Genomic DNA, 56128 nt, shown 5'->3' on the forward strand with positions numbered 1-56128 from the left:
CATTAGCGGCAGAATATGCATTCATTTTATTTGATGTGAAAAATGCACAGAAAGTAAATAAAGGTGAATTACCAGCAGATCAATTGGGTGTTAAAGCGAAGGATGATAAAACGTTGGTAGTAGAATTAGAGCAACCAGCACCTTATTTTCTTGAGCTTACGTCGTTCCCTACATTTTTCCCATTAAATGAAAAATATGTGAAAGAGCAAGGAGATAAATACGGATTAGAAGCAGATAAATTATTATATAATGGACCATTTACAATGAGTCAATGGAAACATGAACAAAATTATCAGTTGAAGAAAAATCCTAATTATTGGGATAAAGATACTGTAAAATTAGACGAAATTAATGTAAGTATTGTGAAGGAAACAAGCACGGGAGTAAATTTATATGATAGTGATCAAGCAGATCGAGTTATTTTAACTTCTGAATTTGTTGATAAATATAAAAAGAATAAGCCAGATGAATTTAAAACGAAGTTAGATCCACGCATATATTTCTTGCGTTTTAACCAAAAAAATGCAACATTTAAAAACCAAAAAGTACGTGAAGCGATTGATTTAGCATACGATAAAAAAGGAATTGCTGATGTCATTTTAAATGACGGTTCATTGCCAGCATATTTCTTAGTACCTGAAAAATTCACGACAGGTCCGGATGGAAAAGATTTCCGCTCTGTAAATAAAAACTTCCGTGATAGTAAAGATAATGCAGAGAAAGCAAAAAAATTATGGGAAGAAGCGAAGAAAGAGCTTGGTCAAGATACAATTACAGTTGAATTACTAAACGATGATAACGGTAGCCGGAAAAAAGTGGGTGACTTTATTAAGGAAGAACTAGAGAAAAACTTGCCTGGTATTAAAGTGAATTTGAAACAGCAACCATACAAGCAAAAGCTAGATTTAGAAAAGAAATTCCAATATGAATTCTCATTATCTGCATGGAGCCCTGATTATCCGGATCCAATGACTTATATTGATATGTTTGTTACTGGAAGCTCATTTAATGAAATGGATTATTCTAATCCGAAGTATGATGATTTAGTAGCGAAATCAAAAGGAGAGCTATTAAAAGATGATAAAGCACGCTGGAATGCACTTGCGGAAGCTGAAAAAATCTTAATTGGTCAAGACGCAGCAATTTCTCCTACGTACCAACAAAGTACAGCTTATTTAGAGAAGCCATTTGTAAAAGGTATTGCTAATCATACGTTTGGCGGGGACTTCAGTTATAAATGGGCATATATTACAAAAAAATAGTATAATAAAAGATGAGTGAATTTTCGCTCATCTTTTATTTGTATAAGGAGGAATTATAGTTGTTAAGGGGAATCAATCATATTTGTTTTTCGGTATCTAATTTAGAAAACTCTATTATGTTTTATGAAAAAGTATTAGAAGGAGAATTATTAGTTAAAGGAAGAAAATTGGCTTATTTTAACATATGTGGAGTATGGATAGCGCTTAATGAAGAGACGCATATTCCGAGAAATGAGATTCATCAATCTTATACGCACATTGCATTTTCTGTTGAACGAGAAGACTTTGAATGTTTAATACAGCGATTAGAAGAAAATGATGTTCATATTTTACAAGGAAGAGAACGTGATATCAGAGATTGTGAATCTATATACTTTGTTGATCCTGACGGTCATAAATTTGAGTTTCACTCAGGGACACTGCAAGACCGTTTAAATTATTATAGGGATGAGAAACCTCATATGACATTTTATTAGGGAGGGATAGCATTTGCATGCACTTGTAATTGGTGGAACAGGAATGCTAAAGAAAGTTTCTATGTGGCTTTGTGAGAAAGGATTTTATGTTTCTATTATCGGGCGAGATGAAGTGAATTTAGAAAATGTTAAGCGAATGAGTTCTGCACCAGAAAATATTACATGCCTTTCGTTAGATTATCATAATGATGAAGATGTAAAGCTAGCTATTAAAAGTACAATTGAGAAAAATGGCCCGATCACATTAGTTGTTGCATGGGTACACACAAGTGCAAAGCATGCACTATCAAATATTTGTAAAGAACTAGATTTGTCGTCTAAAACATATAGTTTATTTCATATTTTAGGTAGTAAAGCATCACGTATGCCTGCACAAAAAATAGGAAGTACGCGATGTATTTATTATAGAATTATTTTAGGTTTTATTTTAGAAGATACATATGGAAGATGGCTTACGCATGAAGAGATAGCTGATGGAGTTATAAAAGGGATTGAAAGTAAACGAGCAGAGTGGATTGTAGGGAGAGTTGAACCGTGGGAATTACGACCAACATGGTGAGGGGGAGTAAGAAATGAAAACAACTATATATGTAACAAGGCATGGTGAAACAGAGTGGAATGTAGCGAAGCGAATGCAGGGACGAAAAAATTCTGCTTTAACTGAAAATGGTATAGTTCAGGCGAAACAATTAGGGAATCGAATGAAAGATTTACCAATCCATGCGATCTATAGTAGTCCGAGCGAAAGAACACTTCATACGGCAGAGTTAATAAAAGGGGAACGTGATATACCCATTATAGCGGATGAGCATTTCTATGAAATCAACATGGGTATATGGGAAGGACAAACAATCGCGGATATAGAAAAGCAATTTCCAGAAGAAGTACATCTATTTTGGAATGAGCCACATCTTTTTCAGTCAACATCAGGCGAAAATTTCGAGGCCGTTTATGAAAGAGTAATTGAAGGGATGCAGCTTCTTTTAGAGAGGCATAAAGGACAAAACATATTGATTGTTTCTCATGCGGCAGCAGCAAAATTACTTATAGGGCATTTCGCGGGAATGGAAATAGAAAATGTGTGGGATGATCCATTTATGCATAGTGCCAGTTTGAGCATAATAGAATTTGAAGAGGGTATTGGTAAAGTGAAACAATTTGCAGATATAAGTCACTTTCAATAAATGTAAAAAAGGCCGCAAAACGGCCTTTTTTGGGTGGTATAAAAACTAGCAGTTACGTTTTTTATACCAGAAGTGATCGAATTTCTTATTTTTGCAAGATGGGAATTTATGTCCGCCTTTGCAATCATTCCATTTGTGTCCGCTATCGTGACAGTCTTTACCATGATCACATGAATCATCGCAAGAGTGACCGTGTCTGTTAGGGAAGAATTCGCATTTTTTACAGAAACTTCGTTTTGTCCAGAAAAATTTCTTTTCAAAGCGTATGCATTTTGTAATGAATGTACAATGTTTTCTGCGAGTCCGTTTTGTAACTAAAACGCATTCTTTTCTACGCGTTACTTTCGTAACGAACGTCCATTTTTGAACACGTACACGAGTACATTTCGTAACAAATGTCCATTTTTTTACATGTGTACATTTTGTAACGAAAGTACAATGTTTCACGCGAGTACATCTTGTTCTTGGACATTTACCCCCAGTTGTACATTTACATCCAGTTGTACAATTATGATGAGTGAACTTATCATCATCGCATTCAAAAGTACTTGGATCTTGGTGTAAGAAATCCTCCATCCCAGCACTTTTGATTTCTTCGACAGCTTTTCTAATATCACGTTTCATAGAAATCCTCCTTATCATGTATTAAAGTGAAAAGGTATTCTTTTTCCTTAACATGATATGTATGTAGGCATCTTTCTGAACAGGACAAGAGTGTAATTTTATATAAATAGATGATTGCGGATGTATGGACAAGACAAGGCGCATACATTGAATGAAGAGAACTGAGAAGGGATGAGAAAACATGCTGCCTTCATATGATTTTTTTGTTCATCCAATGTACTTAGTGGAATTGAAAAAGGACATTTGGTCAGATAGTCCAGTGCCAGCAAAATTAACTTATGGAAAAAAGAAGTATGACATTGATATCGTATACCGTGGGGCTCATATTCGCGAATTTGAGAAAAAGTCTTATCATGTTATGTTTTATAAGCCTAAAAAATTTCAAGGTGCGAAAGAGTTTCATTTAAATTCGGAGTTTATGGATCCGTCTCTCATACGAAATAAATTATCTTTAGATTTTTTTCATGATATTGGTGTACTTTCGCCAAAATCACAACATGTATTTATAAAAATTAATGGTCAAATTCAAGGTGTGTATTTACAGTTAGAATCGGTTGATGAAAATTTTTTGAAAAATAGAGGATTACCGAGTGGTTCTATTTATTATGCGATAGATGATGATGCGAATTTTTCATTAATGAGTGAACGAGATAAAGATGTTAAGACAGAGCTCTTTGCGGGTTATGAATTTAAATATTCGAATAAAAATAGTGAAGAACAACTGAGTGAATTTGTATTTCAAGCGAATACTTTGACGAGGGAAGCCTATGAAAAAGAGATTGGGAAGTTTCTACATGTCGATAAATATTTAAGATGGTTAGCAGGAGTTATTTTTACACAAAACTTTGATGGTTTCGTTCATAACTACGCACTATATCATAACGATGAAACAAATTTATTTGAAGTTATACCGTGGGATTATGATGCGACTTGGGGGCGAGATGTACAAGGAAGACCACTCAATCATGAATATATTCGCATTCAAGGGTATAATACGTTAAGTGCAAGATTGCTAGACATACCTGTATTTAGAAAGCAGTATCGAAGTATTTTAGAAGAAATATTAGAAGATCAATTTACAGTTTCGTTTATGAGGCCGAAAGTAGAAGGGTTGTGTGAATTGATTCGTCCATATTTACTACAAGATCCATACATGAAAGAAAAATTAGAAACATTTGATCAAGAGGCTGATATGATTTATGAATATATAAATAAGAGAAGAAAGTATATACAAGACCACTTACATGAATTGGATTAATTTTGAAAGAGATTGAAACGTTATCAATCTCTTTTTTTTGTATAATAAAGATGTATCAATAAAAATGAAGTAATATATTTGATAGAGAATGGGGATGCGGATATATGACGATTAAATGGATTGATTGGGTAAAACAAATACAATCTATAGCTCAAGCGGGTTTAACGTATTCTAAGGATGTGTATGATATTGAGCGTTTCCAGCAATTACGAGATATTTCTATTTCAATGATGTCACATTACACGAAAACAGATTGGGAAGTCGTAGAGAAATTATTTGCAAGTGAGACAGGCTATCAAACACCTAAAGTTGATATAAGAGCGGTTGTTTTTCAAAATGAAAAGTTATTATTTGTGAAAGAAAAAAGCGATGGGAAATGGGCATTGCCAGGTGGATGGGCTGATGTCGGTTATACGCCAACCGAAGTTGCAGCAAAAGAAGTTTTCGAAGAGACTGGTTATGAGGTAGATCATTTTAAGTTACTAGCTATATTTGATAAAGAAAAACATCAACCATCTCCATCGGCGACGCATGTATATAAGATTTTCATTGGATGCGAGATTATTGGTGGAGAAAAGAAAACTAGTATTGAAACAGAAGAGGTGGAGTTTTTTGGTGAAAATGAATTGCCTAATTTATCAATTGCTAGAAATACAGAAGACCAAATTAAAGAAATGTTTGCCTACATGAAAGACCCGCAGAAAGAGAAATTAATAGATTAATCCTGCTTGAATTGTACATATTGTTAAAATGAAGATATTGGCAGATTGCAGCCTTTATGTAATAATGGGATGGTATGTGAAGAAAAAAGGAGATAAAAAAGAACATGTTAGCAAACATAATAGATCAGTTATTGCAATTTTTTGCAAGCTTAGGTTACTTTGGAGTAGCTCTTGCTTTAATGATTGAAGTAATCCCAAGTGAAATTGTACTTTCGTATGCTGGCTTTTTAGTAGCGAATGGTAAAATTAGTTTTGTTGGTGCAGTTATCGCCGGAACGATTGGTGGTACTTTAGCACAAATCTTTTTATACTGGCTTGGATACTACGGAGGGCGTCCGGTTGTAGAGAAATACGGGAAATATCTACTTATTAATAAACATCATTTAGACATAGCAGAAGGTTGGTTTAAACGTTATGGAGCAGGCGTAATATTTTCTGCGCGCTTTATACCAGTAGTACGTCATGCGATCTCTATTCCAGCAGGACTAGCTAAGATGCCATTAAAACTATTTACACTTTATACGGTTGTAGCGATCATTCCGTGGTCAATTCTATTTATATACTTAGGTGAAAAACTTGGTGGGAATTGGCGACAAATTAAAGAGTATGCATCTGATTACACACATTACATAATTATAGGAGCTGTTCTTTTTATTGCTCTATACTTTGGTTTAAAGTATTTCAAAAAGAAAAAAGCTGCGCGTTAAAGTCAATGATTTTTCATTGGCTTTTTTATTTGTTTCCGGTTCTAAAAAAAAGGAGTTGTCCATAATGTGTAATAATAAAGCGTAGCGGAGGAATGTGATGAAAGGGTCACCGTTTATACGTGGAACTATATTTTTAACGATGGCAACGATGATATCAAAAATGTTAGGATTTATATATGTTATACCATTTACAGCAATGGTCGGTACGAGTGGGTATGTTTTATACACGTATGCATATCGTCCCTATACCATTATGCTCAGCATTGCGACAATGGGATTACCACTTGCAGTTTCAAAAATGGTATCAAAATATGATCAACTGAATGATTATCATACGGTTAAGAGAGTGTTGAAAAGTGGAATCGTGTTTATGTTTATAATGGGAGTCATTTCGTGTTTTACGTTATATATGCTAGCTCCGCATTTAGCTAAGCTTGTCATCGATGGGAATGATCAAACGGGGAATAGTGTAGGAGCGGTTACTACTAATATTCGAATTGTAAGTTTTGCGTTAATACTTGTGCCAGTAATGAGTTTATTAAGGGGCTTCTTTCAAGGATTCCAATCGATGGGGCCTTCTGCATTAAGTGTCGTTGTAGAGCAATTTTTTCGGGTTTTAACCATTTTAATAGGAAGCTTTGTCGTTTTATATATTTTAAAAGCATCTGTCTCGCTAGCAGTTGGTATTTCAACATTTGGTGCCTTTATGGGAGCGGTAGGTGGATTAACTGTTTTAAGTGCGTATTATATGAGAAGGAGAAGGCACTTAAAGAAAAAAGAAATGGCAAGTATACCACAAACAACGAAATCTTTTTTCTCGCTTTATAAGGAGCTCTTTACATATTCTATTCCTTTTGTTGTGGTGGGCTTAGCAATTCCGTTGTATCAGACGATTGATACATTTACAATTAATAAACTACTTATACAAATAGGGTATATGCAAGGAGAAGCGGAAAAAATTAATGCGATAATTGGTCTTGTTCAAATGGTTGTGCTTATCCCGGTATCCGTTGCGACAGCTTTTAGTATGTCTCTCGTACCAGAGATGACGAAAGCTTACACAGCAGGAAATACGAAGCTATTGTACAAACATTTTACGAGAACAAATGTATTAGTAGTAGCGATTACGGTACCGGCGGCAATTGGAATGATGGTGTTAGCCAAGCCTGTATATACTCTTTTATTCGGTGCTGGAAATGATCCAGAGATGGGGAGAATCATTTTACAGTATTATGCTCCTGCTTGCATATTATTTTCTCTTTTTACAGTAACGGCTGCTATGCTACAAGGAATCAATCAACAGCAGAAGACGGTGCTAGGACTAGTGATTGGAATTATTGTGAAGATAGTTTTAAATATTGTATTGCTTCCGTATTTCGATTATGTAAGTTTTATCATTTCAACATACGCTGGCTATACGATTTCAGTCGGTTTTAACTTGTGGATGCTTTCTAAATATGTTATAAAGGCAACATAAGCTTTTAAGGCAGAGAGCACTCTGTCTTTTTCTATGTTTATCCCGCTTTAACGGGCAGTGAGACCCTCACCTCAAAATTCAGCGAAAGAAAAGAAGTTTGGTTGGGGGCGGGTAGCCTGTAAAAGCCCGATTTGTGAGGGCTAATAATCAGTGGGGGATGAAGCCACCCACTGATTAAAGTTCCACTTTATAATATTATTCCTATAAAAACGTTTTCAAAATAATTTTTCTATTGAAATTTAAACGTATGTTTCATATGCTGAGAATGGCGGTTTAAAAACTGTGATTTAAGAGAGGTAGATTCCTACATGTAAAAAGAATCGGGGTGATAGTATGTTAAATATATATTTAACAGACCGAAACGGAAAACTACAAGAGATTGAGGAAATGCAAAAGGGGTGCTGGATTAATGTACTTCATCCAACAGAAGAAGAAATTCAATATCTAGTACAAACTTTAAATGTAGACTTAGATTTCATTAAAGACCCTTTGGATGATGAAGAACGCTCTCGTATTGAAAAGGAAGACAATAATACTTTAATTATCGTGGATATTCCGACAGTTAGACATGACGAAGAAGGAAATTCGATTTATGACACGATTCCAATAGGTATGATTGTGATGCCGGATTGTTTTGTTACAATCTGCTTAGAAGAGAATCCAATTTTTGAACGTTTTATTAATCAACGTATTAAAGAATTTTATACGTTTAAAAAGACGCGCTTTGCACTTCAACTCTTATATACGATTTCTACTTATTATTTAAGATACTTAAAGCAAATAAATCGAAAAACAATTGATTTAGAGCATCAATTAAATCAGTCAATGAAAAATAAAGAGATTTTCACATTATTAGGCCTTGAGAAAAGTTTAGTATACTTTACAACGTCATTAAAGGCTAATAAAATTGTAATTCAAAAGTTAATGCGTAATAGTACATTTTTAAAAATGTATGAAGACGATCAAGATTTATTAGAAGATGTATTAATTGAAAATAAACAGGCTATTGAAATGGCGGAAATATATAGTCACATTTTAAGTGGAATGATGAATACTTTTAGCTCCGTTATATCAAATAATTTAAATAGTGTTATGAAACTGTTAACGTCAATTACGATCATTTTATCTTTACCGACGATGGTTTCTAGTTTCTTTGGAATGAACGTAAAGGTTCCGTTTGAAGGGGAAGCCCACGGTTTTGTAATTGTACTCATCATATGTGTAACACTATCTTTCACGTTAGCTTTTGTTTTTTGGAAGAAACGTTACTTTTAACGATAAGAAAGCTGCTCTAGCATAGTTATATAACTACGCTAGAGCAGCTTTTTTGCTATGAAATCTCAAATTTTGAATAGAATATAACTTGTACAATGTAATGTATATAAAGGGTATGTATGCCATATAAACCTTGTCCAATTAATGAAATGGGGTTAAAATTACATATTGTTAATGAAAAGTTGGAGGAAATACATCATGGAATTGTTTCAATTACCGAAAGCATTCCTGCAAATGAATACAATTTTTATCTCCATATTGATCGAAGCACTTCCGTTTGTGCTAATTGGTGTATTTATTTCAGGATTCATTCAAATGTTCGTGACAGAAGATATGGTGGCTAAATGGATGCCGAAGAACCGATTTCTGTCTGTTTTATTAGCTACTTTTTTAGGCATGTTGTTTCCAGGTTGTGAATGTGGAATTGTTCCGATTGTAAGACGATTAATCGGAAAAGGCGTTCCACCATATGCAGGGATTGCATTTATGTTAACTGGTCCAATTATTAATCCAGTTGTTTTATTTGCAACATACGTTGCCTTTGGGAGTAGTATGCACATGGTATGGTATCGTTCTATTGTAGCGATTATCGTAGCCATTATCGTTGGAATTATATTATCCTTTATGTTTAAAGAACATCAATTAAGAGATGATCACTTCCCAGAAGTGAATAATAAGCGTCCACTGCGTAAAAAAATGTGGGATGTATGTACACACGCTGTTGAGGAATTCTTCTCAATGGGAAAATATTTAGTACTAGGTGCGTTAATTGCAGCAGCGGTACAAACGTTTGTACAAACTTCAACACTTCTTGCTATTGGACAAGGTCCGTTTTCTTCATCAGCTGTTATGATGGGACTTGCTTATATATTATCACTTTGTTCAGAGGCAGATGCATTTATCGCTTCTTCGTTCCAAAGTACGTTTTCAACAGCTTCACTTGTCGCGTTCCTCGTTTACGGACCGATGGTGGATATTAAAAATATGTTTATGATGCTTGCGACATTTAAAACTAAATTTGTAATTGTTGTTATAGTTACAGTTACTCTTGTTGTTTATGCAAGCTCACTACTCATTTATGCGATGGGGTGGTAGGTTATGTTTCGAGCATATATATTATTAGGTTTTACAATATTAATTGCGCAGCTTCATATTTCCGGTAACATTACGAAGTATATCAATATGAAGTATGCCTATTTATCAACAACAGCAGCAATTATTTTAGGTTTCTTAACGATTGTACAAATTATCGTCGTTTTCCAAAAAGAGCACCAAAAGGAAAAAGAGAAAAATGATTGCAGTTGTGACCATAGCCATTGCGGACATGATCATTCAAAAGATGAGAATACATGGTGGAAAAAAGCATTTTCGTACTCCTTGTTTTGTTTTCCAATTATCTCAGGCTTATTTTTCCCGATTGCAACGTTAGATTCAGATATTGTTAAAGCGAAAGGATTTCATTTTCCTGTTGCACAAGCAGAAAGTAAGGATCCATTTATGACAAGACAATTTCTAAGACCTGATACGAGTATTTATTACGGGAAAGAAGGATACCGAGGTGTAATGGAAAAAGGGAAGAAAGAGTTTGTTACGAAAGACAATATTAATTTGAAAGATGAAGACTTCCTAAAGGGTATGGAAACAATTTATAATTATCCTGGCGAGTTTACTGGGAAAAAATTATCTTTTAAAGGGTTTGTTTTTAGAGATGATTCTTCTAAAAAAGAACAATATTTCTTATTCCGTTTCGGTATTATACACTGTGTAGCGGATTCTGGTGTATATGGTATGTTAGTGAAAAAACCAGAAGGCGTAGAGTGGAATAATGATGACTGGATTCAAGTAGAAGGAGAGATAACTACTGAGTTTTATCAGCCGTTTCATGCGAATATTCCTGTATTAGAAGTAACAAAATGGAATAAAGTTGAACAGCCGAAAGAACAATATGTATTTAGAGGAGCCGATTGATAAAATCGGTTCTTTTTTGTGGACTAAAGGTTCTGAATGTTGCTAATATTAAACGTGTAGTTCATTTAGTATAGGGATTATTGAAATATTAGGGATAGATCATTAAAGGGGTGATAACAATGACAGAAGTAAAGGGGAAAACAGCCAATGAGTCAAGGGTGTTCAAAACGAGCCGGGTATTCCCAACAGATTTAAATGATCATAACACGCTATTTGGTGGGAAGATATTAGCGGAGATGGATATGGTTGCTTCTATTTCAGCATCCAGACATTCGAGAAAGGAATGTGTCACAGCATCTATGGACTGGGTTGATTTCTTACATCCTGTTCGTTCTTCAGATTGTGTTAGTTATGAATCTTTCGTAATTTGGACGGGAAGAACTTCGATGGAAGTGTTTGTGAAGGTAGTGGCTGAAGATTTAATTTCAGGTGAGAAGCGTATAGCGGCAACGTCATTCGTTACTTTTGTTGCACTTAGTAAGGAAAATAATCCAGTTCCAGTACCGCGTGTTATCCCTGAAACAGAAGAAGAGAAAGAATTACATCGTATTGCAGTGTTACGTGCAGAGCAGCGTCATATACGTAAGGCAGAGAGTAAGAAAGTAGCCACATTGTTAACCTTTTGAGATAAATGTTTAGCCATTTAAGTTACAATAGCAGGCGGAAATGGTTTTAAAATGAAAAGCGGACACCTAAAAATAGGTGTCCGCTTTTATAGTTTTTTCATCCATATATCATATGACAGTAGCTACTTAGCAGAAGCAAGCAGCACCGACGATGATTAAGAGGATAAATAATACGACTAATAGCGCAAATCCATTACCATGTGCGAAGCCCATTGTTATTTCCTCCTTTTATTTTAAGATACAACATACAATATGCAAATGAGCTATTGTTTGATATGGACATATATCATGCAATGACATATTTTCTTGAATGATTATGTAATAAAAAAGGGAAGATATAGAAATAACAGTAAGTGGAGAAAGGAATTTATCCATGAAGCACTTTTTCGCTATAATCCTTTGTTTAATAGGTGTATTCATTTGGATGAACATCGATGTGGAAATGGGGAAGGAAATGGCTAGTGAATATGAATTAGGACAAGTTCGATTAGGTGAATTTCAACTATATACGAACGGTGAAGAGTTATATAGAAAATTATTTGAGGATATAAACGAAGCAGAAAAGTATATATATATCCATTTTTATATTGTAGGAAAAGATGAAATAAGCGAAGAGTTTTTACAGTTATTAGAGAAAAAAGCATCTAGTGGAGTAGAAGTGAAATTGTCAGTCGATCGAATAGGTGGATATAAGCTGAAGAAAAAGGTAATTAGCCGATTAAAGGAAAACGGTGTGAAGTTTACATTTAGTAAAAAACCGAAACTGAAAAATGTTTTCTATTCTTTGCATCAACGAAATCATAGACGTATTGTTACGATAGATGGAAAGGTATCATACGTCGGTGGTTTTAATATCGGAAAGGAGTACCTTGGACAAGATCCGAAGTTCGGGCCATGGCGTGATTATCACGTGCGCATCCATGGTGAGGGTGCAGCGGATATGGAAAGAAAGTTCGCCGAAGATTGGAAAGAAGATACAGGAGAAAAAATGCCTATACATGAAAGTATACCGACATTAGGGAATGTACAATATCAATATCTATTTTCAAATGGAAAAGGCTTATGGGAAAAGTATGGGGCACTTTTAAAAAAGGCTAAAAAGTCTTTAATTATCGCTACACCATATTTTGTACCAAGTAAAGAAATGGTGAAAGAGTTAAAAGCTGCATTAAATCGTGGTGTTAATGTGAAAATTCTCGTGCCATTTAAAAGTGATGCCATATTGTTAAAACAAGCTGCCTATCCATATTTGAAAGATATGTTACATGCTGGAGCGGAGATTTATCAATATCGAAATGGATTTTTTCATGGGAAAGTAACAATCATTGATGGAGAAATTGTTGATATTGGGACAGCGAATTTTGATAATAGAAGTTTTTATTTAAATTGTGAGTCTAACTGTATCATATATGATAAAACAGTTGTTGATGAAGTATGGAGTCGATTAAAGGTAGACTTTCATAAATCAAAACGATTTTCTGAAGAAGATTTTGAGAAAATTAGTAGATGGGATTGGTTTTTAGCAAGAATAGCAAATGTTTTAGCATCATATTTATAACATATAGACCCTAGAGAAGGGAGGCACTTTCATGGATTGTATGAAAGAGTTAATGAGATATAGTTATATGCTAATATACAAGGTTGGAGAGTATGCTGGAAAGGTCAGAGACGAAGAATTAAAAAATCTATTACAGCACCATTTACCATATATGTTACAAGCATATAATGAACAAGTAAATTTTCAAGAAGGAGAGAATGTGCAGCATATAACCTGTGAAACAACGGAGTTTGGTTTGCATGAAATGGAAAAGGAAACAGTTAGTAAATATACAGGGGATATTCATATTGCAACATGTTATATTGCGCACTTAAAACGATTAGCTCTAAAGTTTGCTCAAGTTGCAGTGGAAGTTGCTAATCCGGAGTTCCGCTCATTTTTGGAAAATTGTTTCCTGAAAATGAACCGTTACGCTTATAGTGTGTGGCAATATGTTATGAAGAAGGAATATAAGATTACACATCTATATGAAAATGAAAAGTTTGCATGAGAAACTAAGGCGGAATGGTATGCGCCTTAGTTTTTTTATGTCCATTTAGAGAAAAAAATTAGTTTTATTGTGTATCGATTGGAAATGAAATATGTAAATTTAAATTAGTTTTTGTTATCAGAAAATTTACAAAAATTTACCGTATATTTACTGTTTTTCAATCTCTCCTTTAAAAATAGAGAGTAATATGAGGTTGTACATATTCTATCACAGGGAGGAAACGCAAATGAACAAATGGGTTAAATCATTAACTGCTATGGCACTTGCAAGTTCTTTATTAATGGTAGGTTGTAGTAAAGGTGAGGACAAGAAGAAAGAAGACGACACAACAACACAACAAGAGGATAAAAAGGATAAAGAAACAAGCGGAACCGAGAAGTCTACTGATTCTAAAGAGAAGAAATAAAGTAATAATAAAGCTTCCTCTCATATATGAGGAAGCTTTTTTGTTGTAAATTGATTGATATTATTGAAAAATAGAAAGAGAATGAAAGAGGGGGAAAACAAATGAAAGTATGTATATTGGGAGCAACAGGACGAGTAGGTTCAAACATAATTAATTTAGCATTAAAGGATTCAGCTGAAGTGACTGCATTAGCGCGTGATTTAAATAGAATAGAAATACAACATGAAAGGTTACGAGTGATAGAAGGTAATGTATTGAACGAAAATGATATAAAAAAAGCGATAGAAGGAAGCGATATAGTAATTAGTGCACTTGGAACGGATCAAAATGGAACATTAGCGAAGAGTATGCCACAAATTATTAAGCAAATGGAAGAAGAAGGGGTTCATAAGATCATAACAATAGGAACGGCTGGTATTTTACAAGCAAGAACGGATCTAAATTTATATCGTTTTCAATCAACGGAATCAAAAAGGAAAACGACAACAGCAGCAGAAGATCATTTGGCTGCATATAAGGTACTAAGTAATAGTAATAATTTATGTTGGACAGTTGTTTGTCCGACACATTTAATAGACGGTGAGGCGACAGAGGTATATCGAACTGAAAAAGATATATTGCCAGAAGGTGGATCGAAAATTACAGTGGGTGATACAGCACACTTTGCATGGGATCTATGTAAGAAAAACATATATGAAAATAGTCGAGTAGGTATTGCATATTAAAAAACCATCCCGAAGTCGGGATGGTTAAAATATGATATAACACAAGAAGATGACAATCATAATGATTTGGAGAATTGCTTTCGCTACTGTACTGCTTAAAAAACCAACTACAGTAGCGACTCCAACTAGAAAGGCATCTTTTGGCGCTTTTTTATGCACTAGTTCTGTTATAAATACTGATAAAAACGGTATGATAATAAGTCCGAATGGTGGGAAGAAGAACGATCCGACAATGATAGAAATCATTCCGACACGTTCGCCCCATTTAGAACTACCGTATTTTTTTAAGAAATATCCATTTGCAATAAAATCAGCAACGAAAATGAAAAGAGTGAAAATGACTTGAATAATCCAAAAAGAAGTTGTTAATTCTCCTCCATTTATACCGAAATGGTAAATTAAATATCCAGCCCAGACAGCAAGTATGCCAGGGATAATGGGATAAATAAAGGCGAGAAATGAAACAAGGAAACAGGCAATGATACAAATTGTTAATAAAACAGTCACTTTATAGCTCCTTTTTAATATCTAGTTTATGTACAGCAACTTTTTTGACTTGATGTCCATCAAGTTCTAATACTTTAAATTGAAAACCAGCATATTCAATGGAATAACCAGCTTCAATATTTAAGTCAACTGCTTGAGAGAGAAGCCATCCTCCAATTGTATCTAAATCACTATCATCAATATGTAGGCCAAACATATCATTTACTTCAGAAATGAGCACCTTTCCATCTAAAACAGTAAGCTTAGGTGTACGCTTTTCAATCATAGGTGATTCATCCGCATCGAATTCATCTTGAATTTCTCCAATGATTTCTTCAAGAATATCTTCCATCGTTAAAAGTCCGGCAGTGCCACCATATTCATCCATAACGATTGCCATCTGAACGCGATTTTTTTGAAGATGGACTAACGTTTTACGAATTGGAACTGTTTCAAATACTGTTAAAACAGGATGTATATAAGATTCAAGTGGTTTATAAATACCTTTCGTTTGATCATGGAATACTTCTTTAGTATTAATCATCCCGATGATATCATCTTTATCTTTTTCAATGATTGGATAGCGTGTATATTTTTCAGTTGCGACGATATCCATATTTTCTTCTAACGTATTTTCAGTAGATAAGCAAATCATTTCGGTACGAGGAACCATTATTTCTTTCGCAACTCGATCATCAAATTCAAAAATGTTATTTACATATTTATATTCGGTTTGGTTTATTTCACCGCTTTTAAAACTTTCACCTAAAATGAGTCGCAATTCCTCTTCAGAATGAGCAAGTTCATTTTCTTTGGCAGGTTCTAATCCGAGTAGTTTTGTGAAAAATATAGCTGCACTATTGAGTAACCAAATAAATGGATACATAATTTTATCAAATAAAATAAGAGGTCTTGCAAATTTGAGTGTGATTGCTTCTGCTTTTTGAATTGCAAAAGACTTTGGAACTAACTCACCTAATACAACGTGGAAAAATGTAATAACACTAAAAGCAATAACAAAAGATAAAGTGTTAGCCATTGTTCCAGTAATATTAATTTTTTCAAAGAGCGGTCGTAGTATATGTTCCACAGTCGGTTCACCAAGCCAACCAAGCCCTAAAGAAGTGATTGTAATTCCGAGCTGACAAGCTGATAAATAAACATCTAAATTAGATAGGACGCTTCTTGCAGCTAAAGCTTGTTTATTACCTTCATTTGCAAGTTGGTCAATTCGACTTTTTCGTACTTTTACAACAGCGAATTCTGATGCAACGAAAAAGCCAGAAATAAGAATAAGTACAAAGATGAGAAAAATATTTAATATGTCCAAGTGTGTTCTCCATTCCAAGGTTTGGAATAAAGATGTCACCTCCTGCAATTATGTTATACTTTTATAATAAATCTAAATGAAAAGAATAGTCAAAGGAAAAGGGCAAATATTGGTATGTTTCTGTAATAGTTTTTGAATTTGCTGTTATTTTGTCCGCTATACAAAAGGAATAACCCCCTACTTTTAGATTATAGAGGGTTATTTCAATTAAGGTTTTGGAACGCTTCTCGTTAAAGTGTATGACTGTTGCTTGGAGTAGTTTGTGGTCCATAGTGTTTGAAGGAAAGAAAGTATGCTATATGGGATATAGAGTAGTAATAAGCCGATTGTAGCAATTATGGGTGAATTTCCGCCAAATTGAACGATAAATTGTAACAGTCCACTTGCATGAAAAACGCATTCCATAAAAACGAATGAAAGAATGATGGAACCTAAAATTGATTTATGGTTCGAAGTAAGCGCCAAAAACAATGTATCCACAAGAAAAGAATCATGTTTTATTTCATATTCATTTGTGTTTTTCAAGAAAGGAATCCATTTTTTTACTGCTTGCATAACGATAATCATGGAAGTACTACATACGATGATAAAAGATGAGTAGTAAGGAAGGTTTATAAATTGTGCGACGTATAGAAGTAGTAATAAGACTGAACATTGTAATACTACAGTGCAAAAAGAGTAAGGTATCCAATTCAATACAGTAGTAAACTTTTTAAACGAGTTAGGTACTTTGAAAAATAAATGGCCGATACCCAAACTTATGAAAAATCCGATCGCAAGGGTAAAAGTAAAACGAACAATCGATATAAAATATATTTCCCATATGTAAGGGAATAATGGTGTTGAATGATTAGAAGTATGTATCATTTGATTTGCTGAGAAAAAGATAGATTCATGCATCCAATCAACCTTTGGAATTGATATAGAAGAAAGCTGTGCGAAGTTTTGAAAAATGCTAATAAATCCATTTTGATAAGAGTAATTGTGTGTAATAAAAAGAGCTGGAATAGGACTTATGGCAAAAATAACAATAACACCAATTATAAATTTACATATATGTGAGCGTAATAAGGACATATAAACCACCTACTCTTGGAATATTCAGAAAATTCTTATTCTTATTTTAGCCGTTTTTGGAGCAAGTTACAATATATTTTTCTTCATGTATGGGCATATGGATAATTTTAAATTGTATTTAGAAATCTATTTTTTGTGTGGAATGAAGAGAATGTAGGGAAATGTCGAAAGTATTAAATAGATTTTTACAATTGGAAAGTGATACCATAAAATTAAACGATGTTTAAATCGTTGTTTAACTGATACATTCTAGAGGGGGAGATAAATTGGGAGGGAATGAAAACGTATCAACGAAAAAAAAGATTTTAAATACAACATTGGAATTAATTAAAAAAGAAGGTTTTGAAAAGGTAACGATAAGGAAAATTTCAACATTGTTAGATATAAATATAGCGCTAGTAAATTACCATTTTGGTTCAAAAGAAAAGTTAATTAGTGAGGCGATTAGAGTTTTATTAATTAGCTTTCAAGGCACTTTTTCTATTTTAGATAATATTACAGTGCCAGCAAAAGAAAGATTAAAAATATTTTTATTGGATTATGTACTAGTAATTCGGCAATATCCGGAGTTAGTTAGGAAGATTATTGCAATGGGAACTACGGTATTTACATCTCAATACGAATATGGGGATTTTTTGAAGAGGCTAGGTTTCAGTAAAGTGAAGAATATTTTGAGCGAGATAACAAATGAAACGGATCAGGAAATTTTAATGATGATGACGGTGCAAATATTTGGATCCATTTTTCTTCCCACATTAATGATGCCAATTCTCGAATCAGGGGCAGATATAAAAGTACCATCTGTAGAAAAACAGATTGATTTCCTATTTGAACGCTATTTTTATAAAAATTGAGATAGTGGGTGATAGAGGTGGCTAGTTTCTTTAGAAAGCATTGGTGTGATATAGGGTTAGTTGTCGCTATTGTTGTCGTTGTTTCTTTAGTCGCGAATTTGGGAGAAATGAGTGAAATAAAAGTACTGTTAGGGTTAAGTTTTGTGGCCATTTTAGTGCATCAATTTGAAGAGTATCGTTGGCCAGGTTATTTTGCTGGTCTGTTTAATGTAGTTATATTTAAAAGTGATATACCAGACCGCTATCCATTAAATACGCAATCTGCTATGGTAATAAATATTTTGATTGCGTATGTTTTTTATTTACTCCCGGTTTTTTTTCAAAATATAATATGGCTTGGGTTGGCACCTATTTTAATGGGATTTTTTCAATTCATATGGCATGGTATTTTTGCGAATATAAAAGCTAAAACAATATATAATCCGGGATTAGGTGCGGTTGTATTACTACATGTTCCAATTGGTTATGTATATATGAGGTATATTCTTTTACACAATCTGGCTACAAATTTGGATTGGTTATTTGGGGTGATCTACTTTCTAATAGCTACCTATTTTTTAATTATAAAAGGAAATATGTTAATGAAAAGTAAGGAGACAAATTATTACTTTTCTAAAAAACAATTAGGTCCGTACAATGATACATTGAAGTGATTCAGAATTCAGAGGGAGGGTTTTAGATGCGGAAGAAAGTGCAAGTGAAGGATTCATGAATAAATTATGACAAGAAAATGAATAATTTTCAGAAAAATAAAATAAATCATTTATTTTTTTCTGAAAATATAATATAGTTATGGCACAGAAAGTATTTTAACATAAGGAGGCTTTTTATGAGGATTAAAGGGAATTACGTGCCAAAAAGGGAAGTTTTACTGTGCTCAAGTTCGATTACGATAGGGGAAGCGTTAGAGCATTTAAATAAAACGGGGTATCGCTGTGTACCAGTTTTAGATGAAAAAAAAGAGAAATTTTTAGGGAATATATATAAAGTAGATATTTTAGAATATAAAGGATCACTTGACGAGAGTGTAATGCAATTATTAAACGATAAAGAGGGATTTGTGAGAGAAGATTCTTCTTTCTTTAAAGTATTTTTTACAATAAAAAAATTGCCTTATTTATCAGTAGTTGACGAAAAAGGGGTTTTCCTTGGAATTTTAACGCATAAAAAAGTTTTTGAGTTATTAGAGGATGCATGGGGCGTTCACTCTAGTAAATACTCTGTCATGATTGGAACGCAAGACTATAATGGAGCAATCCAAAAGTTATCGACAGTTTTAAAGAAATACACTGGTATTCAAAGTTTGATGACTTTTGATAATGATGCCCTATTAGTTCGTAGGATTATGTTTACATTAGGAGAAGAGTTTAACGACGGTGAATTAGAGACATTATTGAAAGATTTAGAAGATCACGGATTTAGAGTTGTATATGTGGAAGAGATGAAAAATCCACGTGAAGTTGAAACGATAGAGTAACATACAAAAGCCATCTAATTATTGGATGGCTTTTGTTATGTTACGTGTGTGAAGGTATTTTAAAATAACGACAGGGTAATAGGTGAGATTATAACAATATTTGTGTAAGAGAATAAAAAATGTAGATAATTTCGATTTTCAAAAAAATCAATTTGAAAATATGTTTTTATTTTGCAACTAAATATGTTACTATATGTGTGATAAAAACAAAGAGGTCTGACAACTATACTCCACGTAATAACACTCTAATGATTTAAAAATTCAAAAAACTCAAAATTCAAAAATAACAATTGTATTAATGATTAGAGTAAAAATAAGGGGAATGGAGAAATTATGGAGAAAGACACTGCTTTGTAAGGGGCATATTTTATCATCTTGAGCAGAGAGGAGGATGCATAGCATATTGTAAAATATAGAGATAAACAATGAAAAAGTGCTATGCAAATGAAGAGCATGAAGGGACGTTTAAGGCCAGGTGATACGGTAGCAATTGGTTTGATGCTATTTGCATTATTTTTAGGAGCAGGAAATTTAATTTTCCCGCCAGTTTTAGGTCAACAAGCAGGAGAGAATGTTTGGATTGCTACAATAGGATTCCTTGTAACGGGAGTCGGATTACCCCTACTAGCTGTAACAGCTGTCGCGTTTGTAGAGGGGGACTTGAAAGCGCTATCTTCTAGAGTCCACCCTATATTTGCGTTTATTTTCCCATTGATTAGTTATTTAGCAATTGGACCATTTTTCGCGATTCCGCGTACTGGAGCTGTTTCGTTTGAAATGGGTATGAAGCCGTTTTTATCAGAGGCAATGGTTTCAGAGTGGTACATGCTATTTCTTTTCACGATAGTTTTCTTCGGAATAACGTGGTATTTATCATTAAATCCATCTAAATTAGTGGATTGGTTTGGAAAGTTTCTTACGCCACTATTGGTATTAATTGTTGCTGTTATTGTCGGAAAGGCAATTATTGATCCAATTGGAGAGCCGGCTGCGCCGTTAGCTGCTTACCAAGAGAATGCTTTCTTTGGTGGATTTATTCAAGGGTATTTAACGATGGATGCAATTAGTGCTCTCGTATTTGGAATTGTCGTTGTACAAGTTATTCGCTCTAAAGGGATAAAAGAGAGTAGCCAAATTGCAAAAATAACAGTCGTATCAGGTATTATTGCTGTACTTGGTTTAACGTTAATCTATTTATCACTTGCTTATCTTGGTTCAACAAGTACATCACTTGGTGTCTCAGAAAACGGTGGTCTTATTTTAACGAATGTTGTAAATGAGCTATATGGGACGAGTGGTAAAGTTTTATTAGGGCTTGTTATTATACTCGCTTGTTTAACAACTTCTGTTGGGTTAACATCTGCGTGTGCGGGTTTCTTTACAAACTTATTCCCAAAACTTTCGCATAAAACGATTGTAACAATGGTATGTGTATTTAGTTTAATTGTATCTAACTTAGGTTTAACACAATTAATCGCAGTAACATTACCTGTGTTAATGATCATTTATCCAGTTGCAATTGTATTAATTGTACTTTCGTATTTCCATAAGTGGATTGGGAAGCGGAATACAATTTATATTGGAGCTATTTTAGGTGCATTGTTAATTAGTTTCTTTAACGGTTTAGAAAGTGCGAAAATTAAAATTGACGCGATTTCTAATGTACTACAAATGTTACCGTTATATAACGAAGGAATCGGATGGTTAATTCCATCATGTATTGGCGGGATTCTCGGTTTCTTCTTCTATAAATCAAATGAATCAAGTGAATTACAAAAGAAAGGTGCTTAGGCACCTTTCTTTTTTTGAAGGGAATTTTTGTATTTTGTCTAAGTAATAATTGGGGGGAATGATAAATGGCTAATTTTGAAGATTTTTTAAATTTGGATTTGAGAATTGGAACTGTAATACATGCAGAGGAATTTAAAGAAGCGAGAGTACCAGCGATTAAACTAGCAATAGATTTTGGAGAAATCGGGATAAAGCAGTCAAGTGCTCAAATTACGAAAAGGTATATTCCAGAAGATTTAATCGGTCAACAAATCGTTGCTGTTGTAAACTTTCCACCAAAGCGTGTAGCTGGATTCAAATCAGAAGTGCTTGTGCTTGGTGGTGTTCCTGAAGCTGATGATGTTGTGTTACTTCAGCCTAATATGGAATTGCCAAATGGAACGAAAATTAGCTAGGGTGAAGGTAGGGGCTAATATGGATATCGGACGAGAATATTTGCAATGTGCGATTTCGAACTTTGAAGCAACAAAGAAGCAAGGGGAACGGGCACTTTCTCAATTATCATATGAACAAATACAATGGTATTCTCATGAAGAAACAAATAGTATAGCGATTATTATAAAGCATCTGCACGGTAATATGCGTTCTAGATGGACGGATTTTTTAACGTCTGATGGTGAAAAAACCGATCGTAATCGAGATGGTGAATTTGAGGGATGCTATCATTCAAAAGAAGAAGCCCTTATAGCTTGGCAAGAAGGATGGAAATATGTTTTTAATACGATGAATACTTTAGCGCCGGAGCACTTATTGAAGACGGTATACATTCGCGGTGAAGCACATACTGTCATGCAAGCAATTGAAAGGCAAATTTCTCATTATGCATTGCATATTGGTCAGATTATTTACATTGGGAAGATGTTAAAAGAAAATGAGTGGGAATGTTTAAGTATTCCGAGAGGTCAGTCTGCACGTTATGTAGAGAAAAAACGTTCAATATAATAATAAGAAAGAAACCGATAAAAAATGGGAAATAAGAAAATCAGCCAAATAATAGATGGTTCTGTAATCATAAGAATGCTGCCAAAAATAAGTCCATACATAATAAGAAAGAAATTGAAAAGTGTATTTACTGGGATAAATCGTGAGAGGAACACTTGCTGTCGTTTAAAACAATCACTGTGAAATAAATAAAAGCGGAAGTACCATGTGGCGGTAATAAGATCTTTCTTTCTCACAATTCTTTTTTTGCATGTATGACAGATAAATGTTGGTTGCATTTCATTACGCTCCATTTTTTATTTTTATAATAATGTGAGACATAAGTAGGTACAACGTGTATGTTCCTATATACGCTCCTGCAATAAGGAAAAATGGATTCAGTAAAATCCCATGAATGCTCGTCATGAAAACTAAATCTTGTATTAAAACATCGTATATATTAATGGAAATAATTGTACCGAGTACATACAGTGCCAAGTACGCAGAAATATGTAGTACAATAGAGACTTTTGGATGCTTAGCGGACAAATAAAAAATGAATGATAGAGCGATTGGTAATATTCCTATTAATAGCTTCAATTCATTTCACCTCATTAACAATATAGCCGAAATTTTAACGGTCTATTCTCTAGGGCTTGTACATAACTTGAAATAGAGAGGTGATAGTATGAATCGGGGCTTTTTTTTTATGAAGTTTACAAGTATGCGTAAGTTAGTTTTATTTGTTATTACTACAGTGCTAGCGACTTTTTTTCTTATTAGTATGATGGTAACCTCTATGAAAGAGACGAAGTCAACGTATTTATATAATTGGTTAAATGAGTTATCGATGAATGGTTACATGTATGTACTTGGAAAAGAGAATCATTATTTTACACAGGAGTATCGAAAGTTGAATCAAGATTTTTCAATTTCTTCTTTTCTCTTTTCTATGGCTACAAATATTCGCTTTAATGATGTACGCAGTTTTGTCGGGAAAGAGCTACCCGGGTTTGGTAAGTACGATACAGAAATTGTTATTGCGGGTGAGGGCACAAACTATTCTAACTTACCGATAGAGTCGAGTGTACCTCTTGAAGAAGTAGTGAAAGAACGGACTAGTGGAACTGGACAAGCACCTAAACAAGATACGAATAAAGAGAAAAAACAGCCGTCCCAAACGACCGGGAAAAGACAAGTTGCGTTTATTTATCATACACATAGCTGGGAATCTTATTTACCTTTACTTAACTTAACGAATGACCCGAATCCGAATAAAGCAACGAGTTCTGTATCGAATATTTCTATATTAGGAGATCGTTTCCGTGAACAACTAGAAGGTGAAGGGATTGGAGCTACTAACGATAAGAGTGATGTTGGTCAAAAGTTAATAAGTAAGGGTTTAAACAGTAATAGTTCGTATAAAATGTCACGAGAAATTGTGCAGCAAGCTATGGCTGGAAATAAAGATCTTCAATACTTTTTTGATTTGCATCGTGATAGTGCTCGAAAGAATGTAACGACAAAAACAATTGGAGATAAATCATATGCGAAGCTTGCATTTGTAGTAGGGAAAGGAAATAAAAATTATGAAAAAAACTTACAATTAGCGACAGCTTTACATGAGGCGATTAATAAGAAATATCCAGGAGTGAGTCGTGGGGTCATTCAAAAAGGTTTCCAAACAGGAAATGGAATCTATAATCAAGATTTATCAGGGCAAGCGATATTAATAGAAGTTGGCGGTGTAGATAATACGGAGGAAGAATTGAATCGATCAATTGATGCACTTGCTAAGGCATTTGGTGAATATTTTTGGCAGGCAGAAAAAGTGAATGGATAAAGTGAAACTTGAATTAGCCAGGGTATCTATCGATAATTATTAGCTCACTTCAATCTTGGAAAAGCGTAAGTGTAATGCTTACGTTTTTTGTGTTGGTTTGAAATGTGGATAGCAAGATGTCACAAAATGGACATGATTAATAATTATTATAGCGATATCGAAATTTGTCTAATTATAATAGGAGAATTAGAAAGGGATTTTTGAAATGGCAGAGAAAATCTTTTTACAAGGAAAATTTTTATATTATGAAATTGATAGGGTGATTTAGGTGATTAGGGAGATCAAAGTAGAAGATGCAGCATCATTTTTGCAATTAAGTAAGCAATTAGATGAAGAAACGAAGTTTATGTTATATGAACCAGGAGAAAGGAAAACTACAGCTGAGCAACAAGAAAAAATGATCCAGCGATTTATAGAAAATGAATATGCAACAATATTTGTAGCAGTTGAAGATGAGAGAATAATAGGTTTTATATTAGTGAATGGAAATAACATTCAAAGAAAGAGGCATGTGGCAAGCATTGTAATTGGTATTTTGCAAGAGTATAACGGGCGAGGTATTGGGACGAGATTGTTTAAAGAGGTTGAGAAGTGGGCAAAATTACATGATGTATGGCGTTTAGAATTAACAGTAATGGCCCACAATACAAGAGCTCAGGCACTATATAAAAAAGCTGGATTTGAGAAAGAAGGTGTCAAAAAAGCTGCTCTTATTATCGATGGAAAGGACATCGATGAGTATGAAATGGCCAAATTATTAAAATAAGAGGTCGTTATATGAAAAAAAGATGGGCACTACTCGGTATCGTAGCTGCAATAATTATTGTTGGAGTAGCAGGAATCAATTATAAAATGTATAAGGATAAGCAGGCGCGGGAAGTAAGTGTAAATAGTATATTTCCAAAAGCGAAAGAAACGATTGCTAATATGGATGGGGATATTGCGGTAATTAATAATCCGAATTCAATGCTTGTACTTGTGAATAAAAGTAGGCGTTTACCAGATGGTTATAGACCGCCAGATTTAGTTATTCCGAAAGTGCGCTACTCTAGTGAAGGTGATCAAGAAAAGAAAAAGATGAGAAAAGAGGCAGCGAGGGCGCTTGAGGAAATGTTCCAGCAAGCTAACAACGAGCGTATTTTCCTTTTTGCAGTTTCTGGATTTAGATCCTTTGATCGACAAAAAGCATTAAATACGATGTATAAAAAACAAGATGGGGAAGCAAAAACAGCAATGTCTAGCGCGGTTCCTGGCACAAGTGAGCATCAAACTGGATTAGCTATGGATATTACGTCTCAATCTGCTAAATTTCAGTTAGAGACGGTTTTTGGGGAAACGAAAGAAGGTCAGTGGCTTTCTGAAAATGCCCATAAATTTGGTTTTGTGATTCGATACACAAAAGCGAAAGAAACGATTACGGGCTATCGGTATGAACCATGGCACGTAAGGTATGTGGGAAATCCACAAGCTACTTATTTGTATGATAATCAACTGACGCTTGAAGAAGTAACAGAGTAAATGATTGAGGGGAGAGACGTATAATGACGATGTTATATAAGAAAAAAGTACATGCATATATTACAAGAGAAAAAGAGGGGGTTATGCAATTACTGGTTTTTAAACATCGTGATATACATGAAGCTGGTATTCAAGTGCCAGGGGGAACGGTTGATGAAGGTGAAACGTTAGAAGCGGCTATATTGCGTGAAGTACAGGAAGAATCCGGATTACGTCATTTATGTATAGAGCGTTTTTTAGCAGATTACATTATACATGTGAAGGAAAAACAGGAATATGAAAAACGTCACTTTTTTCATGTAACTTTACTAACTGATGTAAAAGATACATGGGAACATATAGTAAGTGCTGGTGAGAAAGATCAAAGTTTAGCGTTTAGCTACGAATGGGTTAATATTGCAAAATGCCCTGAATTAGCAGGGAAACAAGGAGAGTTTTTACACTTATTAGATGAGATATATGTAAAGTAATAAAAGAGTCTGAAGCGAAAGTTCATTCGTTTTAGACTCTTTTTATTTTTCGGGAAATTAAAGGCTTTTTGAATAGATAAATTGAATTTCTTTAAAGGAATATTAGTTTGGAATAGTTGGGATGAAAAGATGAAAAAGTAAGAGTTATACGCAAAAAAGTTGCTATAAGGGAGAATATAAATGGAGATTCAGTTTAATCCAGTATTAAAAAAAGAATTAACAATTCATGATATACAAACCGAAATGGAATCTGGGCAGTTAACTTCAAAGGAATTAGTGATGTATTATCTTCATAGAATCGCAAAGTATGACCAAGACGGACCGGAAATTAATTCTATTTTAGAAATCAATCCAGATGCTATTTTTATTGCAGAAGCGTTAGATTATGAAAGAAAGACAAAAGGTATAAGGGGTCCATTACATGGTATACCTGTTTTGCTTAAAGACAATATTGAAACGAATGACTCCATGCATACAAGTGCAGGTACGATTGCTCTAGAACAAAATATAAGCAGTGAAGATGCATTTCTCGTTACAAAATTACGAGAAGCCGGAGCAGTAATAATAGGAAAAACAAATATGACAGAATTAGCAAATGCAATGTCTTTTGAAATGTGGGCTGGATATAGTGCAAGAGGTGGTCAAACAATCAATCCATACGGAACGGGCAAGGACCATATGTTTGTTGGCGGATCTAGTACAGGATCTGCGATAGCAGTTGCCGCTAACTTTACAGTAGTATCTATTGGGACAGAAACCGATGCTTCTATTTTGAGCCCCGCTGTTCAAAATTCTGTAGTAGGTATTAAACCGACTGTCGGTTTAATTAGTCGTAGAGGAATTATTCCATTTACTTATTCGCAAGATACAGCTGGACCATTTGCTAGAACGGTAACAGATGCTGCTATTTTGCTAGGGAGTTTAATTGGAGTAGATGAGAAAGATGTTGCTACTCATAGAAGTGAAGGTAGGGCAGAGCAGGATTATACAAAATATCTTAATGTTAATGGCTTAAATGGAGCGAAGATTGGTGTGTTTAACGATGCACCAAAAGATTATTACGAAAATGGTGAGTATGATGAAATCTTGTTTAAGGAAACGATCCAAGTATTACGTAATGAAGGAGCGACAGTAGTAGAAAATATTAATATTCCTTCTTTTCATAGAGAATGGAGTTGGGGAGTGCCGATTTATGAACTGAAGCATAGTTTAGATAACTATCTTTCTAAATTACCTTCTACTATTCCGGTACATTCTATTTCGGAGTTAATGGAGTTTAATAAAAACATAGCAGAAAGAGCTTTAAAATATGGACAAACTAAGTTAGAGGGAAGAAAAGATTTTCCTAATACGTTACGAAATCCAGAATATTTAAATGCAAGATTAGAAGATATATATTTTTCACAAGAACAAGGCATTGATTTTGCATTGGAAAAATATAATCTTGATGCGATACTGTTTCCTTCCTATATAGCTTCTACTATATGTGCGAAAGCGGGTTATCCGTCTATAGCAATACCTGCAGGGTATATGGAAAGCGGGAGACCTTTTGGAATTACGATTGCAAGTACTGCCTTTAGTGAAGGGATGTTAATTAAGCTAGCTTACGCTTTTGAACAGGCGACAAAACATAGAAAAATCCCAAACTTGTCATGAATAGAATAAATAAAAAGGACAGGGAATGCCTGTCCTTTTTGTTTTAGTGATTAAAGTGAAATATCGTTCTGCTCTGTTTTATGATATTTTAATAAACTAAAAGATAAACAAGCGGAACATAAAATAAGAATAGAAGCGATGATATAAATTGTACGAACACCGAACATATCAGTAATAATGCCAACACTAAGCATAGATAGTCCAGAGGCTGTTGAAAGAAGTACACCATGTGCTGTATACATTTTTGATAATAAAGCAGGGGCGACACTTGATTGTAAAACAGTCGTTTGGGAAATATCTCTAATTTGATAACATGGTCCCATTAGAACACATAGAAAAAGCGCAATAAATCCGCTGCTCGTCATACCATATAAAAATGTAAGAATGCTAAATATAAGAGAGCCAATCGACATAGATCGTATTAAATTGTTTTGAATATAGGAACTCATTTTCCATGCTAATAGACCACCGATTAACGTGCCAACATAATAACTTGTATTAATATATCCCCACCATTCTTCGCCTTTATGAAGAATAGTCGTAACATATGCCATCGTAATAGCGCCAATCCATATTGTCCCGGCGAAAGTTTCAATTAAGTCCATATATGTAACGGTACGGAGAGAAGGATTTTGAAATAAGAGTTTCCAACCTTCCGATAAAGCAGTACTTTTTGAAGAGGGAGGATCTGCTATTCGTTCAGTATGTATGGTACGTAATGAAAAGTGTAATGCAATACATCCAAAAATCATTAACATGTTATTAATCATGAGTGTAGATGTAGCGCCAATGAGAAGAACGATAACACTCGTAAATGAATAAGCGGCGGCTTGCGCAATTTGTGTTGAAAAGGAAAAGATACTATTTACTTTTACTAATTTTTCTTTCGGTGTAAGGCGCGGAAGAATGCTGTATAGTAATGGAGCGCTCCATCCACTACATAATGAAATGAAAAAAATAAAAGTTAATAGAGCTATAATGTTTGTGGATAAGACCGGAAACAAAATCATTAATAATAGTAAAAAGACTGTTTTTAGCCATTGTAGCGTATATAACAACGTATAAGACGGAAAACGATTTATTATTAGTGGTGCAGAGATGTTAGCAATTAGATTTGTGATAACTTGTAATAATGGAAAAAGAGCAGTAATAGTAGCTGATTTAGTTGCTATATAAATATGAGTTGTAATAATCATTACATATACGATGTCAGCGAGAGTAATGCATGTTTTGGAACCTAAGTAGTAGGTTAGTGACAGGTTTCTCAATAAGAATAACACCTCTATAAAAATAGTATTTAGTAATTAGAATAATTGTAATTTAAAAAATGAAATTTTTAAAGAATTTAATTTTTTGTCACTTTTTGAAAGGAATTTTCATGTATAATGAAGAATATATTGATATAGTATTATATTAATAATCATAGTAACAGTGAGTATGTACAATAGCTTGTAGCAAACGCCCAAGTGTAAGAAAGGGCGGATAAACCATTCTTTTCTTCATATACATATAGAAAATGAGAAAGAAAGTGAGGGTTGCATATGGCTGCTTGGGTAATTTGGTTTATAATAGCTGGTATTTTATTTATTGCAGAAATGTTGTCGATTACATTTTACATGCTTTGGCTTGGAATTGGAGCTGTTGTCGGAGGTCTTATTGCTTTGTTTGCTCCTGATGCACTACTGTTACAAGTTACTGTTGGCGCAATTATAAGTTTAACTTTGACATTCTTTACGAAAAGAATTTCAAAAAACTTTCGAGAAGCAAAAGGTTTTACGGATACAGTAGATATGCTTGTTGGTAAAAAAGGGATTGTTATGCAAGCGATTACAAATGAAGCGAATGGTATTGTGAAGGTGGATGGAGATACTTGGACAGCTATTGCAGATTCTTCAATTGATGCTGGAGAAAAAGTCGTTGTTATAAAGAGGCATAGTACTATATTACAAGTAAAAAAGGAGAGTGAATAAATATGGTAGCATTAACGTTAACGATTATATTCGCACTAATTGTAGTTACATTTATCGCATTAACAATTAAAATTATTCCTCAGCAAAAAGTTGGGGTTGTTGAAAGATTTGGTAAGTTTCAACGTATCATGCACCCAGGATTAAATATTTTAATCCCAATTGTAGATCGTGTTCGTGTATATCACGACTTACGTATTCAACAAACGAATGTACCACCGCAAAAAGTAATTACGAAAGATAATGTTCAAGTAGAAATAGATACAATTATTTTCTATCAAATTGTTGAACCAGAACTTGCGACATATGGTATTTCAAACTATGAATATGGTGTTCGTAATATTACTTCAGCAACGATGCGTCAAATTATCGGTAAAATGGAACTGGATGAAACGTTATCTGGTCGTGAAAAAATTTCAACAGAAATCCGCTTAGCGCTTGATGAAGCAACAGAAAAATGGGGCGTACGTATTGAACGTGTCGAAGTTGTTGATATTAACCCGCCAAAAGATGTGCAAGCATCAATGGAAAAACAAATGAAGGCTGAGCGTAATAAACGTGCAATTATTTTAGAAGCTGAAGCAGCAAAACAAGATAAAGTTCTTCGTGCTGAAGGGGAAAAGCAAAGTAAAATCTTGATGGCTGAAGGGGATAAAGAAGCGCGTATTCGCGAAGCTGAAGGTATAAGAGAAGCAAAAGAATTAGAGGCACAAGGGGAAGCGCGAGCAATTGAAGAAATCGCAAAAGCAGAACAAAACCGTATTGAATTGCTTCGTGAAGCGAATTTGGATGAGCGCATACTTGCTTACAAATCATTCGAATCATTAGCTGAAGTTGCAAAAGGACCAGCAAATAAAGTCTTTATTCCGTCTAATGCAATTGAAACACTTGGTACTCTTGGGGCAATTGGAGAAATATTTAAAGAAAAACAAGCGAAGAAACTACCTTCAAATGATACAGGAAAAGAACAATAAAAGTGAGGAAGAGAAATGGGATACCATTTCTCTTTTTTTTGTGCGTATATTCCGAAAAGCTTGTACATATTCATGTATAAAGAAGGTGATGCAGTGAAAAAGTATGCAACTCGAATACATGGGAAGAAATTAATTTCGTTACTCCTTTTATATGCGCTAATAGTAATTATAATAGCGTCGATTTTGACGTCACTTTTACATACAATGAAATCGAATTATGCAAATCAATGGTTTGGAAAAGTATCGATGCAAGGTTTTGTTCAAATGATAGAAAGTGAGAATCACTATTACGGATTTGATTATTTTAAGCAGAATAAAAGAGAGTCAGTTGGGAATTTAATGTTCTCTATTGCGACAGATTTGAAAATTAAAGATTTAAGAACATTCGTCGGTAAAGAAGTACCTGGTATGTCAAAGTATTATTCTAATATTATCGTAGCTGGGGAAGGGACAAACTTGACGAATATCCCAAATGAATCTAGTGTACCGATTGAAGAAGTAACGAAAGAACGGGAAGTAGCAAAAGATAAAGTTACAGAAGCGGAAAAGAATAATCCGGTTCAGAAAAAGAACGGAGCGAAAAAAGGTGAAAGTGCAGTATATATTTATCATACACATAGCTGGGAATCCTTCTTTCCATTATTACCAGGGGCAACTGATCCATCTAGCCCAGATGTAAATGTGTCCTTACTAGGAAAACGTATGAAGGAACAACTTGAGGGGCAAGGAATTCCAGTAATTCACGATAAAACGAATATGGGTGATTTATTAGCGAGTAAAAAGTGGGTATGGTATCAGTCATATAAAGCATCTCATGAATATGTAAAAGGAGCATTAGCACAAAATAATAAAATTGCGTTTCCGATTGATATACATCGTGATGATCAGCGTAAGAAAGTAACAACAAAAGTAATTAATGGAAAATCGTATGCAAGATTATATTTTATTATTGGGATGGAAAATGAAGGCCGTGCTGAAAATGAAAAAATTGCAAGAGCGATCAATAGTTATTTAGATGAAAACTATTACGGATTAAGTAGAGGGATTTTTCCGAAGTATAAAAAAGATGGAAATGGCGTTTATAACCAAGATCTATCGAAAAATGCGATGTTAATTGAAGTTGGTGGTGTTGATAATACGTTAGATGAATTATATAACACAATTGATGTGTTAACAGAAGCGTTTAGTAAATATTATTGGAATGATGCGGAAAAAGTGAATGGATGAGGGACGGGAGACCGTTCCTTTTTATTTTGAAATCTTAAAATGTGATATAATAGAATTTTGTGAATGTTAAATAAAGGGGGAGAGAGAAACATGCAAATACTACTAATACGCCACGGAGAATCAGAAGCTGATATTTTACATGTGCATGAAGGACGAGCTGATTTTGAGTTGACTGACAAAGGGAGACGACAAGTACAAAGACTTGTACAGAAAGTGAAAAAAGATTTTGCACCAGATTTCATTTGGGCAAGCACATTAAAACGCGCTCGCGAAACGGGTGAAACATTAGCAGAAGCAATTGGTTGTCCAATTCAATTAGAAGAGGAATTAATGGAGTTTAATAATGGAATACAAGCTGGCTTATCATTTGAAGAAGCAAAGAAATATCCAGAGCCAAAATTTCTTCATGACCGTTTTGAAAACGGAGAGTCATTTATTGAGTTTCGAATGAGAATAGAAGGGATTTTTTCTAAAATTGTGACAGAGAATACATATGATCGAATTGCGATTGTTGCCCATGGAGGCGTAATTAATAGTCTATTACGTGCATTTTTCAATATGCCAATTTCAATGGACTACTATTTCAAAATGGGAGATACGGGAATAAGTTTAATTGAAATTGAGGGTGAACAAAAAACGGTGCATTTCATTAATGATACGAATCATTTGGACGGGATGTAAAGACTTATGTACAAAGTTGCATTTTTTGATGTTGACGGTACGCTTTTAAGCGAGATTGATAGAAGTATGCACGAAAGTACAAAAGAAGCGGTACAAAGATTAATAGATAAGGGGATTCACGTAGTTGTTACAACAGGGAGACCATATAGTTTATGCTCACAATTTAAGGGGCTAGGCATAAAAACGTATATTTCTGCAAATGGTGCACATATAAAATTGGGGGAAAAAGTTATACATAAATCAGTACTTTCAAGCGAAATCGTTCATGATATTTCAAATTTTGCTGAATTACATGGTCACAGTGTTTCTTACTTTACAGAAGAATTTGCAATGAATGATATTGCCTCCAAAGATGAACGTGTCATACGAGCGTTAAATGAAACTTTAAATTTAGAGCGGTATCCTGACAAAGTTAAAAACTTGTCAGATGAGATGTATTGCATATGTCTGTATGCTGATGAAGCAGAAGCTCAAAAATTCATTGAAAGATATCCAGCACTTACGTTTGACCGTTTTCATGGTTACGTTATGAATGTATTGGAAGATAGTAAAGTATCGAAGCTAACTGCAATTCAAAAAGTATTGGAACATTTAAATATTAGTAAATCAGAAGCCATTGCTTTTGGTGATGGTGGAAATGATATTGAGATGTTGCAGTATGTAGGATTAGGAGTTGCGATGGGAAATGGTGGAGAGGAGTTGAAGAGAAGGGCTGATTTCGTTACAACGAAGGCGAGTGAAGGCGGAATTTCTTATGCCTTAAAGAAGTTGCACATTATTTAAAACTGATAGCTAGTCAGTGTGAAAAATCCTGTTTTAATAATAGGATTTTTTTGTTCAACAATGTGCTTGCAATAAAAGGAAAAATATGAGTATAATGAGAAAGTAATTAGGTAAGCTAATTATTTAATGAGAAAGGAGAGTGAAGATGAATGTATTCAAGAAAAGATTCTCTTCCTTTAGGGATTGAGCCGTACGCAGAGTTAATCAAAAAGACAGCATCAGCGGAAACGGATCCAATCGCAGCAAAACTTGGTTTGTTAATGTTATGGACGTCTGATAATGTTCTTGATGCGGTTGACGTAGATTTAGCTCCGCTTGGTATTTCAGAGAGTAAATTAGATTTTTTACTATTGTTTATTTTGCGTGAAATGGAAGCGAATGGGGAAGAGGTGAACATGAGTCCTTCGGATATTGCGAGTCGATTAGGGATTACACGTGCTTCTGTCACTGGCTTATTAGATTGGATGGAGAAACGAGAGTTAATCGTAAGATTCCACCATTCTGAAGATCGAAGAAGATTAAAGGTGAAAATTACTCCGAAAGGAAAAGAACTAGTTACACATTCTTTACCAACTTTTTGGTTATCTTGCGCTTCGTTAGTTGATGGCTTTAATCAAGAAGAGCGTCAAGTTTTAGAAAAGCTATTAAATAAAATGCAAACAACTATGCAGGTGAAATTAGGAGAAGGTAGGTAAATAAGTTGATTATGAAGATCAACTTATTTATTTGGACATATAATTAGCTTACCTTATTATATGCTTAACTAACTTTATGAGCGGTGATAATTTTTGCTATGTAATTAAAATAAATAAGAGTTAAAGGAATGCTATTTTAGTAATTTAGAGAGTTTAAACTAATAAAAACAAATCGTAATAAGGGAGAGAGTTTATGATGGAAATAGGAAAGGAAGTAAATAGTGAAAAGAATTATACAATAATGACAGCAGTATTATGTTGGTCGGGTATGGTAGTTATGTCTAGCCTATATGTAACAATACCTTTAATCTCTCTATTTTCAAACATTTTTAATACGTCATTAGCACAATCGGCAGCTACAGGAAGTATATTTTCTGTTGGCTTTGCTATAGGGTGTTTGTTATTTGGGGCAATTTCTGATAAATATGGACGAAAAAAAGTGATTTTTATTGGATTGCTTGCACTGTCGATTGTTTCTTTTTGCTTAGGGTTTGTAGATAGTTTATTTTGGCTTGTTATTTTTAGAGGTATACAAGGGATAGCAGCAGCTACATTTTCTCCAGTAGCGCTAGCCTACGTTGTAGAAATGTTCCCAGTAGAAAGAAGGGTTACAACAATAGGATTTGTTAGTACTGGTTTTTTAGTAGCTGGAATTGTAGGGCAGGTAATAAGTACTGCTGTTAGTCAGCATTTTGGATGGCATATGGTTTTCTTTCTTCTTAGCATTGTCTATATAAGTACTGCTATATGGGTTTATTATTCTCTTCCGAAAGAAGAGACGTCTCAATCCTATACTGATATTTTGGGGCCAATTAAACAGATGGGTAAAGTTTTTACAAATAAAAGCTTAGTATTAAGCTATATAATTGCATTTGTTTTATTAATGGCTTTTGTTAATATGTATACTGTTTTAGGGAATTATTTGAGCTCTCCTACTTACAATTTAATTGCAGAACAAATTCTTTATTTTCGCTTAGCGGGGCTATTTGGTATGTTGCTGTCACCGCTTACAGGTCGTTTAACGAAGAGGTTTGAAGTAAGAAAAGTTCTTCAGGGAGGATTGTTGATCGCTATTTTTAGTCTAAGTTCAATGGGCTTTGTTTCGTATCTATCTCTACTTGTAATGATGAGTGTCTGTTTTGTAATAGGTATTGCTATATCCGTTCCGTCTTTAGTTTCTCTTGTAGGTCAATTAGGAGGGAAAGCGAGGGGAATAGCAGTATCTATTTATACTTTTATTTTATTTTTAGGTACTAGTATAGGACCTATCATTTCTATTTATCTAATGAAAATAGGAGGGTATGCTCAAACATTTATTTTATTAGGAATGCTACTTTTTATTGGTTTTGTAGCTTCTCTATTTATAATTAATGAATAAGTGGAAAATCACTCAAATAAAGGAATGCGAGGATCTTTCATATGCTCACATAATAAAAGATGAATTTGTCCACGATGATGATAAAAGTGTGCAACGATTTCAAGTAACCATTCAAAGCGCGAATAAGAAATACCCCAATAGGCAGTCATAACTTCTGCTAATTCTATTTGGGAGTAGGAAAGAAATGTTTTGGAGAGAAGGTTGTATCCTTCAATCATCGTTTGTTGCATTTGAGCAACTGTTACGGGCGTATGTTCTATATAAAAGGTATGTAATTCTTTTTCTGGAATACCATTTAAAATGAGCAAATCAGCATGACAAATAAGAGAAAGATGTGTACACATTTCAAATAATGATCGTTTTGAGTGAATCGGTTGTATTTTTAAATCGTTTTCACTATATTGGTTAAGCATATAAATAGAAGTATCAATAGCAACTTTTAGTTGATGTAATGCAGATTGAACAAACATTGTAATTCTCCTCGTCTCCGTATATAATAGTTTCTTGAGGATATTATATCATACTCAAAATTCCGAAAATTCTAGTAGTTTGACTAGCATAATGAAAAGTATTATATTGTAAAAGGTCATATGAAACGTGAAATAGAATGGAATGCAATTATTGAGTTAGGAGTTAGACCAATGAGTTTGAAATATGGAAGAGATACAATTGTAGAAATTGACTTAAATGCTGTAAAACATAATGTAAAAGAATTTAAAAAACATGTAAATGATGAAGAAATTAAGATGATGGCTGCTGTAAAAGCGAATGGGTATGGCCATGGGGCAGTTGAAGTTGCCAAAGCTGCAATTGAAGCTGGAATAAATCAACTTGCAGTTGCATTTGTAGATGAAGCAATAGAATTAAGAGAAGCAGGAATTACTGTGCCGATTTTAATTTTAGGATACACACCAGTAGCGGCTGTAGAAGATGTAATTCAATATGACGTTATGATGACTGTTTATAGAGTAGAAGATTTACATGGTATAAATGAAATTGCAAACCGTCTTCAAAAAAAAGTACAAATTCAAGTGAAAATTGATACAGGAATGAGTCGTATCGGTTTACAAGAAGAAGAAGTTAAACCATTTTTAGAAGAATTAAACCGTATGGAGTATATAGAAGTAGTAGGGATATTTACGCATTACTCTACGGCAGATGAAATCGATAAATCATATACGAATATGCAAACAAGTTTATTTGAAAAAGCTGTTAATACAGCGAAAGAATTAGGAATTCAAATACCATATATTCATAGTTCAAATAGTGCAGGATCAATGGAATTAAGTAACACATTTCAAAATATGGTGCGCGTTGGAATAGGAGTGTACGGTATGTATCCATCAAAAGAGGTGGATCATTCAGTCGTTTCTTTACAGCCTGCGTTGTCGTTAAAATCAAAAGTGGCTCATATTAAACATGCGAAGAAAAATCGTGGTGTAAGTTATGGGAATACGTATGTAACAACTGGTGAAGAATGGATTGCGACTGTACCAATTGGTTATGCTGATGGTTATAATCGTCAATTATCTAATAAAGGCTATGCGTTAATTAACGGGGTTCGAGTACCTGTAATTGGCCGTGTTTGTATGGATCAGTTAATGTTGGATGTTTCAAAAGCGATGCCAGTACAAGTAGGAGACGAAGTAGTATTCTACGGTAAACAAGGTGAAGAAAATATCACAGTAGAAGAAATAGCGGATATGTTAAGTACAATAAACTATGAAGTTACATGTATGCTAGATAGAAGAATTCCGCGTGTTTATAAAGAAAATGACGAAACAACTGCAGTTGTAAATATATTAAGAAAAAACTGAATCATTTAGATTCAGTTTTTTTATTTTTGGCAAGTGAAAAATGCTCTATTTGTACCGTACGATTGAATATTTTTAAAACCTACAGATTGTAATGCATGAGTAATTTCGTCTTTAGTGTAACATGTTTCTTTAAAAGAAAAGTCACTTCTTTTCCAAATATCATTTGTATCACGTGTAAATAATATGAAATTCATTTCTGCTTTTTTGTTTTTATTATCAAATGTAGAATCAATCGTACAAACATATTCTTTCTCTGAAATATGAAACGAAGCAATCCAGTTTTCAAGAAATCCTTTTTCCATATTCATATCAAATGCGAATATACCCTCGTTATGTAATACGGAGTAAACGTTGTGAAACACACTTTTTAGTTCATCTAAATTCATAATATGGTTTAAACTATCACCGGCAGAGATGACGTAGTGGAATTGCTCATTTATATTGAAATAGCGAGCGTCATCGACGAAAAAGGTTGCATCTGGCGCATTTTCACTTGCATATTCAATCATTTGAGTAGAACCATCTATACCAGTTACTACAAAATTATTATCAAGTAGTTTCCTTGTAAGATGACCAGTCCCGCAACAAAGATCTAAAATATGAGAACGTGGTTGTGCATATTGTAAAACGAGTTTTTCAAAAGCTAGATAGGAGTGTTCGGCAAAATTTCCCCAATGTTTATTATAAATAGATGCGAAAATATCGTAATCAGAATAAATAAGTTTTTTAGACATAAATATTCTCCGTGCTATTCATTAAATTATAATAGTCATGCTTCGTTTTAATTTTAAAACCACATTGTGTATATAGTTTTAAAGCATGGTTATTTTTCGTTTCGACGTCTAATTCAATTGTTGAAGTTCCTTCTGTAATAAGGGTATGTACCATATAACTAAGAATATCTTTTCCATATCCTTTACCTTGATAAGAAGGATGAACGGCGAATCCTGATAGTGTAGTAGATTGTTCTTGCTCAGTAACTGTAATTGTTCCAATAGCTTTTTCGTTAATAAGAGCACTGTAAACTTTATGAGAAGGTGAAGTCATCATTTTTTGTAACCATGTAGCCGTATTGTCTACTGAATCACCAAAAGCTGTACTAGAAATTTCAATAAGGTCAAGAAGTGATTCTGAAGTTGCAAGAGTAAGCTGTATATTACTTTCTGTTGTTTTTTGAATTTCGTTTGTTTTGAACTCCATACTATATTCACTATATAAATACGGTAATTTCATATGTTTTACAAATTCATTCCCAGAAATAGAATCCCCATTGATAATAAGAAGAGCTTCATCTGCCTCTCTATTTTGTATTTCTTTCATTGCAGTTTGTAAAAGGGTAGTTCCGAAACGTTGTTTTCTAAAATGAGGATGTACAAAGCCTATTAGTTCAAGCTTTGTTGGTCTTTCGAAATCATACATATTTAAAGTGCCAATTAATTGAGTACCGTTATAAAGAAGAAAATCGTTTATATGATCTTCATTTCGATTTTTTAAAAAGTTGATATGTAAATCTGAAGAGTAATCAAGATTGTCTTGTTGCCCGCAAATATAAGCCAAATCCTTCATTTGCTGTATTTCACTTTCTGTTACAGAACGCTTTTTCTGAATATCCATTGTATACTCCCTCTCAATTGTATTTAAAAATAGGATGGGTGACTTAACCATTCCTTTAATTCCACACTACCTTGCACAGATAACAGTCGGTATAAATAACGATATGGTCGTCTACATTCTTCAAGATGAGGAATAGGCATAATTGTTTCGTAACCACTTTTAAAGGCATGTGCTTCTTTTTCGGTAAGTACATATTCTAGTCCGATAAAATCAAACTCTCGCGGGGCAACCGCGTAAGCTTCAGTATCTACTAAACCCGTAATAGTTGTACCGTCATATAAAAATTGGGTAGGGTCCATATCAAGTAAGACGAGTGTAGCTTCTTTTGGTAGGGACAGGGAAGAAAGCTGTGATTCAAAGGTAGGAAAAGCATTTTGTATGCTTTCATCATCGGAATAAAACATATTCACAAGCTCTTTACTCACGTTTAAAATATGTGATTGGAATTCATCTAGTGGAACTTGGAACGTGCCTGACGGATTTCCTATAAAATCGGCTTTAAACTTATGTATTTCTGCAAGTCCTTTTCCTAGGCTAAATAAAATAGAATCTGGTTGCTCGATAAAAGATTGAACTGTGTTACCTACTAACTTTTCGACCACCACAAATTCACGGCCATTTAAAACATGTTTTTCTAATATTGTTGGGATAGGAAGATTCGTATGTTCTTGCAGCAATGTATGTACAGTTTCTAAATGATGGACGTTCCTTGGATCAATTCCAAATAGATTTTTACATCCCCACCAAAAATCATTATTTGGTTCTTCATTCATTTTAGAAGTACGAACGATAACTTCTGTATCTTCTGTTTGAACGAGAAAAACATCACTTGCATGATCTTCATAACCTGGGTGCAAGGCCTGAACGGATAGAATAGTTGAATTGAATAGTTGTTGTAGCATGAAAAGACTCCCTTTTCTGTAAATTCTATAAATTCATTATATAACAGATGATGTGTTATGAGGATAAAGATAAAAAGATTGAAAGCATAGTTACATTTATAGCGAAAATTCATTAAAAACATTATATTTCTACATTTTTGTGTGAATTGTCTAAAAATTATAGTAGTAAGACTCATATCTTTAAATCTATGAAGAGTAAAAGTAAAATTAAGCATTCATTTATAAGATTGTGAATCAAAATAATGTAGACTATAGAAAATATTTCTCAATAATAAAATGAAGAGAAAAGCATGAAGAAGTAGAATGCATTCATTTATAATAGACTTAAATTAATTAATATAATTAATTGTTAACTTTATAAGATTGACTGGATAGGAGAGAATATTATGGCAAATGTACTCGTAATAAATTTCCCTGGGGAAGGTCATATTAATCCGACTTTAGCTATTGTAAGTGAGTTAATCCAACGAGGAGAAACAGTTGTTTCGTATTGTATTGAAGATTATAGAAAGAAGATTGAAGCAACAGGTGCAGAATTCCGAGTGTTTGAGAATTTTCTCTCTCAAATTAATATTATGGAACGAGTAAATGAAGGTGGGAGCCCTTTGACGATGCTATCTCATATGATTGAAGCATCAGAGCGTATTGTTACTCAAATTGTAGAAGAAACAAAAGAGGAAAAATATGATTATTTAATATATGATAATCATTTTCCAGTAGGACGTATTATAGCGAATATTTTACAATTACCAAGCGTTTCATCTTGTACAACGTTTGCTGTTAATCAGTACATTAATTTTCATGATGGGCAAGAATCGAGACAAGTAGACGAAATGAATCCATTATATCAATCTTGTTTAGCGGGAATGGAAAGATGGAATAAGCAGTATGGAATGAAATGTAATAGTATGTATGATATTATGAACCATCCTGGTGATATTACGATTGTATATACTTCAAAAGAATATCAGCCGCGTTCAGATTTATTTGATGAATCGTATAAATTTGTAGGTCCATCAATTGCTACTCGAAAAGAAGTGGGGAGTTTTCCTACCGAAGATTTAAAAAATGAAAAAGTGATTTTCATTTCTATGGGAACAGTTTTTAATGAACAACCTGCTTTGTATGAAAAGTGTTTTGAAGCGTTTAAAGATGTAGATGCGACAGTCGTATTAGTCGTTGGTAAGAAGATAAATATAAGTCAATTTGAAAATATCCCGAAAAACTTTAAGTTGTATAATTATGTCCCGCAATTAGAAGTTTTACAGCATGCTGATGTATTCGTGACACATGGTGGTATGAATAGTTCGAGTGAAGCGTTATATTACGGTGTCCCATTAGTTGTAATTCCGGTAACAGGGGATCAGCCATTCGTTGCAAAACGATTGACTGAAGTAGGGGCAGGCATAACACTTAATCGTAACGAGTTAACTTCTGAATTGTTACGTGAGACTGTAAAGAAAGTAATGAATGATGTGACGTTTAAGAGAAATAGTCGTAAAGTGGGAGATTCGCTTAGAAATGCTGGTGGATATCAAAGGGCAGTTGAGGAAATATTTGAATTAAAAATGAAGCCGTACGTAAAGATTAAATAGATGTTAGAAACACACTTACTTTTAATTTGTAAGTGTGTTTCTAGTATTACGTGTTACATAAAAATAGCGATAAAGGTGAAACTTTTTTGTATATAAATCGATACCTTTGAATTAGTAGTAAAATTACGTTAAAATAATACTAAGAAAATATATAAGTTTTGGGGGTAATGAATGAAGAAAGTATTTGAATACGTATTATTAACAATTGGCTCAATTATAGTAGCAGGTTCATTAGAGCTTATTTTAGCACCTAATGGATTAGTAGATGGCGGGGTAACGGCTATTGCTATTATGGCAAATAAAGTCGCAGAATTGCCGCTTTATGGTGTGTTCTTAGGAATTAATATCCCAATTTTATTATTTACTGCAAAAGTAATGGGAAAGAAATTTTTTATCCGTACATCTTATGCGAATGTAGTTACAACACTCGGATTAATTTATTTAAAACCATTTCCAGCAATTACGACTTCTGAGTTATTAATTGTACTTTATGGTGGAGTGCTGTTCGGAATTGGTGTTGGGATTGTTGTTAAAATGGGTGGAGCAATTGACGGTTCGGAAATGTTAGCAGTTTGGATGAATAAACACTTTAATGTACCGATTAGTACTTTTTTACTTGCAGTAAATGCAGTTATTTTCATCTTTGTTGCCATTTTATTTTCAATCGAACAAGCGATGTTCTCATTAGCCATTTTCTATATTGTTACGAAAATGATTGATTTTATATTAGATGGTATAAATCAAGGTAAGAGCGTTATGATTATTTCTGGTAAGAATAAAGAAATAGGCGATTTACTTATGAAAGAATTGCAACTATCTGTTACGTATCTACATGGAGAAGGTGGTTTTTTAGGGGAGCATAAGAGAATCATTTATTGCATTACAAACCGATTCATTTATCCGAAAATGAAAGATCTCGTTCTCTCTGTAGATCCAACCGCTATAATTGAAGCTTCTTATTCAACAGAAACGACTGGTGTGAAACGTCCGGGAAGGAAAGCTAGGTCAGGTGAATAACTAGCAGAAGGCTGTCCAAAAAGTTATTTTGGAACAGCCTTCTTTTTTATTTTGTTGAATTGTTAGTATGTTACAAGTTAAACCCACTGTTAACAAGTTTCCTTGCAACTAGGGAACCAAGCGTTTTTCAATAATATAGCCAACGTTTCAATTTTATTTTCTGGAATGCTACCAAAACCGAGTAATACGTATGATTCCTTACGTAAATCATTCACGAAATCATATGGAGAAAGCGGGTATAATTTAACGCTTTGTTTTTTAGCGGATTCAATCAGTTCGTTTTCATTCATACTGTTATGGACACATAAAACAATATGAAGTCCGGACTGTTCGCCAAGAATTTGAACATTAGCCCCCATTTCTTTCATAATGGATTTTACTAACGCATGATGTTTTCTTTTATATAGTGTACGACTCCGGTTAAGATGACGTTCCCAATTCCCGCTTTGTATAAAGTTAGCAAAAGCAAGTTGTTGTATTGTAGCGACTGTTTGTTTGAAAATTCCATGCAGTTCTTGATATGTTTTTAAAAGATGTGGTGGTAAAACAACATATCCCATTCGTAAAGAAGGTAAAAAAGATTTTGAGAAAGTCCCCATATAAATAACGCGTTCATTTGAATCAAGACTTTGCAAAGAAGGAATCGGCTTACCAGCGTAGCGAAACTCACCGTCATAGTCATCTTCAATAATGTATCCGCTGCAATCATTAGCCCACTTTAACAATTCTGTTCTTCTAGATAAAGGCATAATAATCCCGAGTGGAAATTGGTGTGATGGTGTAACGTATGCGACATTGGCATTTGTGTTATATAAGCTAGAAATATCAATACCTTTTTCATCCAATGGTATGGGATGAATTTGTCTATCACAGCTTTTAATGATTGCGTGTATACGGTGAAATCCAGGGTTTTCAATGCCGTATTCTTTTGTAGGGCCAAGCAGTTGAAGTAGTAGCCAGAGAAGTGGCTGCGTTCCGGCACCGATCACAATTTGATCAGGTGAAGAATGTACACCGCGAGAATGATATAAATATGTTGATATATGCTCTCGAAGAGCGAATTCACCTTGAGGGTCTTCTTTGGCAAATAGTGCATTTTCGTATTTAAGAATGGATTCTTGTAATGCTCGTTTCCAATTTGTAATCGGAAATGTATTTTGATCAATAAGCCCTTGGCTACAATCATATTCGAATTTTTCGTCTATTAAATTGCTCGTCTTCATTGCTGCATTTCGTTTTTTATTTGGGATAACGTCAATATCGAAATTTGCTACAAAAATACCACGTTTCGGTTTACTTTCTACATAACCTTCAGCTAATAATTGTTGATAAGCTGATTCAACAGTGATGCGGCTAATATTAAGTTGTGATGCTAAATTTCTGTGTGAGGGTAGACGTGTGCCAACAGAAATACTCCCTTGTATAATTTCAGCTTTTATATAGTCGTAAATTTGCAAGTAAATAGGTGTGTTACTTTGTAATTGCAATGGGATAGTAAAATCCATATAAAACTCTCCTTTAAAACTGGCCTTATAAAAAATAATTAAACTGTCACTTAAGTAAAGGGCAGTTACTTTCTATAATAATGATATAACATTTAGAAAATTAAATAAATAGTTAGAGGAGAGTTAAAAATGAATGTTAAAGAAGTAGTAACAGAAGAGCAATTACATGAAGTATTACCTGTTTTACAGCAATTAAGAACGAAACTTTCAAAAGAGGAAACAAGCTCTTTATTTCGAAATATGAAAGAAGAAAATTATAAATTATTTTCGCTGCGTAATGAGGAGGATGAAGTTGTTAGCCTTGCAGGTGTAGCGATTTGTACGAATTTTTATAATAAGAAGCACGTTTTCGTATATGACCTTGTAACAGCAGACACACATCGTTCAAAAGGACATGGAAATGTATTACTTTCGTATATAGAGAACTGGGGAAAGGAAAACGGATGTGAATCTATCGTCCTCACATCAGCATTTGCAAGAATTGATGCTCATCGTTTTTATGAAAGAGAAGGGTATGATAAGGTGAGTTATTCTTTTCATAAAGAATTATAAATAATAAGAAGAAGCTGTCCCGCAAAAGTTGGGAACAGCCTCTTCTTATTTATTAAGTTATTATTGAACGGTAAATAGGTTGTAAGTTATGGTATATGTATTTGAAAAGGTTATATAGTGTATTTTGTCGAATTGTTTTAATTTAATAAAGAGAATGATTGGAGCGCTTATACTTGAAGAAAATAAAGAAACTATCAATCCCTAATGATGCTAGAGTTATCGTCATATCTGATATTCATGGAGAATTAAATCTTTTAAAAGAAGCACTATATAAAGTTAACTTTAAAGATGAAGATTATTTAATTATTAATGGAGATCTTTGCGAGAAAGGACGAGATAGCGTAGGTGTAGTAAACTACGTTATGAATCTTGTAAAGAACAATTCAAATGTTCACGTTGTTGAAGGAAATTGTGAAGTTTTAGTTGATGCTCTTCTAAATGAAAATCCTCGTCTTATTAATTATTTATGTACGAGAAAGCATTCAATTTTTAATGAATGGCTAGAGCAATTGGATTTTTCAGTTCATGAAGGCACTTCAATTCGTGAAGTGAGAGAAGCCTTGCTAAGTGAATTTTCACAAGAACTATATTGGCTAACGGAGTTGCCAACAGCGATTGAAACAGAAGATTATATTTTTGTGCATGCCGGGCTAGAAGATAGAGTAGATTGGAAAGAAACAGAGCGCAAAAATGCGATAGCAATGCCAGAGTTTTTTAATAAATCACATAAAGCAAATAAGTATGTAATAGTTGGTCATTGGCCTGTCGTGAACTATTCTGAAGAAGCACCGTCTAACAATCCAGTTATTGATGAGGAGAAAAAAATTATTGCAATAGATGGAGGAAATGCAATTAAAGAAGCAGGACAATTAAATGCATTTATTATTCAGAGGAAACAAACGGGCGATACGTTTTCTTATACATATGTAGACTATTTTCCAGGGTACGAAGTAATAGCGGATTTTAATGCGAATTCAGAAATGCAGGGCGGAGTGACATATCCGTATTATTACATAGAGCCTATCGAGAAGATGCAAGATTATACAGTATGTAAGCAAAAGGAAACAAATAAATTACTCACTGTAAAAAATGAATACATGAAACAACTTGAGTCAGGTAAATATACAGTGAAAACTGATATTTCTTGTGCGCAAATAAGCGTTAGAAAAGGAGATATCGTTTCTCTCATTGATGGTAGTTGTTCAGGATATGATTTAATTAAAAAAGATGGTGTAGAGGGGTGGATAGAGAAAGGCATTTTGCTTGAGCTGAAATAGGAGGGATGTAACCTCCTATTTTTTATTGCCTATTTTGCGCCTTCGTACTTCAATTAACCTTTTAAATTAGTGGACTGCCTGCTGTCTTTAATAAGTAAATAAATCGTACTCGGTAGAATGATAAGCGTCATTCCTAAAAGAATTGCTAGTATGCCATAACCTCTATAGGGAGCAGAAACGCTAAAAGGAAGTATCGCTAAAAAAATCCCTGCTATCATCATTGAAATACTACTAATATTTGAAGCTCTTTTTTCGAGGTGCTTATCATTCCATTCTAATGAAACGGTTGATTTAGTCGTATCAATTTTGGAACTGAAATAACCTATTAATATAAATAAAAGCCCTAATGCTAAAAATATGAAATGATCAAGAGGAAGTGAAAAGCCAAGAGCGATGAGGGCAATGACAATATCGACAAAAAATAAGAATAATAACATTGTGTTGCCGATCCAATGGAGAAATTTCTGGTTACTCACTGCTTTAGATAAAGCTAAAAATACAAAGAATAAGAAGAAACATATAATTATATTTACGATTACAAAAGTGCTTTTATCCATTGTTGATGTAGGCGTTCCATTGAAGTCCCATTTTGTAACAATATTTGATGGTAAGAAGAAATATAGAATAATATTTGTCGTAATAATAGTGAGAAATAAAGCAATACTAAATTGATTATTCATTGAATCACCAGCTTTCTAAATCAATAATTGGTATCTTATAACAAAATTATACAATATAATATATGATATTAGTTTTGATTTTTCTGAAAAAATATTATAATTATATATGAAATAAAGGTGAATGCAGGAGGGAATTATGCAAAAGGTTGTATTAAAGGGGAAGAAAGTTACAATTCGTACAATAGAAGAATCGGATATAGAAACATTATGGAATATCATATTTAAAGAAGAAAGCCCAGAATGGAAGAAATGGGATGCGCCATATTTCCCGTTCTCAATGCAAGAATACTCTTCCTATAAAGAGAAGATGCAAACTCGTTTGAAAGAAGAACCACTGTCAAATTTAATTATAGAAAATAACGGTCAAATCATTGGGACAGTCGGGTTTTATTGGGAATATAAACCGACGCGTTGGTTAGAGATGGGGCTTGTGATTTATGACCCAACATACTGGAATGGTGGATACGGTACAGAAACATTGACATTATATAGAGATTTGCTATTTGAAAAAATGGAGATTGGTAGAGTAGGAATCACGACTTGGTCTGGCAATGAACGAATGATGAAAGTAGCGGAGAAAATAGGAATGAGCTTAGAAGGTAGAATGCGAAAGTGTCGTTATTATAACGGAACATACTATGATTCTATTCGAATGGGAATGATTCGTGAAGAATGGGAAGCACTATGTGTAACGAAGGGGTGAGAAAGATTGTACGCTATTATTGCTAAATTTGATCGTGTATTTACTAATAAAATTACAGAACTGCAAAATGAATTAACGAATATAATGGGAACAAATCAATTAGCTGGAGTAGAACCTCATATTACGATTGCGGATTATAATGAGTTAGATGTTAATTTGTTTATTGAAAAATTAAAGGGATTTGTAGCTATTCAAGAAAGTATGTCTGCAGTCACTTTTCCTTCTGTTGGAACTTTTCCTACTAACGGTACGATTTTTCTAGCTCCGACTGTTACCGATGAATTGTTAAAACTTCATCATTCTTATCATGATTATTTTAAAAATTTTCATGACAATCCAAATTCATATTACGTACCGGGAAAATGGGTTCCGCATTGTACGATTGCGAATCATTTGAATTCAACTCAGTTTTTAAGTGCGATGGAGTATATATATGAGAATTTTGATGTTACAACAGCCTCGATTGAAAAGTTAAAATTAATTAAGGTGAATTATGAAAATGGTTCTGCCGTTTCTTCTAGTATATTAGCAGAATGTAATTTAAAGAGAATGGAGACATCGAGATGACATATATAATTAGAGAAATGAAGCAAGAAGACATTCACGCTGTACAATCAGTAGCAAAAATAGCTTGGCATGATACATATGAAGGCATTATTCCAAGAGAAATTCAAGACAGTTTTTTAGACGAGGCATATTCTGATGAAAAAATGAAATATCGTCTTAAAAATACACATTTATTCGTTGCGGAAGAAGAGGGAGAAGTAATAGGATTTGCTAACTTTTCACCTGTTAGACTACAAAATGAAGCGGAATTAGGTGCGATTTATTTGTTACCAGATCAGCAAGGAAAAGGGATCGGAAGTGCTTTATTACAAAGAGGGATTAAGGAATTAAATGGGATACGTAAATTGTACATACATGTAGAAGCAGCAAATGAAAAAGGAAAACGCTTTTATGAAGCGAAAGGTTTTGCTGAATTAGAGCAATTTGAAGAAGACTTTGAAGGACATATGATGCAGACAGTAAGGATGGTTTTATATGTATAAGGAGGACTAGCAATGAAAATTTTTGATTTTAGTGAAAAAGTAGGAAAGCACATATCGGTATTTCAATCTAATTTCATAATGTCGAAAATAGTAAACCATCAAGGAAATGTACATATCGGTGCTATGCGTTTACAAGAGAATGGAATCATCGGTTATCATGAAGCAGTTGTATCTCAACTGCTTCTTATTGTGGACGGAGCAGGATATGTATGTGGGGCAAATAAAAAAAGATAAAGGTAGAGGCGGGACAAGCTGTGTTTTGGGAGAAGGGAGAGCCCCATGAAACAAGTACAGAACAAGGATTAACGGCAATTGTTATGGAGGCGGAGAATCTTGAACAAGGGATAGTAATGCCTATTATTCCAGGGGAGTTGTGAAAAATGATAATTAAGGCAAATCAAGAAGATACCAATGAAATATTAAAACATACAGCTCAAGCGCTTTTTGAAGGGACGAGAGGAAATTGTCAATTAAGTACCGAGAAAGCGATTGAAATTACAAAGCCGATTGTAGAAAAAGGAGCATTTTATTTAATCATTAAAGAAGAAAATAAAGTAATGGGATGGATATTAATAGGGGAAAATACAGACTATTTTTCTTGTGAAAAACTTGGATTTATATATGAATTGTACGTTTTCCCAGAATATCGCGGGAAAGGATTATCGAGAGAACTGATGGAAGCTGGTATTAAGGAATTGAAGGAGAAGTATTCAGAAATTAGGTTGAATGTATTTACTGGGAACTTTGCAAAAGAGATGTACGAAGAGTTTGGGTTTGTTGAAAGACAGGTAATTATGACTTTGAAGTGAGTATACGGCTTTTAATTATCGATACATCGTCTATTCTTATATTTTCTATGTTATTGCCATATAGCCTACCTAAAAAGATTGCTCTTATTACTTTTGTTTTAATTATAGGAGCTATTTCATTGGGGGCGAATAAAGTGGTAGGACGAATACATAACAAATTTAAACAATAATAAAGTTTGAAAAAGGATGGAGGTAATTCAATATTAATTAGGGAAAGAAACGGGATTATACGTTAGAGATGGTTATCGGATAGGTGGTACCATTAAATTGAAGGATTAAGAGAGGGGCATATTAATATGCAATCATTTAAGGCTGGAAAATATATTACATATGTTGCAGTTGTGATACTTCTTATATTTTCTATGTTATTGCCATATAGCCTACCTAAAAAGATTGCTCTTATTATTTTTGTTTTAATTTTAGGAGCCATTTCCTTGGGAGCGAATAAAGTAGTAGGACGAATATATAAAAAATTTAAACAAAAATAAAGTTTGGTATAAGGGAGGAGTAATCCAATAATAATACGGAATTCACTTGAAGTTTTGTTGCAAGAAAAAAATTTTTCAGCAATTTAATTATTCATAGGATTTACTTCAAATGTTGTTTTAGAATCCATTTTCAAATTTTTAATGAAAATGGATTAGAACTATTACAGATGCTTAAAAAAGGAGAAATAAACAAATGAAACTATTACCAATTGGAACAGTCGTTAAAATAGAAGATATAGAACAAATTGTAATGATTATTGGAAGAATGGTCATATCAGCAGATAAACGTGATTTTGATTATGTGGGTGTTCCTTACCCAATAGGCTATCTAGGGGATGAAAAAGTATTATGTTTTAATCACGATAAGATTGTAGAGGAAATGCATAGAGGGTATATGACTGAGAGTGAAATAGTTCTACGCGAGAAATTATTAGAATTATAGACTAGTTGGAAAATACGATAGGGGAAAATAAGATGGGGAAAATAATGAGAACCCTTGTAATCATTGGCATACTTATCCCGCCGATACTGCTGTGGAGTGTTCCGGATACTCCTCTAAATGATAAACTATTGTTTACAGGTATACAACTAACTGTTGGATTCATCGCAGTAGTAGCGTTAGAGATTATATTTAAAAATCGAAAAAAGAAGAGGGCAAAATAGAGATAGATTGTATGGAATAACAGCTGAAAATATGTAACGTGTATTATTAATCGTTTTACTTGGGAGGTGACCTACTGGTTGCCTCTTTTAACGTTATGCTTATAGTTTTATCTGAAAAAGAAAAAAGGAGCAATCAAGCATGTTTAAACAAGGGCGTATTTTAATGTGTACTTTTACCGCAGTGCTATTTTTTCTTCCTTCTTCTTTCTATAGCCAATGGGAAAAAAGGTTTTAACAGCTATTGTTGCTCTAATTATTGGTGGAGTAGGTATTGGAATTTCCTATTTATTAGAAAATTTCAGTAGCAAGTCGAAAAATATATCTAAATAAGAAAAGAGAATAACGATAAAGCGTTCCTAATTGGTTCAGTTGAAAAGATAAAAGATTTAAATTGTTTTTTTATGTTATAGAAATTAACAAGCGTTAACAAGTAAATGCGTAGTATATCATATAGTAACGGCAAGCGGAGTACATGTGAATAGATATTAGTTAAGAAGAGGCTACTTATAATAGGCAGCCTCTCCTGCGTGTATTATGCATTATTATCGATACATCGTCCACATCCCAATGTCTTTAAACCCTAGTCGTTTATAAATTCGTCCAGCAGCTGGATTGTTATAAAATAAACAAAGTGTTCGGCCTTCTTTCGTAAAGTCTTGAATCATTTTTTGTAATATGAGTGAAGCGTAGCCATTTCCGCGATAATTCGGGTGTGTACATACACCAACTACCATAGCAGATAATGAATTTTCAGCGGAAGTAGAGGCGGATGCGATGATTGCACCGTCTTTTTCAATATAATATGTACGTCCTGTATTTGTTTCGATAGCCTGCCTTAATATTTTCTCTGATTCATTAGTAGTCGGAAATTCAGCGATGTCACTTCTTAATTGCATAATTCGCTCTACATCATCTAGTGTGGCAAGTTTAATTGTTTCTTGGATAGGCGTGCTAGGTAAGTTGTTGTCATTTAGACATTCGCAAAAATACATTTCATTTTTGGCGCCTAATTGTAGACTTGGAGAAGTTTCAAACCTTTCTACAATAGTTGACTTGCCAGAGAGTTTAAGCGGTTTATATGCGGAAAGAAGTGCCTCATAATCAATGGTAACAAAGTCTTCTTTACTATATGGTATAAATGAATCGTGGAATCGGAGTAGAATTGATTTTAATGTCCCATTCTCTTTAAATACTCCCCATAATTCTTGAAAATCTGTGTCATAACCGAAAGCTTCAATATCTCCAATAATAAACAAGTTAATGGCTGCTTCTTCTTTTAGGTAAGCGAATACTTGTTCATGATCTTTCTTTGTTAATTTTCGCATCATAACGAATCGACCTCTTTTTTTTATTTTTTCTAAATATTACAACTTAAGTTTTTTGAAATCAATATAAAATTTTATGTTTAGTTCACAAACTTTCGGAAAAACTAGGAAAGATATGACAAAGGAGGTTATGAACGGTGGATCATCCAATTCAAGGGTTAATGAAAGCAGCAATGGAAAATTTAAAAGAAATGGTTGATGTAAATACGATTGTTGGAGAGCCTGTTCAAACGGCTGACGGTGGTGTGGTGTTAACGGTTTCTAAAGTAGCGTTCGGTTTTGGAGCAGGAGGTTCTGATTTCCAAACGAATGATGGACAAAGAGCGAACGGTAACCCTGCATTTGGTGGCGGTAGCGCGGGTGGTGTTTCTATTACACCAGTAGCATTTCTTGTGGTGAATAAAGATGGAGTAAATATTCTTCATTTACAAAATGCGACACATTTAGCAGAAAAAATGATTGAATTAGCTCCACAAACAATTGATAAAATTCAATCGATGTTCCAAAAAGAAGAAAAGAAAGAGGGAAATCATCATCCTCAAAACCCTGATGAAATCCTTTAAAAACGCCTGCTTATGAGCAGGCGTTTTTTCTTGTAATCACTATGTAATAAAACACATGAAATTGTAAATAGTTTTTGAAGTTTTTTCTATGTTTCTAAAATTTTTCATGTTAAAATATGCTATAGAATTGAAACATATAAAACGAAGGTGGCTAGGTGCTTTGTCTGGAGGATCTGACCAAGTAAAGAATATGATATATATTAATGGTAATCGTCGAGGTCATTGTTTTATTACATCAGGAATTACGTTTAAAGAGTTTGCGAGTAACATCCCTTCACCGCTTCATCAAGTGTTGCTTTTGAAGCACAACTTTGAATGGACGGATTTTCATTATCATACTTTATTTGAATATGTTGAGGAAGAAAATATACATAAGTTAATTCAAGCAGAGATTGATGAATTTGATGAATTTTGTTGGGTAGATTTTGATGATGCAAGCGATTTAGATGAATTAGAGCCGAAAGAAATTGCAGAATTATTATATTTGGCTCACAAAAAAGAACCACTTGCAAGAACATTCTTTCCGTTACTGAAAAATAGATTTGTTTATTTTTCACATGATGACGGATGGTACAACAAAGTGTATTATCGTAGAATTGCCGATTTTGTAGGAATGTTAAGTAAAGTCATTCCGTATAAACTCGGTGCTTTCGGTAAGAAACGTTTTTCTTTCTTTCAAAAATCAAAAATTTTCCCAGCGATTTCAAAAGAATTGATTATGGGACTTATTCCACTAATGGAAGATGGTCTTTACATTGATCTAGCAGGAAAAATTGAGTCAAGAAGAGGTCTTGAAATTCCGGTATATGTAGTTGGTTCGTATGAAAGTACGGATGAGGTACTAGATAACATTGATGAATTGAAAGAACAAGCAACAGAAACAGGTTGGCTCATTTTTGATAAGAAAGAACAAGAGTGGCAATGGGTTGTTGACTAAGAAAACTTGGCGCATGAAGTCAAGTTTTCTTGTCATTTGAAAGGAGAAAAAATGAAGAAATATTATACAATTGTGGGTATTGTAAGTATTATTCTCGTGGCGATACTACTTATTACTTGTCCGAAAGAATCTGATTTTAATTTGTATTTAGAGGATAAGTATGCGTTGAATTGTAATGAGAGTAGTTTTGAATGCACGCAAAATGTAGATGGTAAAAAAGAAAAACTACAATTTGAAAGTACAGATGCACGAAATGGTGTATTCTTTATGACTGTAAAGCAAACATTTAAAACAGAAGCTGGTGTTTCAAAAGAATATAGCGGAGTAGGAATGTTTGGTACATTTCTTTTTGTTTCAGAGAAGACTTTCTAGTAATAGAAGGTCTTTTTTTTATGCTTATGTTCATATAGATGAAGTAAGACAAGCATAGGAGGGATAGCGATGAAGAACACATGTATCGTTTGCGGTGGTGAGGAGTTTTTTTCCTCAACATTATATGCACGTACGAAACAAGATTGGGCATATGCACCAAACATGTATCGGTTTGAAAAAGTATTTATTGAGCATAGGGATGAAGAAAATTATCCAGTGTTTCAAGAAATTACAGCGAAACATTGTTGTGGATGCGGTCATATTATGTTGTATCATGAATGAACACACCAAGTATAACTTGGTGTGTTTTTTTAAAACGCTGACAAAGCAAGCGGATAAAGTAAAGTAAATAAAACAGAAAAACTACCAAAACCAATTGCTGTATATCCAAGTGTTCTTGCTCCGAAATTGACAGCTAATAGGCCAACTAAAATTGCTAGGGAGCCGAGCGTAACTGGATAAAAAGCAATGGAGAATAACGAAAGAAATAAAGCGACATAGCCTACCATTGCGCCGGTATTTGTACCTTCTATTTCATTTGCAATTTCTTTACGCTTATGTCTAATTGGTATGCCAGCTGGTGATATTTCAGCAGCATACTCTTCGTTTTTTTCACCACTTTTAAAATGATGATTTCTCTTTCTTCGCATGTACATCCCTCTCTTTCAATTGGGTGTACCTATAGTATCTTACATAAAGGTAAGAACATGAGTATGAGTTAAACCCAAGTAAAGCAAAAAATGGAGAATACGTATTCCATCGTTAACATATCCATTTCCTATTGAAGATAAAGTGCGGGATTTTTTCCATCACGACTGATTATCAGCCAGCAACAATTGGATTTTTATGAGCAGTTCTCTCCCATTAACTGGTCCGCATCCATTGAATTTTGAGGTAGGTGTCTTACTGCAAGCGGGATAAAACAGGAATTTTGGAAAATGATGTAGAATGAAATGAATGATAATACGTGAAGGTAGGGGAATGTATGACAACATTTAATTGGCATGAATCAGCAGAGAAGAAATGGGATAGTAGTGCGGAGTTTTGGAATAAAAATAGTCAGGAAATGTGGGATAGCGGGAGTAGGAGCACAATTATTCCGTTTTTTGAACAATACGTAAAGAAAGAAGCACAAGTGCTCGATGTTGGTTGTGGTGATGGGTACGGTACATATAAATTAAGTAGCGCAGGCTATAAAGCAGTGGGAGTAGATTTATCGGAAGTGATGATTCAAAAAGGTAAGGAGCGCGGAGAAGGACCAAATTTATCTTTTATAAAAGGAGATCTTTCTGCATTACCATTTGAAAATGAGCAATTTGAATCAATTATGGCAATTAATTCTTTAGAGTGGACGGAAGAGCCATTACGAGCGTTAAATGAAATAAAGCGTGTGTTAAAGAAAGATGGATATGCATGTATTGCAATTTTAGGACCGACAGCAAAGCCACGAGAGAACAGTTATCCTCGCTTGTATGGAAAAGACGTTGTTTGTAATACGATGATGCCTTGGGAATTTGAACAGTTAGCGAAAGAACAAGGTTTTAAAGTTATAGATGGCATCGGCGTATATAAGCGCGGAGTAAATGAGAAGATGTTAGGTCAACTACCTACAGAGTTACAACAATCGTTAACATTCTTATGGGTATTTATGTTAAAAAACGTATAAAGAAATGAAAGAATTTTTAGGAGGTAAATAAGTGCAGAAAATACAAAAAACTGATACAATATCATCAGAACCAATTAAAGGGGGACTAGGGTATATGACAACTACTACAACTACTACAACAGTGAAATCCGATATTGAAATCGCACAAGAAGCGAGTATGAAGAAGATTCAAGAAATTGCAGCTGATTTAAATATTTTAGAAGATGAATTAGAGCCATACGGGCATTATAAAGGTAAGTTATCTCTTGATATTTTTAAGCGCTTACAAGATGAGAAAGACGGTAAAGTTGTTTTAGTAACAGCAATTAACCCAACTCCAGCTGGAGAAGGTAAATCAACAGTAACAGTTGGTTTAGGTCAAGCTTTTAACAAAATTGGTAAGAAAACAGTAATTGCACTTCGTGAACCATCTCTTGGACCGACGATGGGATTAAAAGGTGGAGCAGCAGGTGGCGGTTTTTCACAAGTCGTACCAATGGAAGACATTAACCTTCACTTTACTGGAGATATCCATGCGATCACAACTGCTAATAACGCATTAGCAGCGTTTATTGATAATCATATCCAACAAGGAAACACACTTGGAATTGATACGCGTAAAATTGTTTGGAAACGCTGTGTTGACTTAAATGATCGTGCCCTTCGTAACGTAGTAATTGGTCTTGGTGGACCTGTACAAGGTGTACCACGTGAAGACGGTTTTGACAT

General features: G+C 33.9%; 68 protein-coding genes and 2 pseudogenes (2 of these 70 cut by a window edge). 54 read left to right on the forward strand and 16 right to left on the reverse strand.

Going from position 1 to position 56128, the window contains the following annotated elements:
* The 4 genes in view from AC1Q8M_RS06170 to AC1Q8M_RS06185 are tightly spaced (at most 59 nt apart) and all read left to right on the forward strand, a layout consistent with a single transcriptional unit that may run on beyond the window.
* On the forward strand, nucleotides 1-1262 hold the 3' portion of the coding sequence (locus AC1Q8M_RS06170) for a peptide ABC transporter substrate-binding protein (RefSeq protein ID WP_000824276.1). Its footprint begins 400 nt before the window's first position; only the last 1262 of its 1662 coding nucleotides appear in the window; the start codon falls outside the window, past its left edge; the stop codon is at nucleotides 1260-1262.
* Between the two features lie 59 nt (nucleotides 1263-1321).
* Entirely contained in the window at nucleotides 1322-1738 is a 417-nt protein-coding gene (gene fosB / locus AC1Q8M_RS06175; protein ID WP_000943771.1) for a FosBx1 family fosfomycin resistance bacillithiol transferase, read from the forward strand.
* Between the two features lie 13 nt (nucleotides 1739-1751).
* Nucleotides 1752-2297 (forward strand): short-chain dehydrogenase, encoded by a 546-nt coding sequence (locus tag AC1Q8M_RS06180; RefSeq protein WP_000543126.1) that lies wholly within the window; start codon nucleotides 1752-1754, stop codon nucleotides 2295-2297.
* Nucleotides 2298-2310: 13 nt separating this feature from the next.
* The gene (locus AC1Q8M_RS06185) at nucleotides 2311-2922 is read left to right on the forward strand and encodes a phosphoserine phosphatase 1 (RefSeq protein WP_000858830.1); all 612 of its coding nucleotides are present in this window, start codon (nucleotides 2311-2313) and stop codon (nucleotides 2920-2922) included.
* A 45-nt stretch (nucleotides 2923-2967) separates the two neighbouring features.
* Here the strand turns inward: AC1Q8M_RS06185 and exsB are convergent, their stop codons facing one another.
* Complete coding sequence (exsB, locus tag AC1Q8M_RS06190) at nucleotides 2968-3546, reverse strand: exosporium protein ExsB (protein ID WP_000817500.1); 579 nt, start codon at nucleotides 3544-3546, stop codon at nucleotides 2968-2970.
* Between the two features lie 181 nt (nucleotides 3547-3727).
* Between exsB and cotH the strand changes: the two genes are divergently transcribed.
* From cotH to AC1Q8M_RS06230, 8 genes are all read left to right on the forward strand, one after another.
* Nucleotides 3728-4804, forward strand: a complete 1077-nt coding sequence (gene cotH / locus AC1Q8M_RS06195; RefSeq protein ID WP_000937999.1) for a spore coat protein CotH — start codon at nucleotides 3728-3730, stop codon at nucleotides 4802-4804.
* A gap of 104 nt (nucleotides 4805-4908) precedes the next feature.
* Complete coding sequence (locus AC1Q8M_RS06200; RefSeq protein ID WP_000153584.1) at nucleotides 4909-5526, forward strand: NUDIX hydrolase N-terminal domain-containing protein; 618 nt, start codon at nucleotides 4909-4911, stop codon at nucleotides 5524-5526.
* A 104-nt stretch (nucleotides 5527-5630) separates the two neighbouring features.
* Complete coding sequence (uptA, locus tag AC1Q8M_RS06205) at nucleotides 5631-6233, forward strand: undecaprenyl phosphate transporter UptA (RefSeq protein WP_000880691.1); 603 nt, start codon at nucleotides 5631-5633, stop codon at nucleotides 6231-6233.
* A gap of 97 nt (nucleotides 6234-6330) precedes the next feature.
* A complete protein-coding gene (locus AC1Q8M_RS06210; RefSeq protein ID WP_000678842.1) occupies nucleotides 6331-7710 on the forward strand; it encodes a putative polysaccharide biosynthesis protein in 1380 nt (459 codons plus the stop codon).
* Nucleotides 7711-8043: 333 nt separating this feature from the next.
* A complete protein-coding gene (locus AC1Q8M_RS06215) occupies nucleotides 8044-8985 on the forward strand; it encodes a magnesium transporter CorA family protein (RefSeq protein WP_000932389.1) in 942 nt (313 codons plus the stop codon).
* 198 nt (nucleotides 8986-9183) lie between these two features.
* Nucleotides 9184-10080: a permease gene (locus AC1Q8M_RS06220; protein ID WP_000418716.1), complete on the forward strand. Its 897-nt coding sequence runs from the start codon at nucleotides 9184-9186 to the stop codon at nucleotides 10078-10080.
* A 3-nt stretch (nucleotides 10081-10083) separates the two neighbouring features.
* Nucleotides 10084-10953 carry a TIGR03943 family putative permease subunit gene (locus AC1Q8M_RS06225; protein WP_000488059.1) on the forward strand — a complete coding sequence of 290 codons (870 nt, stop codon included), beginning with the start codon at nucleotides 10084-10086 and terminating at the stop codon, nucleotides 10951-10953.
* 119 nt (nucleotides 10954-11072) lie between these two features.
* Entirely contained in the window at nucleotides 11073-11579 is a 507-nt protein-coding gene (locus AC1Q8M_RS06230; protein ID WP_000141164.1) for an acyl-CoA thioesterase, read from the forward strand.
* A 126-nt stretch (nucleotides 11580-11705) separates the two neighbouring features.
* On the opposite strand, the gene AC1Q8M_RS06235 is transcribed toward AC1Q8M_RS06230, so the two are convergent.
* A complete protein-coding gene (locus tag AC1Q8M_RS06235) occupies nucleotides 11706-11792 on the reverse strand; it encodes a YjcZ family sporulation protein (protein WP_000505094.1) in 87 nt (28 codons plus the stop codon).
* Between the two features lie 160 nt (nucleotides 11793-11952).
* Between AC1Q8M_RS06235 and cls the strand changes: the two genes are divergently transcribed.
* From cls to AC1Q8M_RS06255, 4 genes are all read left to right on the forward strand, one after another.
* Nucleotides 11953-13137, forward strand: a complete 1185-nt coding sequence (gene cls / locus AC1Q8M_RS06240; RefSeq protein WP_002093961.1) for a cardiolipin synthase — start codon at nucleotides 11953-11955, stop codon at nucleotides 13135-13137.
* Between the two features lie 31 nt (nucleotides 13138-13168).
* Nucleotides 13169-13627: a spore coat protein gene (locus AC1Q8M_RS06245; protein WP_000340543.1), complete on the forward strand. Its 459-nt coding sequence runs from the start codon at nucleotides 13169-13171 to the stop codon at nucleotides 13625-13627.
* A 226-nt stretch (nucleotides 13628-13853) separates the two neighbouring features.
* Complete coding sequence (locus tag AC1Q8M_RS06250; RefSeq protein WP_001045960.1) at nucleotides 13854-14033, forward strand: hypothetical protein; 180 nt, start codon at nucleotides 13854-13856, stop codon at nucleotides 14031-14033.
* A 101-nt stretch (nucleotides 14034-14134) separates the two neighbouring features.
* The gene (locus AC1Q8M_RS06255; protein ID WP_000861649.1) at nucleotides 14135-14758 is read left to right on the forward strand and encodes an NAD(P)-dependent oxidoreductase; all 624 of its coding nucleotides are present in this window, start codon (nucleotides 14135-14137) and stop codon (nucleotides 14756-14758) included.
* A gap of 24 nt (nucleotides 14759-14782) precedes the next feature.
* Here the strand turns inward: AC1Q8M_RS06255 and AC1Q8M_RS06260 are convergent, their stop codons facing one another.
* From AC1Q8M_RS06260 to AC1Q8M_RS06270, 3 genes are all read right to left on the reverse strand, one after another.
* Nucleotides 14783-15265, reverse strand: a complete 483-nt coding sequence (locus AC1Q8M_RS06260) for a DUF456 domain-containing protein (protein ID WP_000217336.1) — start codon at nucleotides 15263-15265, stop codon at nucleotides 14783-14785.
* Between the two features lies 1 nt (nucleotide 15266).
* Entirely contained in the window at nucleotides 15267-16574 is a 1308-nt protein-coding gene (locus AC1Q8M_RS06265; protein WP_000353735.1) for a hemolysin family protein, read from the reverse strand.
* Nucleotides 16575-16781: 207 nt separating this feature from the next.
* Nucleotides 16782-17651 carry a hypothetical protein gene (locus tag AC1Q8M_RS06270; protein WP_000055271.1) on the reverse strand — a complete coding sequence of 290 codons (870 nt, stop codon included), beginning with the start codon at nucleotides 17649-17651 and terminating at the stop codon, nucleotides 16782-16784.
* A 266-nt stretch (nucleotides 17652-17917) separates the two neighbouring features.
* On the opposite strand from AC1Q8M_RS06270, the gene AC1Q8M_RS06275 reads away from it, so the two are divergent.
* The 6 genes from AC1Q8M_RS06275 to AC1Q8M_RS06300 all read left to right on the forward strand — a co-directional run bounded on the left by AC1Q8M_RS06275 (nucleotide 17918) and on the right by AC1Q8M_RS06300 (nucleotide 22715).
* Nucleotides 17918-18505, forward strand: coding sequence for a TetR/AcrR family transcriptional regulator (locus AC1Q8M_RS06275; RefSeq protein WP_098855562.1), 588 nt, complete (start codon nucleotides 17918-17920; stop codon nucleotides 18503-18505).
* A gap of 8 nt (nucleotides 18506-18513) precedes the next feature.
* Nucleotides 18514-19158, forward strand: coding sequence for an HXXEE domain-containing protein (locus AC1Q8M_RS06280; protein ID WP_002153048.1), 645 nt, complete (start codon nucleotides 18514-18516; stop codon nucleotides 19156-19158).
* A 176-nt stretch (nucleotides 19159-19334) separates the two neighbouring features.
* Nucleotides 19335-19982 (forward strand): cyclic di-AMP binding protein CbpA, encoded by a 648-nt coding sequence (cbpA, locus tag AC1Q8M_RS06285; RefSeq protein ID WP_001220528.1) that lies wholly within the window; start codon nucleotides 19335-19337, stop codon nucleotides 19980-19982.
* A 453-nt stretch (nucleotides 19983-20435) separates the two neighbouring features.
* The gene (gene brnQ4 / locus AC1Q8M_RS06290; protein ID WP_396530541.1) at nucleotides 20436-21773 is read left to right on the forward strand and encodes a branched-chain amino acid transport system II carrier protein BrnQ4; all 1338 of its coding nucleotides are present in this window, start codon (nucleotides 20436-20438) and stop codon (nucleotides 21771-21773) included.
* Between the two features lie 65 nt (nucleotides 21774-21838).
* Entirely contained in the window at nucleotides 21839-22168 is a 330-nt protein-coding gene (gene csaA, locus AC1Q8M_RS06295) for a chaperone CsaA (protein ID WP_001263013.1), read from the forward strand.
* Nucleotides 22149-22715 (forward strand): DUF1572 domain-containing protein, encoded by a 567-nt coding sequence (locus AC1Q8M_RS06300; RefSeq protein ID WP_002093963.1) that lies wholly within the window; start codon nucleotides 22149-22151, stop codon nucleotides 22713-22715. Before csaA ends, AC1Q8M_RS06300 begins: the two co-directional genes overlap by 20 nt.
* Here the strand turns inward: AC1Q8M_RS06300 and AC1Q8M_RS06305 are convergent.
* Nucleotides 22688-22993: a permease gene (locus AC1Q8M_RS06305; RefSeq protein ID WP_071714392.1), complete on the reverse strand. Its 306-nt coding sequence runs from the start codon at nucleotides 22991-22993 to the stop codon at nucleotides 22688-22690. The genes AC1Q8M_RS06300 and AC1Q8M_RS06305 overlap by 28 nt on opposite strands.
* A gap of 4 nt (nucleotides 22994-22997) precedes the next feature.
* Complete coding sequence (locus tag AC1Q8M_RS06310; protein ID WP_000770732.1) at nucleotides 22998-23294, reverse strand: hypothetical protein; 297 nt, start codon at nucleotides 23292-23294, stop codon at nucleotides 22998-23000.
* An 88-nt stretch (nucleotides 23295-23382) separates the two neighbouring features.
* Here AC1Q8M_RS06310 and spoIIP (AC1Q8M_RS06315) point away from each other — a divergent pair, with 88 nt between their 5' ends.
* The 5 genes from spoIIP (AC1Q8M_RS06315) to AC1Q8M_RS06335 all read left to right on the forward strand — a co-directional run bounded on the left by spoIIP (AC1Q8M_RS06315) (nucleotide 23383) and on the right by AC1Q8M_RS06335 (nucleotide 28181).
* Nucleotides 23383-24537 (forward strand): stage II sporulation protein P, encoded by a 1155-nt coding sequence (spoIIP, locus tag AC1Q8M_RS06315; protein WP_001079282.1) that lies wholly within the window; start codon nucleotides 23383-23385, stop codon nucleotides 24535-24537.
* Between the two features lie 268 nt (nucleotides 24538-24805).
* A complete protein-coding gene (locus tag AC1Q8M_RS06320; protein WP_002093964.1) occupies nucleotides 24806-25303 on the forward strand; it encodes a GNAT family N-acetyltransferase in 498 nt (165 codons plus the stop codon).
* A gap of 11 nt (nucleotides 25304-25314) precedes the next feature.
* Nucleotides 25315-26055 (forward strand): M15 family metallopeptidase, encoded by a 741-nt coding sequence (locus AC1Q8M_RS06325; RefSeq protein WP_000747650.1) that lies wholly within the window; start codon nucleotides 25315-25317, stop codon nucleotides 26053-26055.
* A gap of 23 nt (nucleotides 26056-26078) precedes the next feature.
* On the forward strand, nucleotides 26079-26525 hold the full coding sequence (locus tag AC1Q8M_RS06330) for an NUDIX hydrolase (protein WP_000178286.1): 447 nt from the start codon (nucleotides 26079-26081) through the stop codon (nucleotides 26523-26525).
* 180 nt (nucleotides 26526-26705) lie between these two features.
* Nucleotides 26706-28181, forward strand: a complete 1476-nt coding sequence (locus tag AC1Q8M_RS06335; RefSeq protein ID WP_000405413.1) for an amidase family protein — start codon at nucleotides 26706-26708, stop codon at nucleotides 28179-28181.
* A gap of 50 nt (nucleotides 28182-28231) precedes the next feature.
* Here the strand turns inward: AC1Q8M_RS06335 and AC1Q8M_RS06340 are convergent, their stop codons facing one another.
* Nucleotides 28232-29449, reverse strand: coding sequence for an MFS transporter (locus tag AC1Q8M_RS06340; RefSeq protein ID WP_001245237.1), 1218 nt, complete (start codon nucleotides 29447-29449; stop codon nucleotides 28232-28234).
* Nucleotides 29450-29722: 273 nt separating this feature from the next.
* Between AC1Q8M_RS06340 and AC1Q8M_RS06345 the strand changes: the two genes are divergently transcribed.
* From AC1Q8M_RS06345 to AC1Q8M_RS06375, 7 genes are all read left to right on the forward strand, one after another.
* On the forward strand, nucleotides 29723-30151 hold the full coding sequence (locus AC1Q8M_RS06345; RefSeq protein WP_000741971.1) for an NfeD family protein: 429 nt from the start codon (nucleotides 29723-29725) through the stop codon (nucleotides 30149-30151).
* A gap of 2 nt (nucleotides 30152-30153) precedes the next feature.
* On the forward strand, nucleotides 30154-31122 hold the full coding sequence (locus AC1Q8M_RS06350) for an SPFH domain-containing protein (RefSeq protein WP_000226254.1): 969 nt from the start codon (nucleotides 30154-30156) through the stop codon (nucleotides 31120-31122).
* A 15-nt stretch (nucleotides 31123-31137) separates the two neighbouring features.
* Nucleotides 31138-32349, forward strand: a complete 1212-nt coding sequence (gene spoIIP / locus AC1Q8M_RS06355; protein WP_002093965.1) for a stage II sporulation protein P — start codon at nucleotides 31138-31140, stop codon at nucleotides 32347-32349.
* 90 nt (nucleotides 32350-32439) lie between these two features.
* Nucleotides 32440-33030 carry a histidine phosphatase family protein gene (locus tag AC1Q8M_RS06360; protein ID WP_001166442.1) on the forward strand — a complete coding sequence of 197 codons (591 nt, stop codon included), beginning with the start codon at nucleotides 32440-32442 and terminating at the stop codon, nucleotides 33028-33030.
* Between the two features lie 6 nt (nucleotides 33031-33036).
* Nucleotides 33037-33813 carry a Cof-type HAD-IIB family hydrolase gene (locus AC1Q8M_RS06365; RefSeq protein ID WP_071714389.1) on the forward strand — a complete coding sequence of 259 codons (777 nt, stop codon included), beginning with the start codon at nucleotides 33037-33039 and terminating at the stop codon, nucleotides 33811-33813.
* 149 nt (nucleotides 33814-33962) lie between these two features.
* Nucleotides 33963-34508, forward strand: a complete 546-nt coding sequence (locus tag AC1Q8M_RS06370) for a MarR family winged helix-turn-helix transcriptional regulator (protein ID WP_098855561.1) — start codon at nucleotides 33963-33965, stop codon at nucleotides 34506-34508.
* A gap of 196 nt (nucleotides 34509-34704) precedes the next feature.
* A complete protein-coding gene (locus AC1Q8M_RS06375) occupies nucleotides 34705-35886 on the forward strand; it encodes an MFS transporter (RefSeq protein WP_033657502.1) in 1182 nt (393 codons plus the stop codon).
* Nucleotides 35887-35894: 8 nt separating this feature from the next.
* Here the strand turns inward: AC1Q8M_RS06375 and AC1Q8M_RS06380 are convergent, their stop codons facing one another.
* Nucleotides 35895-36356 carry a DinB family protein gene (locus AC1Q8M_RS06380; RefSeq protein ID WP_000498006.1) on the reverse strand — a complete coding sequence of 154 codons (462 nt, stop codon included), beginning with the start codon at nucleotides 36354-36356 and terminating at the stop codon, nucleotides 35895-35897.
* A 171-nt stretch (nucleotides 36357-36527) separates the two neighbouring features.
* Here AC1Q8M_RS06380 and alr point away from each other — a divergent pair, with 171 nt between their 5' ends.
* A complete protein-coding gene (gene alr, locus AC1Q8M_RS06385) occupies nucleotides 36528-37703 on the forward strand; it encodes an alanine racemase (RefSeq protein WP_002093966.1) in 1176 nt (391 codons plus the stop codon).
* A 20-nt stretch (nucleotides 37704-37723) separates the two neighbouring features.
* Here the strand turns inward: alr and AC1Q8M_RS06390 are convergent, their stop codons facing one another.
* From AC1Q8M_RS06390 to AC1Q8M_RS06400, 3 genes are read right to left on the reverse strand one after another with little or no spacing between them, the layout of a single operon-like run.
* Complete coding sequence (locus AC1Q8M_RS06390) at nucleotides 37724-38437, reverse strand: class I SAM-dependent methyltransferase (protein WP_000038495.1); 714 nt, start codon at nucleotides 38435-38437, stop codon at nucleotides 37724-37726.
* A complete protein-coding gene (locus AC1Q8M_RS06395) occupies nucleotides 38430-39317 on the reverse strand; it encodes a GNAT family N-acetyltransferase (RefSeq protein WP_016512971.1) in 888 nt (295 codons plus the stop codon). The genes AC1Q8M_RS06390 and AC1Q8M_RS06395 overlap by 8 nt, the downstream gene beginning before the upstream one ends.
* A 23-nt stretch (nucleotides 39318-39340) precedes the next feature.
* On the reverse strand, nucleotides 39341-40219 hold the full coding sequence (locus AC1Q8M_RS06400; protein ID WP_000941378.1) for an aminoglycoside phosphotransferase family protein: 879 nt from the start codon (nucleotides 40217-40219) through the stop codon (nucleotides 39341-39343).
* Nucleotides 40220-40605: 386 nt separating this feature from the next.
* Between AC1Q8M_RS06400 and AC1Q8M_RS06405 the strand changes: the two genes are divergently transcribed.
* Complete coding sequence (locus tag AC1Q8M_RS06405; RefSeq protein WP_000024463.1) at nucleotides 40606-41814, forward strand: macrolide family glycosyltransferase; 1209 nt, start codon at nucleotides 40606-40608, stop codon at nucleotides 41812-41814.
* A gap of 171 nt (nucleotides 41815-41985) precedes the next feature.
* A complete protein-coding gene (locus AC1Q8M_RS06410) occupies nucleotides 41986-42831 on the forward strand; it encodes a YitT family protein (RefSeq protein ID WP_000755122.1) in 846 nt (281 codons plus the stop codon).
* Between the two features lie 89 nt (nucleotides 42832-42920).
* Here AC1Q8M_RS06410 and pdxR read toward each other — a convergent pair whose 3' ends face one another.
* Nucleotides 42921-44336, reverse strand: coding sequence for a MocR-like pyridoxine biosynthesis transcription factor PdxR (gene pdxR, locus AC1Q8M_RS06415; protein ID WP_000348018.1), 1416 nt, complete (start codon nucleotides 44334-44336; stop codon nucleotides 42921-42923).
* Nucleotides 44337-44465: 129 nt separating this feature from the next.
* On the opposite strand from pdxR, the gene AC1Q8M_RS06420 reads away from it, so the two are divergent.
* Together AC1Q8M_RS06420 and AC1Q8M_RS06425 are read left to right on the forward strand one after the other, a co-directional pair.
* Nucleotides 44466-44888: a GNAT family N-acetyltransferase gene (locus AC1Q8M_RS06420; RefSeq protein ID WP_001101121.1), complete on the forward strand. Its 423-nt coding sequence runs from the start codon at nucleotides 44466-44468 to the stop codon at nucleotides 44886-44888.
* Between the two features lie 173 nt (nucleotides 44889-45061).
* Nucleotides 45062-46165, forward strand: a complete 1104-nt coding sequence (locus tag AC1Q8M_RS06425; RefSeq protein ID WP_000721394.1) for a metallophosphoesterase — start codon at nucleotides 45062-45064, stop codon at nucleotides 46163-46165.
* A 53-nt stretch (nucleotides 46166-46218) separates the two neighbouring features.
* On the opposite strand, the gene AC1Q8M_RS06430 is transcribed toward AC1Q8M_RS06425, so the two are convergent.
* Entirely contained in the window at nucleotides 46219-46845 is a 627-nt protein-coding gene (locus AC1Q8M_RS06430; protein ID WP_001064609.1) for a DUF1648 domain-containing protein, read from the reverse strand.
* 136 nt (nucleotides 46846-46981) lie between these two features.
* On the opposite strand from AC1Q8M_RS06430, the gene AC1Q8M_RS06435 reads away from it, so the two are divergent.
* The 9 genes and pseudogenes from AC1Q8M_RS06435 (at nucleotide 46982) to AC1Q8M_RS06475 (ending at nucleotide 50887) form a co-directional block, all read left to right on the forward strand.
* A complete protein-coding gene (locus AC1Q8M_RS06435) occupies nucleotides 46982-47548 on the forward strand; it encodes a GNAT family N-acetyltransferase (RefSeq protein ID WP_001174782.1) in 567 nt (188 codons plus the stop codon).
* 6 nt (nucleotides 47549-47554) lie between these two features.
* On the forward strand, nucleotides 47555-48115 hold the full coding sequence (locus tag AC1Q8M_RS06440; protein WP_000270856.1) for a 2'-5' RNA ligase family protein: 561 nt from the start codon (nucleotides 47555-47557) through the stop codon (nucleotides 48113-48115).
* Complete coding sequence (locus AC1Q8M_RS06445; protein WP_000221051.1) at nucleotides 48112-48597, forward strand: GNAT family N-acetyltransferase; 486 nt, start codon at nucleotides 48112-48114, stop codon at nucleotides 48595-48597. The genes AC1Q8M_RS06440 and AC1Q8M_RS06445 overlap by 4 nt, the downstream gene beginning before the upstream one ends.
* A 12-nt stretch (nucleotides 48598-48609) precedes the next feature.
* Nucleotides 48610-48981, forward strand: a pseudogene (locus tag AC1Q8M_RS06450) (cupin).
* Complete coding sequence (locus AC1Q8M_RS06455) at nucleotides 48978-49406, forward strand: GNAT family N-acetyltransferase (RefSeq protein WP_000584233.1); 429 nt, start codon at nucleotides 48978-48980, stop codon at nucleotides 49404-49406. Before AC1Q8M_RS06450 ends, AC1Q8M_RS06455 begins: the two are co-directional and overlap by 4 nt.
* Before the next feature lie 296 nt (nucleotides 49407-49702).
* Complete coding sequence (locus tag AC1Q8M_RS06460) at nucleotides 49703-49894, forward strand: hypothetical protein (RefSeq protein ID WP_065228716.1); 192 nt, start codon at nucleotides 49703-49705, stop codon at nucleotides 49892-49894.
* Nucleotides 49895-50087: 193 nt separating this feature from the next.
* Nucleotides 50088-50336 (forward strand): DUF4176 domain-containing protein, encoded by a 249-nt coding sequence (locus AC1Q8M_RS06465; RefSeq protein ID WP_000771614.1) that lies wholly within the window; start codon nucleotides 50088-50090, stop codon nucleotides 50334-50336.
* 32 nt (nucleotides 50337-50368) lie between these two features.
* A complete protein-coding gene (locus AC1Q8M_RS06470; RefSeq protein WP_016512959.1) occupies nucleotides 50369-50557 on the forward strand; it encodes a hypothetical protein in 189 nt (62 codons plus the stop codon).
* Nucleotides 50558-50696: 139 nt separating this feature from the next.
* Nucleotides 50697-50887, forward strand: a pseudogene (locus AC1Q8M_RS06475) (hypothetical protein).
* A 212-nt stretch (nucleotides 50888-51099) separates the two neighbouring features.
* Here AC1Q8M_RS06475 and AC1Q8M_RS06480 read toward each other — a convergent pair.
* Nucleotides 51100-51885: a GNAT family N-acetyltransferase gene (locus tag AC1Q8M_RS06480; protein ID WP_000984744.1), complete on the reverse strand. Its 786-nt coding sequence runs from the start codon at nucleotides 51883-51885 to the stop codon at nucleotides 51100-51102.
* Between the two features lie 134 nt (nucleotides 51886-52019).
* On the opposite strand from AC1Q8M_RS06480, the gene ytfJ reads away from it, so the two are divergent.
* From ytfJ to AC1Q8M_RS06500, 4 genes are all read left to right on the forward strand, one after another.
* Complete coding sequence (gene ytfJ, locus AC1Q8M_RS06485) at nucleotides 52020-52445, forward strand: GerW family sporulation protein (RefSeq protein ID WP_000349991.1); 426 nt, start codon at nucleotides 52020-52022, stop codon at nucleotides 52443-52445.
* Between the two features lie 160 nt (nucleotides 52446-52605).
* Nucleotides 52606-53382, forward strand: a complete 777-nt coding sequence (locus AC1Q8M_RS06490) for a hypothetical protein (RefSeq protein ID WP_000014088.1) — start codon at nucleotides 52606-52608, stop codon at nucleotides 53380-53382.
* A gap of 51 nt (nucleotides 53383-53433) precedes the next feature.
* The gene (locus AC1Q8M_RS06495) at nucleotides 53434-53754 is read left to right on the forward strand and encodes a hypothetical protein (RefSeq protein ID WP_000761185.1); all 321 of its coding nucleotides are present in this window, start codon (nucleotides 53434-53436) and stop codon (nucleotides 53752-53754) included.
* A 69-nt stretch (nucleotides 53755-53823) separates the two neighbouring features.
* Nucleotides 53824-54036 carry a hypothetical protein gene (locus AC1Q8M_RS06500; RefSeq protein ID WP_000798747.1) on the forward strand — a complete coding sequence of 71 codons (213 nt, stop codon included), beginning with the start codon at nucleotides 53824-53826 and terminating at the stop codon, nucleotides 54034-54036.
* Between the two features lie 29 nt (nucleotides 54037-54065).
* Here AC1Q8M_RS06500 and AC1Q8M_RS06505 read toward each other — a convergent pair whose 3' ends face one another.
* On the reverse strand, nucleotides 54066-54404 hold the full coding sequence (locus AC1Q8M_RS06505; RefSeq protein WP_001253201.1) for a hypothetical protein: 339 nt from the start codon (nucleotides 54402-54404) through the stop codon (nucleotides 54066-54068).
* Nucleotides 54405-54739: 335 nt separating this feature from the next.
* Between AC1Q8M_RS06505 and AC1Q8M_RS06510 the strand changes: the two genes are divergently transcribed.
* On the forward strand, nucleotides 54740-55420 hold the full coding sequence (locus tag AC1Q8M_RS06510; protein ID WP_000206577.1) for a class I SAM-dependent methyltransferase: 681 nt from the start codon (nucleotides 54740-54742) through the stop codon (nucleotides 55418-55420).
* A 94-nt stretch (nucleotides 55421-55514) separates the two neighbouring features.
* A protein-coding gene (locus AC1Q8M_RS06515; RefSeq protein WP_492334159.1) for a formate--tetrahydrofolate ligase crosses the window boundary here: on the forward strand, nucleotides 55515-56128 show its 5' end (the start). It continues 1084 nt past the right edge of the window; only the first 614 of its 1698 coding nucleotides appear in the window; it begins with the start codon at nucleotides 55515-55517; the stop codon falls past the right edge of the window.

This window comes from Bacillus sp. GW823-FHT06A10, assembly GCF_058795375.1.

Excerpts from the sequence above, each read along its gene's own strand:
- AC1Q8M_RS06390 (WP_000038495.1), bottom strand. The coding sequence starts at position 38,437 with ATGTCTAAAAAACTTATTTATTCTGATTACGATATTTTCGCATCTATT.
- AC1Q8M_RS06410 (WP_000755122.1), top strand. The coding sequence starts at position 41,986 with ATGAAGAAAGTATTTGAATACGTATTATTAACAATTGGCTCAATTATA.
- cbpA (WP_001220528.1), top strand. The coding sequence starts at position 19,335 with ATGAGGATTAAAGGGAATTACGTGCCAAAAAGGGAAGTTTTACTGTGC.
- AC1Q8M_RS06375 (WP_033657502.1), top strand. The coding sequence starts at position 34,705 with ATGGAAATAGGAAAGGAAGTAAATAGTGAAAAGAATTATACAATAATG.
- AC1Q8M_RS06330 (WP_000178286.1), top strand. The coding sequence starts at position 26,079 with ATGACGATGTTATATAAGAAAAAAGTACATGCATATATTACAAGAGAA.
- spoIIP (WP_002093965.1), top strand. The coding sequence starts at position 31,138 with ATGGGATACCATTTCTCTTTTTTTTGTGCGTATATTCCGAAAAGCTTG.
- AC1Q8M_RS06335 (WP_000405413.1), top strand. The coding sequence starts at position 26,706 with ATGGAGATTCAGTTTAATCCAGTATTAAAAAAAGAATTAACAATTCAT.
- AC1Q8M_RS06250 (WP_001045960.1), top strand. The coding sequence starts at position 13,854 with ATGAACAAATGGGTTAAATCATTAACTGCTATGGCACTTGCAAGTTCT.
- spoIIP (WP_001079282.1), top strand. The coding sequence starts at position 23,383 with ATGAATCGGGGCTTTTTTTTTATGAAGTTTACAAGTATGCGTAAGTTA.
- AC1Q8M_RS06445 (WP_000221051.1), top strand. The coding sequence starts at position 48,112 with ATGACATATATAATTAGAGAAATGAAGCAAGAAGACATTCACGCTGTA.
- AC1Q8M_RS06470 (WP_016512959.1), top strand. The coding sequence starts at position 50,369 with ATGGGGAAAATAATGAGAACCCTTGTAATCATTGGCATACTTATCCCG.
- AC1Q8M_RS06480 (WP_000984744.1), bottom strand. The coding sequence starts at position 51,885 with ATGATGCGAAAATTAACAAAGAAAGATCATGAACAAGTATTCGCTTAC.
- AC1Q8M_RS06420 (WP_001101121.1), top strand. The coding sequence starts at position 44,466 with ATGAATGTTAAAGAAGTAGTAACAGAAGAGCAATTACATGAAGTATTA.
- AC1Q8M_RS06255 (WP_000861649.1), top strand. The coding sequence starts at position 14,135 with ATGAAAGTATGTATATTGGGAGCAACAGGACGAGTAGGTTCAAACATA.
- AC1Q8M_RS06405 (WP_000024463.1), top strand. The coding sequence starts at position 40,606 with ATGGCAAATGTACTCGTAATAAATTTCCCTGGGGAAGGTCATATTAAT.
- AC1Q8M_RS06510 (WP_000206577.1), top strand. The coding sequence starts at position 54,740 with ATGACAACATTTAATTGGCATGAATCAGCAGAGAAGAAATGGGATAGT.
- AC1Q8M_RS06495 (WP_000761185.1), top strand. The coding sequence starts at position 53,434 with ATGAAGAAATATTATACAATTGTGGGTATTGTAAGTATTATTCTCGTG.
- cotH (WP_000937999.1), top strand. The coding sequence starts at position 3,728 with ATGCTGCCTTCATATGATTTTTTTGTTCATCCAATGTACTTAGTGGAA.
- exsB (WP_000817500.1), bottom strand. The coding sequence starts at position 3,546 with ATGAAACGTGATATTAGAAAAGCTGTCGAAGAAATCAAAAGTGCTGGG.
- AC1Q8M_RS06235 (WP_000505094.1), bottom strand. The coding sequence starts at position 11,792 with ATGGGCTTCGCACATGGTAATGGATTTGCGCTATTAGTCGTATTATTT.
- alr (WP_002093966.1), top strand. The coding sequence starts at position 36,528 with ATGAGTTTGAAATATGGAAGAGATACAATTGTAGAAATTGACTTAAAT.
- AC1Q8M_RS06465 (WP_000771614.1), top strand. The coding sequence starts at position 50,088 with ATGAAACTATTACCAATTGGAACAGTCGTTAAAATAGAAGATATAGAA.
- AC1Q8M_RS06460 (WP_065228716.1), top strand. The coding sequence starts at position 49,703 with ATGCAATCATTTAAGGCTGGAAAATATATTACATATGTTGCAGTTGTG.
- AC1Q8M_RS06245 (WP_000340543.1), top strand. The coding sequence starts at position 13,169 with ATGGATTGTATGAAAGAGTTAATGAGATATAGTTATATGCTAATATAC.
- AC1Q8M_RS06300 (WP_002093963.1), top strand. The coding sequence starts at position 22,149 with ATGGAACGAAAATTAGCTAGGGTGAAGGTAGGGGCTAATATGGATATC.
- AC1Q8M_RS06325 (WP_000747650.1), top strand. The coding sequence starts at position 25,315 with ATGAAAAAAAGATGGGCACTACTCGGTATCGTAGCTGCAATAATTATT.
- uptA (WP_000880691.1), top strand. The coding sequence starts at position 5,631 with ATGTTAGCAAACATAATAGATCAGTTATTGCAATTTTTTGCAAGCTTA.
- AC1Q8M_RS06230 (WP_000141164.1), top strand. The coding sequence starts at position 11,073 with ATGACAGAAGTAAAGGGGAAAACAGCCAATGAGTCAAGGGTGTTCAAA.
- pdxR (WP_000348018.1), bottom strand. The coding sequence starts at position 44,336 with ATGGATTTTACTATCCCATTGCAATTACAAAGTAACACACCTATTTAC.
- AC1Q8M_RS06370 (WP_098855561.1), top strand. The coding sequence starts at position 33,963 with ATGTATTCAAGAAAAGATTCTCTTCCTTTAGGGATTGAGCCGTACGCA.
- csaA (WP_001263013.1), top strand. The coding sequence starts at position 21,839 with ATGGCTAATTTTGAAGATTTTTTAAATTTGGATTTGAGAATTGGAACT.
- cls (WP_002093961.1), top strand. The coding sequence starts at position 11,953 with ATGAAGCACTTTTTCGCTATAATCCTTTGTTTAATAGGTGTATTCATT.
- AC1Q8M_RS06350 (WP_000226254.1), top strand. The coding sequence starts at position 30,154 with ATGGTAGCATTAACGTTAACGATTATATTCGCACTAATTGTAGTTACA.
- AC1Q8M_RS06220 (WP_000418716.1), top strand. The coding sequence starts at position 9,184 with ATGGAATTGTTTCAATTACCGAAAGCATTCCTGCAAATGAATACAATT.
- AC1Q8M_RS06215 (WP_000932389.1), top strand. The coding sequence starts at position 8,044 with ATGTTAAATATATATTTAACAGACCGAAACGGAAAACTACAAGAGATT.
- AC1Q8M_RS06395 (WP_016512971.1), bottom strand. The coding sequence starts at position 39,317 with ATGGATATTCAGAAAAAGCGTTCTGTAACAGAAAGTGAAATACAGCAA.
- AC1Q8M_RS06505 (WP_001253201.1), bottom strand. The coding sequence starts at position 54,404 with ATGCGAAGAAAGAGAAATCATCATTTTAAAAGTGGTGAAAAAAACGAA.
- AC1Q8M_RS06200 (WP_000153584.1), top strand. The coding sequence starts at position 4,909 with ATGACGATTAAATGGATTGATTGGGTAAAACAAATACAATCTATAGCT.
- AC1Q8M_RS06455 (WP_000584233.1), top strand. The coding sequence starts at position 48,978 with ATGATAATTAAGGCAAATCAAGAAGATACCAATGAAATATTAAAACAT.
- AC1Q8M_RS06305 (WP_071714392.1), bottom strand. The coding sequence starts at position 22,993 with ATGCAACCAACATTTATCTGTCATACATGCAAAAAAAGAATTGTGAGA.
- AC1Q8M_RS06430 (WP_001064609.1), bottom strand. The coding sequence starts at position 46,845 with ATGAATAATCAATTTAGTATTGCTTTATTTCTCACTATTATTACGACA.
- AC1Q8M_RS06185 (WP_000858830.1), top strand. The coding sequence starts at position 2,311 with ATGAAAACAACTATATATGTAACAAGGCATGGTGAAACAGAGTGGAAT.
- AC1Q8M_RS06360 (WP_001166442.1), top strand. The coding sequence starts at position 32,440 with ATGCAAATACTACTAATACGCCACGGAGAATCAGAAGCTGATATTTTA.
- AC1Q8M_RS06345 (WP_000741971.1), top strand. The coding sequence starts at position 29,723 with ATGGCTGCTTGGGTAATTTGGTTTATAATAGCTGGTATTTTATTTATT.
- AC1Q8M_RS06380 (WP_000498006.1), bottom strand. The coding sequence starts at position 36,356 with ATGTTTGTTCAATCTGCATTACATCAACTAAAAGTTGCTATTGATACT.
- AC1Q8M_RS06435 (WP_001174782.1), top strand. The coding sequence starts at position 46,982 with ATGCAAAAGGTTGTATTAAAGGGGAAGAAAGTTACAATTCGTACAATA.
- AC1Q8M_RS06365 (WP_071714389.1), top strand. The coding sequence starts at position 33,037 with ATGTACAAAGTTGCATTTTTTGATGTTGACGGTACGCTTTTAAGCGAG.
- AC1Q8M_RS06500 (WP_000798747.1), top strand. The coding sequence starts at position 53,824 with ATGAAGAACACATGTATCGTTTGCGGTGGTGAGGAGTTTTTTTCCTCA.
- AC1Q8M_RS06270 (WP_000055271.1), bottom strand. The coding sequence starts at position 17,651 with ATGTCCTTATTACGCTCACATATATGTAAATTTATAATTGGTGTTATT.
- AC1Q8M_RS06210 (WP_000678842.1), top strand. The coding sequence starts at position 6,331 with ATGAAAGGGTCACCGTTTATACGTGGAACTATATTTTTAACGATGGCA.
- AC1Q8M_RS06400 (WP_000941378.1), bottom strand. The coding sequence starts at position 40,219 with ATGCTACAACAACTATTCAATTCAACTATTCTATCCGTTCAGGCCTTG.
- brnQ4 (WP_396530541.1), top strand. The coding sequence starts at position 20,436 with ATGAAGGGACGTTTAAGGCCAGGTGATACGGTAGCAATTGGTTTGATG.
- AC1Q8M_RS06225 (WP_000488059.1), top strand. The coding sequence starts at position 10,084 with ATGTTTCGAGCATATATATTATTAGGTTTTACAATATTAATTGCGCAG.